The 56426-nt window shown below is 42.6% G+C and carries 58 protein-coding genes, 10 tRNA genes and 2 other annotated features (1 of these 70 running past the window's edge); of the genes, 12 read left to right on the top strand and 56 right to left on the bottom strand.

Annotated features, from left to right (window positions below; translation table 11 throughout):
• From xseA to I2C87_RS07845, 4 genes are all read right to left on the bottom strand, one after another.
• On the bottom strand, positions 1 to 797 hold the 5' portion of the coding sequence (xseA, locus tag I2C87_RS07860) for an exodeoxyribonuclease VII large subunit (protein WP_195324486.1). Its footprint begins 544 nt before the window's first position; only the first 797 of its 1341 coding nucleotides appear in the window; its start codon is at positions 795 to 797; its stop codon lies beyond the left edge, outside the window.
• A 112-nt stretch (positions 798 to 909) separates the two neighbouring features.
• Positions 910 to 1764: an NAD(P)H-hydrate dehydratase gene (locus I2C87_RS07855; RefSeq protein WP_154852230.1), complete on the bottom strand. Its 855-nt coding sequence runs from the start codon at positions 1762 to 1764 to the stop codon at positions 910 to 912.
• Positions 1765 to 1896: 132 nt separating this feature from the next.
• The gene (locus I2C87_RS07850; protein ID WP_185759636.1) at positions 1897 to 2751 is read right to left on the bottom strand and encodes a bifunctional methylenetetrahydrofolate dehydrogenase/methenyltetrahydrofolate cyclohydrolase; all 855 of its coding nucleotides are present in this window, start codon (positions 2749 to 2751) and stop codon (positions 1897 to 1899) included.
• Positions 2752 to 2907: 156 nt separating this feature from the next.
• Positions 2908 to 3138 (bottom strand): DUF1797 family protein, encoded by a 231-nt coding sequence (locus tag I2C87_RS07845; protein ID WP_006596773.1) that lies wholly within the window; start codon positions 3136 to 3138, stop codon positions 2908 to 2910.
• A 229-nt stretch (positions 3139 to 3367) separates the two neighbouring features.
• Between I2C87_RS07845 and I2C87_RS07840 the strand changes: the two genes are divergently transcribed.
• The 3 genes from I2C87_RS07840 (at position 3368) to I2C87_RS07830 (ending at position 6569) form a co-directional block, all read left to right on the top strand.
• On the top strand, positions 3368 to 5635 hold the full coding sequence (locus tag I2C87_RS07840) for an ATP-dependent Clp protease ATP-binding subunit (protein ID WP_195324484.1): 2268 nt from the start codon (positions 3368 to 3370) through the stop codon (positions 5633 to 5635).
• 117 nt (positions 5636 to 5752) lie between these two features.
• The gene (locus I2C87_RS07835; RefSeq protein WP_154852224.1) at positions 5753 to 6202 is read left to right on the top strand and encodes an NUDIX hydrolase; all 450 of its coding nucleotides are present in this window, start codon (positions 5753 to 5755) and stop codon (positions 6200 to 6202) included.
• 67 nt (positions 6203 to 6269) lie between these two features.
• Positions 6270 to 6569: a DUF1827 family protein gene (locus I2C87_RS07830; RefSeq protein ID WP_125329687.1), complete on the top strand. Its 300-nt coding sequence runs from the start codon at positions 6270 to 6272 to the stop codon at positions 6567 to 6569.
• Positions 6570 to 7111: 542 nt separating this feature from the next.
• On the opposite strand, the gene ileS is transcribed toward I2C87_RS07830, so the two are convergent.
• The 13 genes from ileS to typA all read right to left on the bottom strand — a co-directional run bounded on the left by ileS (position 7112) and on the right by typA (position 22116).
• Positions 7112 to 9904 carry an isoleucine--tRNA ligase gene (ileS, locus tag I2C87_RS07825; RefSeq protein ID WP_195324482.1) on the bottom strand — a complete coding sequence of 931 codons (2793 nt, stop codon included), beginning with the start codon at positions 9902 to 9904 and terminating at the stop codon, positions 7112 to 7114.
• Between the two features lie 51 nt (positions 9905 to 9955).
• Positions 9956 to 10172 (bottom strand) — a binding site (T-box leader).
• Positions 10163 to 11008: a DivIVA domain-containing protein gene (locus I2C87_RS07820; RefSeq protein WP_154852217.1), complete on the bottom strand. Its 846-nt coding sequence runs from the start codon at positions 11006 to 11008 to the stop codon at positions 10163 to 10165. (Overlaps the previous feature by 10 nt.)
• Positions 11009 to 11017: 9 nt before the next feature.
• The gene (locus I2C87_RS07815) at positions 11018 to 11806 is read right to left on the bottom strand and encodes an RNA-binding protein (protein ID WP_195324480.1); all 789 of its coding nucleotides are present in this window, start codon (positions 11804 to 11806) and stop codon (positions 11018 to 11020) included.
• Positions 11803 to 12063 (bottom strand): YggT family protein, encoded by a 261-nt coding sequence (locus tag I2C87_RS07810; RefSeq protein ID WP_006596781.1) that lies wholly within the window; start codon positions 12061 to 12063, stop codon positions 11803 to 11805. Before I2C87_RS07810 ends, I2C87_RS07815 begins: the two co-directional genes overlap by 4 nt.
• Before the next feature lies 1 nt (position 12064).
• Positions 12065 to 12694 (bottom strand): cell division protein SepF, encoded by a 630-nt coding sequence (sepF, locus tag I2C87_RS07805; protein ID WP_048715778.1) that lies wholly within the window; start codon positions 12692 to 12694, stop codon positions 12065 to 12067.
• Positions 12695 to 12703: 9 nt separating this feature from the next.
• Positions 12704 to 13372 carry a YggS family pyridoxal phosphate-dependent enzyme gene (locus tag I2C87_RS07800; RefSeq protein ID WP_195324478.1) on the bottom strand — a complete coding sequence of 223 codons (669 nt, stop codon included), beginning with the start codon at positions 13370 to 13372 and terminating at the stop codon, positions 12704 to 12706.
• 2 nt (positions 13373 to 13374) lie between these two features.
• Positions 13375 to 14652, bottom strand: coding sequence for a cell division protein FtsZ (ftsZ, locus tag I2C87_RS07795; RefSeq protein WP_195324476.1), 1278 nt, complete (start codon positions 14650 to 14652; stop codon positions 13375 to 13377).
• A gap of 15 nt (positions 14653 to 14667) precedes the next feature.
• Positions 14668 to 16020 carry a cell division protein FtsA gene (gene ftsA / locus I2C87_RS07790; protein WP_048715783.1) on the bottom strand — a complete coding sequence of 451 codons (1353 nt, stop codon included), beginning with the start codon at positions 16018 to 16020 and terminating at the stop codon, positions 14668 to 14670.
• A gap of 141 nt (positions 16021 to 16161) precedes the next feature.
• Entirely contained in the window at positions 16162 to 17376 is a 1215-nt protein-coding gene (locus I2C87_RS07785; protein WP_195324474.1) for a cell division protein FtsQ/DivIB, read from the bottom strand.
• Positions 17373 to 18443: a UDP-N-acetylglucosamine--N-acetylmuramyl-(pentapeptide) pyrophosphoryl-undecaprenol N-acetylglucosamine transferase gene (locus I2C87_RS07780; RefSeq protein WP_195324472.1), complete on the bottom strand. Its 1071-nt coding sequence runs from the start codon at positions 18441 to 18443 to the stop codon at positions 17373 to 17375. Before I2C87_RS07780 ends, I2C87_RS07785 begins: the two co-directional genes overlap by 4 nt.
• A gap of 1 nt (position 18444) precedes the next feature.
• Positions 18445 to 19797 (bottom strand): UDP-N-acetylmuramoyl-L-alanine--D-glutamate ligase, encoded by a 1353-nt coding sequence (murD, locus tag I2C87_RS07775; RefSeq protein WP_195324471.1) that lies wholly within the window; start codon positions 19795 to 19797, stop codon positions 18445 to 18447.
• A 182-nt stretch (positions 19798 to 19979) separates the two neighbouring features.
• Positions 19980 to 20246 (bottom strand): DUF3165 family protein, encoded by a 267-nt coding sequence (locus I2C87_RS07770; protein WP_023026447.1) that lies wholly within the window; start codon positions 20244 to 20246, stop codon positions 19980 to 19982.
• 22 nt (positions 20247 to 20268) lie between these two features.
• A complete protein-coding gene (gene typA / locus I2C87_RS07765; RefSeq protein ID WP_048715791.1) occupies positions 20269 to 22116 on the bottom strand; it encodes a translational GTPase TypA in 1848 nt (615 codons plus the stop codon).
• 237 nt (positions 22117 to 22353) lie between these two features.
• Between typA and I2C87_RS07760 the strand changes: the two genes are divergently transcribed.
• Positions 22354 to 23079: a 16S rRNA pseudouridine(516) synthase gene (locus I2C87_RS07760; protein WP_195324469.1), complete on the top strand. Its 726-nt coding sequence runs from the start codon at positions 22354 to 22356 to the stop codon at positions 23077 to 23079.
• Between the two features lie 35 nt (positions 23080 to 23114).
• Here I2C87_RS07760 and I2C87_RS07755 read toward each other — a convergent pair whose 3' ends face one another.
• From I2C87_RS07755 to I2C87_RS07740, 4 genes are all read right to left on the bottom strand, one after another.
• On the bottom strand, positions 23115 to 23348 hold the full coding sequence (locus I2C87_RS07755; RefSeq protein WP_195324467.1) for a hypothetical protein: 234 nt from the start codon (positions 23346 to 23348) through the stop codon (positions 23115 to 23117).
• A 75-nt stretch (positions 23349 to 23423) separates the two neighbouring features.
• A complete protein-coding gene (locus tag I2C87_RS07750; protein ID WP_042361384.1) occupies positions 23424 to 23768 on the bottom strand; it encodes a rhodanese-like domain-containing protein in 345 nt (114 codons plus the stop codon).
• 38 nt (positions 23769 to 23806) lie between these two features.
• A complete protein-coding gene (locus I2C87_RS07745) occupies positions 23807 to 24025 on the bottom strand; it encodes a YqgQ family protein (protein WP_006596794.1) in 219 nt (72 codons plus the stop codon).
• Between the two features lie 123 nt (positions 24026 to 24148).
• Positions 24149 to 24676 (bottom strand): Dps family protein, encoded by a 528-nt coding sequence (locus tag I2C87_RS07740; protein WP_006596795.1) that lies wholly within the window; start codon positions 24674 to 24676, stop codon positions 24149 to 24151.
• A 153-nt stretch (positions 24677 to 24829) separates the two neighbouring features.
• On the opposite strand from I2C87_RS07740, the gene I2C87_RS07735 reads away from it, so the two are divergent.
• On the top strand, positions 24830 to 25489 hold the full coding sequence (locus I2C87_RS07735) for a prepilin peptidase (protein ID WP_195324464.1): 660 nt from the start codon (positions 24830 to 24832) through the stop codon (positions 25487 to 25489).
• A gap of 6 nt (positions 25490 to 25495) precedes the next feature.
• Here I2C87_RS07735 and trpB read toward each other — a convergent pair whose 3' ends face one another.
• The 13 genes from trpB to rsmD all read right to left on the bottom strand — a co-directional run bounded on the left by trpB (position 25496) and on the right by rsmD (position 37338).
• Entirely contained in the window at positions 25496 to 26683 is a 1188-nt protein-coding gene (gene trpB, locus I2C87_RS07730) for a tryptophan synthase subunit beta (protein ID WP_195324462.1), read from the bottom strand.
• Positions 26684 to 26803: 120 nt separating this feature from the next.
• Positions 26804 to 27039 (bottom strand) — a binding site (T-box leader).
• Between the two features lie 77 nt (positions 27040 to 27116).
• Entirely contained in the window at positions 27117 to 27650 is a 534-nt protein-coding gene (locus I2C87_RS07725) for a VanZ family protein (RefSeq protein WP_195324460.1), read from the bottom strand.
• The gene (gene rlmN, locus I2C87_RS07720) at positions 27628 to 28716 is read right to left on the bottom strand and encodes a 23S rRNA (adenine(2503)-C(2))-methyltransferase RlmN (protein WP_006596799.1); all 1089 of its coding nucleotides are present in this window, start codon (positions 28714 to 28716) and stop codon (positions 27628 to 27630) included. Before rlmN ends, I2C87_RS07725 begins: the two co-directional genes overlap by 23 nt.
• An 18-nt stretch (positions 28717 to 28734) precedes the next feature.
• Complete coding sequence (locus tag I2C87_RS07715; protein ID WP_125335204.1) at positions 28735 to 29313, bottom strand: YutD family protein; 579 nt, start codon at positions 29311 to 29313, stop codon at positions 28735 to 28737.
• A 426-nt stretch (positions 29314 to 29739) separates the two neighbouring features.
• Positions 29740 to 31452, bottom strand: coding sequence for a cache domain-containing sensor histidine kinase (locus I2C87_RS07710; RefSeq protein ID WP_195324458.1), 1713 nt, complete (start codon positions 31450 to 31452; stop codon positions 29740 to 29742).
• The gene (locus tag I2C87_RS07705; protein WP_195324456.1) at positions 31449 to 32183 is read right to left on the bottom strand and encodes a response regulator transcription factor; all 735 of its coding nucleotides are present in this window, start codon (positions 32181 to 32183) and stop codon (positions 31449 to 31451) included. Before I2C87_RS07705 ends, I2C87_RS07710 begins: the two co-directional genes overlap by 4 nt.
• A 58-nt stretch (positions 32184 to 32241) precedes the next feature.
• Positions 32242 to 33363 (bottom strand): peptide-methionine (R)-S-oxide reductase MsrB, encoded by a 1122-nt coding sequence (gene msrB, locus I2C87_RS07700; RefSeq protein ID WP_195324454.1) that lies wholly within the window; start codon positions 33361 to 33363, stop codon positions 32242 to 32244.
• Between the two features lie 12 nt (positions 33364 to 33375).
• On the bottom strand, positions 33376 to 33936 hold the full coding sequence (locus I2C87_RS07695; protein ID WP_195324444.1) for a redoxin family protein: 561 nt from the start codon (positions 33934 to 33936) through the stop codon (positions 33376 to 33378).
• Positions 33937 to 34004: 68 nt separating this feature from the next.
• Positions 34005 to 34325, bottom strand: a complete 321-nt coding sequence (locus I2C87_RS07690; protein WP_195324442.1) for a hypothetical protein — start codon at positions 34323 to 34325, stop codon at positions 34005 to 34007.
• 26 nt (positions 34326 to 34351) lie between these two features.
• Positions 34352 to 35062 (bottom strand): thiol-disulfide oxidoreductase-associated membrane protein CcdA2, encoded by a 711-nt coding sequence (gene ccdA2, locus I2C87_RS07685; protein ID WP_195324440.1) that lies wholly within the window; start codon positions 35060 to 35062, stop codon positions 34352 to 34354.
• Between the two features lie 161 nt (positions 35063 to 35223).
• Positions 35224 to 36330 (bottom strand): SepM family pheromone-processing serine protease, encoded by a 1107-nt coding sequence (locus tag I2C87_RS07680; protein WP_229046320.1) that lies wholly within the window; start codon positions 36328 to 36330, stop codon positions 35224 to 35226.
• 5 nt (positions 36331 to 36335) lie between these two features.
• Positions 36336 to 36809 carry a pantetheine-phosphate adenylyltransferase gene (coaD, locus tag I2C87_RS07675; RefSeq protein ID WP_195324438.1) on the bottom strand — a complete coding sequence of 158 codons (474 nt, stop codon included), beginning with the start codon at positions 36807 to 36809 and terminating at the stop codon, positions 36336 to 36338.
• A complete protein-coding gene (gene rsmD, locus I2C87_RS07670; RefSeq protein ID WP_195324436.1) occupies positions 36799 to 37338 on the bottom strand; it encodes a 16S rRNA (guanine(966)-N(2))-methyltransferase RsmD in 540 nt (179 codons plus the stop codon). Before rsmD ends, coaD begins: the two co-directional genes overlap by 11 nt.
• Positions 37339 to 37520: 182 nt before the next feature.
• Here rsmD and I2C87_RS07665 point away from each other — a divergent pair, with 182 nt between their 5' ends.
• Genes I2C87_RS07665 through I2C87_RS10075 form a run of 4 tightly spaced genes read left to right on the top strand, consistent with a single transcriptional unit; the run spans position 37521 to position 40267 of the window.
• A complete protein-coding gene (locus I2C87_RS07665) occupies positions 37521 to 38198 on the top strand; it encodes a helix-turn-helix domain-containing protein (RefSeq protein WP_195324432.1) in 678 nt (225 codons plus the stop codon).
• A gap of 2 nt (positions 38199 to 38200) precedes the next feature.
• The gene (locus I2C87_RS07660; RefSeq protein ID WP_195324431.1) at positions 38201 to 39613 is read left to right on the top strand and encodes a Y-family DNA polymerase; all 1413 of its coding nucleotides are present in this window, start codon (positions 38201 to 38203) and stop codon (positions 39611 to 39613) included.
• Positions 39610 to 39981, top strand: a complete 372-nt coding sequence (locus I2C87_RS07655; protein ID WP_195324430.1) for a hypothetical protein — start codon at positions 39610 to 39612, stop codon at positions 39979 to 39981. The genes I2C87_RS07660 and I2C87_RS07655 overlap by 4 nt, the downstream gene beginning before the upstream one ends.
• On the top strand, positions 39896 to 40267 hold the full coding sequence (locus I2C87_RS10075) for a DUF5960 family protein (protein ID WP_324250061.1): 372 nt from the start codon (positions 39896 to 39898) through the stop codon (positions 40265 to 40267). Before I2C87_RS07655 ends, I2C87_RS10075 begins: the two co-directional genes overlap by 86 nt.
• Positions 40268 to 40288: 21 nt before the next feature.
• On the opposite strand, the gene I2C87_RS07650 is transcribed toward I2C87_RS10075, so the two are convergent.
• The 12 genes from I2C87_RS07650 to rlmD all read right to left on the bottom strand — a co-directional run bounded on the left by I2C87_RS07650 (position 40289) and on the right by rlmD (position 53463).
• On the bottom strand, positions 40289 to 41878 hold the full coding sequence (locus I2C87_RS07650) for a hypothetical protein (RefSeq protein WP_195324429.1): 1590 nt from the start codon (positions 41876 to 41878) through the stop codon (positions 40289 to 40291).
• A 77-nt stretch (positions 41879 to 41955) separates the two neighbouring features.
• Positions 41956 to 43176 carry a DNA cytosine methyltransferase gene (locus tag I2C87_RS07645; RefSeq protein ID WP_195324427.1) on the bottom strand — a complete coding sequence of 407 codons (1221 nt, stop codon included), beginning with the start codon at positions 43174 to 43176 and terminating at the stop codon, positions 41956 to 41958.
• A 46-nt stretch (positions 43177 to 43222) separates the two neighbouring features.
• A complete protein-coding gene (locus I2C87_RS07640; protein WP_195324425.1) occupies positions 43223 to 44185 on the bottom strand; it encodes a hypothetical protein in 963 nt (320 codons plus the stop codon).
• Positions 44175 to 45617 (bottom strand): AAA family ATPase, encoded by a 1443-nt coding sequence (locus I2C87_RS07635; RefSeq protein WP_195324423.1) that lies wholly within the window; start codon positions 45615 to 45617, stop codon positions 44175 to 44177. The genes I2C87_RS07640 and I2C87_RS07635 overlap by 11 nt, the downstream gene beginning before the upstream one ends.
• Positions 45618 to 45663: 46 nt before the next feature.
• On the bottom strand, positions 45664 to 48315 hold the full coding sequence (locus I2C87_RS07630; RefSeq protein ID WP_195324421.1) for a valine--tRNA ligase: 2652 nt from the start codon (positions 48313 to 48315) through the stop codon (positions 45664 to 45666).
• 15 nt (positions 48316 to 48330) lie between these two features.
• Entirely contained in the window at positions 48331 to 48759 is a 429-nt protein-coding gene (locus I2C87_RS07625; RefSeq protein ID WP_195324412.1) for a hypothetical protein, read from the bottom strand.
• Positions 48741 to 49331, bottom strand: coding sequence for a GNAT family N-acetyltransferase (locus tag I2C87_RS07620; RefSeq protein ID WP_195324410.1), 591 nt, complete (start codon positions 49329 to 49331; stop codon positions 48741 to 48743). Before I2C87_RS07620 ends, I2C87_RS07625 begins: the two co-directional genes overlap by 19 nt.
• A gap of 279 nt (positions 49332 to 49610) precedes the next feature.
• Complete coding sequence (locus I2C87_RS07615) at positions 49611 to 49958, bottom strand: helix-hairpin-helix domain-containing protein (RefSeq protein WP_195324408.1); 348 nt, start codon at positions 49956 to 49958, stop codon at positions 49611 to 49613.
• 181 nt (positions 49959 to 50139) lie between these two features.
• Complete coding sequence (locus tag I2C87_RS07610) at positions 50140 to 50394, bottom strand: DUF1912 family protein (RefSeq protein WP_154852135.1); 255 nt, start codon at positions 50392 to 50394, stop codon at positions 50140 to 50142.
• Between the two features lie 2 nt (positions 50395 to 50396).
• Positions 50397 to 51743 carry a DUF438 domain-containing protein gene (locus I2C87_RS07605; protein WP_195324406.1) on the bottom strand — a complete coding sequence of 449 codons (1347 nt, stop codon included), beginning with the start codon at positions 51741 to 51743 and terminating at the stop codon, positions 50397 to 50399.
• On the bottom strand, positions 51743 to 51976 hold the full coding sequence (locus I2C87_RS07600; RefSeq protein WP_006596822.1) for a DUF1858 domain-containing protein: 234 nt from the start codon (positions 51974 to 51976) through the stop codon (positions 51743 to 51745). Before I2C87_RS07600 ends, I2C87_RS07605 begins: the two co-directional genes overlap by 1 nt.
• A gap of 131 nt (positions 51977 to 52107) precedes the next feature.
• On the bottom strand, positions 52108 to 53463 hold the full coding sequence (gene rlmD / locus I2C87_RS07595; protein WP_195324404.1) for a 23S rRNA (uracil(1939)-C(5))-methyltransferase RlmD: 1356 nt from the start codon (positions 53461 to 53463) through the stop codon (positions 52108 to 52110).
• A gap of 157 nt (positions 53464 to 53620) precedes the next feature.
• Here rlmD and recX point away from each other — a divergent pair, with 157 nt between their 5' ends.
• The 3 genes from recX (at position 53621) to I2C87_RS07580 (ending at position 55435) form a co-directional block, all read left to right on the top strand.
• Positions 53621 to 54397 carry a recombination regulator RecX gene (recX, locus tag I2C87_RS07590; RefSeq protein ID WP_195324401.1) on the top strand — a complete coding sequence of 259 codons (777 nt, stop codon included), beginning with the start codon at positions 53621 to 53623 and terminating at the stop codon, positions 54395 to 54397.
• Between the two features lie 87 nt (positions 54398 to 54484).
• Complete coding sequence (locus tag I2C87_RS07585; RefSeq protein ID WP_048715843.1) at positions 54485 to 55018, top strand: DUF402 domain-containing protein; 534 nt, start codon at positions 54485 to 54487, stop codon at positions 55016 to 55018.
• A gap of 99 nt (positions 55019 to 55117) precedes the next feature.
• The gene (locus tag I2C87_RS07580) at positions 55118 to 55435 is read left to right on the top strand and encodes a DUF960 domain-containing protein (RefSeq protein WP_048690403.1); all 318 of its coding nucleotides are present in this window, start codon (positions 55118 to 55120) and stop codon (positions 55433 to 55435) included.
• Between the two features lie 73 nt (positions 55436 to 55508).
• On the opposite strand, the gene I2C87_RS07575 is transcribed toward I2C87_RS07580, so the two are convergent.
• From I2C87_RS07575 to I2C87_RS07530, 10 genes are all read right to left on the bottom strand, one after another.
• Positions 55509 to 55582, bottom strand: a tRNA-Pro gene (locus tag I2C87_RS07575).
• Positions 55583 to 55601: 19 nt separating this feature from the next.
• Positions 55602 to 55675: transfer RNA gene (locus I2C87_RS07570), tRNA-Arg, on the bottom strand.
• 36 nt (positions 55676 to 55711) lie between these two features.
• Positions 55712 to 55785 (bottom strand) — tRNA-Arg (locus I2C87_RS07565).
• Positions 55786 to 55806: 21 nt separating this feature from the next.
• Positions 55807 to 55892, bottom strand: a tRNA-Leu gene (locus tag I2C87_RS07560).
• Between the two features lie 7 nt (positions 55893 to 55899).
• A tRNA-Gly gene (locus tag I2C87_RS07555) sits at positions 55900 to 55971 on the bottom strand.
• 23 nt (positions 55972 to 55994) lie between these two features.
• Positions 55995 to 56067: transfer RNA gene (locus I2C87_RS07550), tRNA-Thr, on the bottom strand.
• Positions 56068 to 56084: 17 nt separating this feature from the next.
• A tRNA-Leu gene (locus I2C87_RS07545) sits at positions 56085 to 56166 on the bottom strand.
• A gap of 5 nt (positions 56167 to 56171) precedes the next feature.
• Positions 56172 to 56244 (bottom strand) — tRNA-Lys (locus I2C87_RS07540).
• A 31-nt stretch (positions 56245 to 56275) separates the two neighbouring features.
• Positions 56276 to 56348 (bottom strand) — tRNA-Asp (locus tag I2C87_RS07535).
• A 2-nt stretch (positions 56349 to 56350) separates the two neighbouring features.
• Positions 56351 to 56423: transfer RNA gene (locus tag I2C87_RS07530), tRNA-Val, on the bottom strand.
• Between the last annotated feature and the right edge of the window lie 3 nt (positions 56424 to 56426).

Below are 56426 nucleotides of genomic sequence, written 5' to 3'. Positions count from 1 at the left end.
TCCAACTTGGTCACAGGCGTTGCCAACTCAGCCGCAGCTGTAGGAGTTGCTGCCCGGCGATCTGCGACAAAGTCTGCCAGAGTAGTATCTGTCTCATGCCCCACACTGGAAATAATGGGAATTCTAGACTCAAAAATAGCCCGCACAACTGGCTCTTCATTAAAGGCCCATAGGTCCTCGATGGAGCCACCACCACGACCGATGATCAAGACATCGAGGTCCGTCCGATTATTGGCCTTCTGGATATTGGCGACAATTTCTTGGGCAGCTCCCTCTCCTTGTACCTTGGTTGGAAAAAGGAGAATCTCCACGCCAGGAAAGCGCCGCGAAACAGTAGTAATAATATCGCGAATAACGGCCCCACTCTGACTGGTAATAACCCCAATTTTCTTGGAGAACTGGGGGATAGCCTGTTTGAACTTCTCTTGAAAAAGACCTTCTTCTTGGAGTTTCTTTTTCAACTGCTCAAACTGTATAGCTAAAGCGCCGACGCCATCTGGCTCCGCCTTTTCGATGACAATGGAATAACTGCCACTTGGTTCATAGAGTTGGATCCGACCGATGACATTGATCTTCATGCCTTCTTCTAGCTCAAAGCCGAAACTCTTATAAATCCCTGCCCAGACAGTCGCCTGGATCACAGCTTTTTCATCCTTTAAAGAAAAATACTGGTGATTGGGACGCTTACGGAAATTCGAGACCTGACCCGTCAAATAGACCCGCTCTAGATAGGGGTCTTTATCAAATTTTAACTTGAGGTATTTGGTCAGACTGGATACCGATAAATACTCTGACATAGTTCCCCTTTCACACGGAAAATTCTAGTATAAATTATACCAAAAATAAGCGGAAAAAGCTGATTCTACCTACGGAAAAAGCCCCAGATTTCATCATCTGAGGCTTGATTGTTTATTGGCAGTTGGAAAGGCATATTCCCCTCATCCATTTTGGAATTTCTCGACTAATCGCGGTCGGTAAAACCACATAGGCATTCTTGCTTAAATCGTCTGCAATGGCCGAGTGAAGGTGACTGGCAACTACCACGCGCTCATAGAGACCAACTTGCGGAAATTGACCCGCAAAACCTGCAATCATGCCTGCCAAGGTATCACCCATTCCTCCAGTTGCCTGGTAGGGCCCTCCAACGGTTAGTTGGTAATAATCGGCTTGCCCTTGTTGCCAAATCTTGGTCTGGGGACCCTTTTGGACCAGAATACTTGCTGGAGGAAGTTGGGACAGAGACTGCCTTGTTGCTTCTTCCCCTTGGTCTGCGATTGCTAGACCTGACATGGCCTCCCATTCTTTTTGATGCGGAGTAAAGACCAGTTGAGCTGGAGGAAGAGAAAGTCCTAAGCGAGTATAGAGGCTAATGGCTCCACCATCTAGAATGAGCACTTGATGAGGCTGAACCCTATCAAAAACTAGCTTTACAAGGTGTGCCCCTAGCTCATTAGCATTGAGTCCTGGCCCCAACAAAATAACCCCTGCTTTTGCGATTTGCTCAGCCAACAATTCTTGGTCCGTCACAGCAAATGCCATGGCTTCAGGTAGCTGACTATGGAGGGCAGGGATATTCTCTCGGTCTGTCGCAACCGTGACAAGGCCCGCTCCACTATGAACCGCTGCGAGGGCTGCCATGATAATGGCTCCACCATAGGGATAAGTCCCTCCAATCAAGAGCAGACGCCCATAGTCTCCCTTATAGGAATCTGACTGACGGCTAAGGATAACTTGTTGCAGCAATGTTTGGTCAACTCTTAACATAAGCGTCCCCTCTTTCTCCCTCTATTTTACCACGTTTAGGCTAAAAAAAGGTAGGAAGCGAAGTTCCTACCTTAAAAATCTTTCTAAACATTCTACAGCTACAAACACTGTCCCGAATCCATCCAAGCTGGTTTATTTCTTTAAAGCCCGAACAGCTGCCTCATAGGTCTGAGACATGAGCATGGTAATGGTCATAGGACCAACGCCACCTGGAACCGGAGTGATGTGACTAGCCAGAGGAGCTACTTGTTCATAGTCCACGTCTCCACAGAGCTTCCCATTTTCATCACGGTTCATCCCGACATCGATAACGACCGCTCCCTCTTTGACAAAGTCAGCTGTAACAAATTTGGCACGACCGATCGCCACCACTAAGATATCGGCTTTTCTAGCAATTTTAGCCAAATGATGAGTCCGCGAATGGGTCAAGGTCACCGTTGCATTTTTTGCTAAGAGAAGCTGGGCCATCGGTTTCCCCACGATGTTGGAACGGCCAATGACGACTGCATTTTTCCCTTCGACATCGATATCATATTCCCGGAACATTTCCATAATCCCTGCTGGTGTAGAGGGAACCATGACTGGATTTCCTGCCCAAAGATGTCCCATATTGAGAGGGTGGAAGCCGTCGACATCCTTATTAGGATCAATGGCTAACAAAACTGCCTCATCGTCGATATGGGCTGGTAGAGGCAACTGAACCAAAATTCCATGCCAGAGTGGATCCTGATTGTAGCGGTCAATGAGGGCTAATAAGTCCTCTTGGGAAATGCTTTCTGGTACTCGAACCACTTCACTTCGAAATCCTGCTGCCAAAGCTGACCGTTCTTTATTGCGGACATAGACCTGGCTAGCTGGGTTTTCTCCCACCAAAATCACTACCAAGCCTGGGACCTGACCAGTCTCAGCCTTTAAGCGAGCGGTTTTCTCAGCCAATTCCCCTTGCAATTTTACTGCCAAGGCCTTCCCATCAATTACATGTGTCATCTCAATCTCTTTTCTATTCAATATCTTCTCTATTATATCAGATTTGTGAACCTGCTCCTAACACTTCTTGATTAGACAAGGTTATAAGAAGAAACTATAACTATTTTCTTCCAACAAAAAAGAGACTAGATGCTCTAGACTCTTGATTGATACTTCTTAGTACAACAATTCGTAGATCTCCATTGCGATTAAGTCAATGCTATCGAATGTATAGGTCTCACGCGCTTCTACATCACGAAGAGTAAATACTGATCCATTTTCTTCATCATAGTTGTAAGCTACTTCAGCAACTACAACCCCTTCACGTTCAAAATTACGTTTTAAGTTTCCACCGTCTTTCGTCATCGCTTCCAAACGGCTGATAATTCGTACCAAATGTGATTCCATTTTGATTCTCCTATTTACTTTCTACTCTCCTATTTTATCATAAAAGAAGGAGGAAATTCCAATAAAAATCAACTTTTCCGCTATTTTCCTCTTTATTCCATGCCTAAAACCGGACTTCATACTAAATTCTTGCAAACTTTTAGAATACTGCTATAATGAAACTATAAAAGTTTGACTATTTCTGACCAATAGTTTTTACACTTTTTACCCTAGAGAAAGAGGTAAGAGAATGCTTTGTCAAAACTGTAAAATCAATGATTCAACCATTCATCTTTATACGAACGTGAATGGCCACCAACAACAAGTAGACCTTTGCCAGAACTGCTATCAAATTATGAAAACGGATCCTAACAATAGTCTACTAGCAGGATTAAACCAACAAAATCGCGGAGGACGGGATCCTTTTGAAGATTTCTTCAATCAACTAGGAAACTTCCAGGCTCCGCAAGAACCCCAAACTCCTCCGACCCAATCTGGAGGAGGCTATGGTGGTGGAAACGGCTATGGTTCTAATGGAAACGGTCGTTCTTCAGGACCAAGCAGACCCCAAGCCAAACAACAACCAAAGGGCCTCCTAGAAGAGTTTGGAATTAACGTTACTGAAATTGCTCGCCGTGGGGATATTGATCCGGTCATTGGCCGTGACGATGAAATTCTTCGTGTCATTGAAATCCTCAACCGTCGGACCAAGAACAACCCTGTCCTGATTGGGGAACCCGGTGTCGGAAAAACAGCTGTCGTAGAAGGGCTAGCGCAAAAGATTGTCGATGGGGATGTCCCTCACAAATTACAAGGCAAGGAAGTCATTCGCTTAGACGTTGTCAGCCTGGTTCAAGGAACTGGGATCCGAGGGCAATTTGAAGAGCGCATGCAACAATTGATGGAGGAAATCCGTCGCCGGGAAGATGTGATTTTGTTTATCGATGAGATCCATGAAATTGTCGGTGCCGGATCTGCTGGAGACGGCAATATGGATGCCGGAAATATCCTCAAACCAGCCCTCGCTCGTGGCGAATTGCAATTAGTCGGTGCGACAACCCTCAATGAATACCGAATTATCGAGAAGGATGCTGCCCTTGAACGCCGGATGCAACCCGTTAAGGTCGACGAACCTACAGTGGAAGAAACCATCACCATCCTCAAAGGCATTCAAAAGAAATACGAGGACTACCACCACGTCCACTACACTGATGGTGCAATCGAGGCTGCGGCTCTCCTTTCCAATCGCTATATCCAAGACCGCTTCTTGCCAGACAAGGCCATTGACCTCTTGGACGAAGCCGGCTCTAAGATGAACTTGACCCTCAATTTTGTCGATCCCAAAGTCATTGACCAACGCTTAATTGAAGCCGAAAATCTCAAGGCTCAAGCGACGCGTGATGAAGACTTTGAAAAGGCAGCCTACTTCCGCGACCAAATCGCTAAGTACAAAGAAATGCAAGGGCAACAGGTCACTGACCAAGATACGCCAGTCATTAGCGAAAAGACCATCGAACACATCGTCGAGCAAAAGACTAATATCCCAGTTGGCGATTTGAAAGAAAAAGAACAATCCCAATTGATTAATTTGGCAGCTGATTTGAAAGCTCATGTCATCGGCCAAGATGAGGCTGTTGAAAAAATTGCTAAGGCCATCCGTCGAAACCGGGTAGGGCTTGGAACACCAAACCGTCCAATTGGTAGCTTCCTCTTTGTTGGACCAACTGGTGTCGGGAAGACCGAGTTGTCCAAGCAATTGGCCATCGAACTCTTTGGTTCTGCTGACAGTATGATTCGCTTTGATATGAGTGAGTATATGGAGAAACACGCCGTTGCCAAATTGGTCGGTGCTCCTCCAGGCTACGTCGGCTATGAAGAAGCAGGCCAGCTGACTGAAAAGGTGCGTCGCAACCCTTACTCTCTCATCCTCTTGGATGAGGTCGAAAAGGCCCACCCAGATGTCATGCATATGTTCCTCCAAGTCTTAGACGATGGGCGCTTGACAGATGGACAAGGCCGAACGGTGAGCTTCAAAGATACCATTATCATTATGACTTCCAATGCGGGAACTGGAAAAGCGGAGGCTAATGTCGGCTTTGGGGCGGCTCGTGAAGGTCGTACCAATTCTATCCTAGGTGAACTGGGGAACTTCTTTAGTCCAGAATTCATGAACCGCTTTGACGGCATCATTGAATTCAAAGCCTTGTCTAAGGAAAACCTCCTTCAAATCGTCACTCTCATGTTAGACGATGTCAACCAACGCCTGGCCCACAATGATATCCACCTGGATGTTACCGATAAGGTCAAGGAGAAACTGGTTGATTTGGGCTACGATCCGAAAATGGGGGCACGTCCTCTTCGTCGCACCATTCAAGACTATATTGAAGATGCCATTACAGATTACTACCTAGAAAATCCTAGTGAGAAAGATCTGAAGGCTGTCATGACCAGCAATGGGAAGATTAGCATCAAAGGAAAGAGCAAACCTGTGAACGAAGCAGAAAAAGTAACTGAATAATCGCATTCCACAGAGAGATTCCTAGTAGCTACCAGGAATCTCTCTTATTTTCATCTCCTACTGCTTTTTATGTCCATCTATGTTATAATGATAAAAAAATAAGAAGCGAGTATCATTATGACTGTTGCAACTTTTGGAACAAAAGAAGAAAATGTTGACTATGTCAATCGTTATGGAGTCTATGCGGTGATTCCAAATCCAGCAAAGGACAAAATCATCCTAGTCCAAGCTCCAAATGGGGCTTGGTTCCTACCAGGTGGTGAAATCGAGGCAGGAGAAGATCATTTATTGGCACTCGAGCGCGAACTGATCGAAGAGCTGGGCTTCACTGCGACCATCGGCGAGTATTATGGACAAGCAGATGAGTACTTCTACTCCAGTCACCGCGACACTCACTACTACAATCCTGCTTATATCTATGAAGTAACTGACTTTGTAGAAGCTCAAAAGCCGCTAGAGGACTTCAATAACCTGGCCTGGTTCCCCATTGACGAAGCCATTGAAAAGTTAAAAAGAGGAAGCCATAAATGGGGAATCAAAATGTGGAAATCTGCCCAAAAATTGTAAGCGACTTCTTTCACAAAATAAAAAAAAGTGCTATAATAAATGGAGAAAGAGCTTAGGAGGATCTCACATGAAGCTTATGAATACAACAAATAGTCATGCTAATTTGGTCAAAAGTCAATTAGAAAGTACCGATGCTACCCTTGTTGAGGTCTATTCAGCTGGTAACACCGATGTTATCTTTACCAAAGCTCCTACTCATTACGAATTGCTGATTAGTAACAAACACCGTGCCATTCGTGAAACAGAAGTTGAAAAAATTCGTGAGTTCTTTTTAAAACGCAAGATTGATCTCAAAATCATCGACCAATCCACTATTAAAACGCTCTACTCCGATAAACTGATTGAAATTTCTTTCCCAATTATTTAGTAAGGCCATTCCGCCTTACTTTTTTATTGCCCTGACGATGGACACGATACATCATTCTAGCCACCAAAAAAGAAGTTCCAAATCGGAGCTTCTTTCAGATTGAAGATAAAGTAATTTTAGAAACTTTCCTTAGGTGAGTACGGACGTCAGCGAACTTCTACGAATTTCCATGACTAATTAAGATACGAAGGGCGTTTGTGGATAAAGTCAAAATAGGAAGTTTGACGCAGAATCTTTAGATTCTAGGAGAACTTATCTTTTTGACACAATCCGCAGCCCGTGTTCAATTAGTTTTGAACCCCCTCGCTCTTTAATTTCCGGGCTCAGGCTAAAACAGTTTCCCAAACTGTTTTACTCTCAAAACTCCCGAATGCCTGAAACACAGTTGTTTCAGGCACTTTTCTCACGGCGGAAAGTTTTTTATCTTCTTAAATGACTAAAATATGAAAGTCATTTTTTGAAAATCATCCAGCTGTTTTATAAAAAAATGGTTTGTCTGCATTCAAAAAGAAGTTCCATTATGGAACTTCTTTTGATATCTATTATTTTGCTTCAAAACCTTCTGCAACTGCGTCTGCAAAGTTCTCTTCAACGATGCTTGCACAGTGATCACAGATGGTTGCATGGTAGTGGCGTTCTGCAGTTGTTGGGTCGATACGACGGCAACGGTCACAAACTTCACCAGCAGCCCGTTCAACTGTGAAAGCTACATCTTCAAAGGCCACTGCAGCTTCTGGAGCTGGTCCTTCTGCGATAGTTAATTCAGAGACAATCAAGAGTTGTGCTACATTGCTATCAACAGCTCCAAGAAGAGTTTTCACAACTTCGTTTGGATAAACGGTCAAGTGAGCTTCAAGTGATTTACCGATGACTTTTTCGTTACGCGCTTCTTCCAAGGCTTTTTGAGCTTGTCCACGGAAGTCCATGAAGGCTGACCAGGTGTCCAAGATTTCTTCTTGGTTGGCAAATGTTTGAGCTTCTGGCAATTCTGACAATTGAACAAAATCTTCGGCTTCAAACTCAAGATATGACCAGATTTCTTCCGCAGTGTGAGGAAGGATTGGAGTCAAGAGTTTGGTGATTTTCACAAGGATATCATAGAAGACTGTTTGCATTTGACGGCGTTCAAGTGACTTAGCTCCTTCGATGTAAACAACATCTTTGGCAAAGTCAAGGTAGAAGGCAGACAAATCAACGTTGATAAAGTTCACTAGGGCTTTATAGATTGTCAAGAATTCGAAGTCTGCATAAGCATCACGAATGGTCTTAACAAGTTGGTTAAAGCGGATAGTCATGTACTTATCAACGGAACGTAGTTCTTCGTAAGCCACGGCATCCTCAGCTGGGTTAAAGTCAGATGTGTTAGCAATCAAGAAACGAAGAGTGTTACGGATCTTGCGGTAAGTTTCAGAAACTTGGCTCAAGATATCCATAGAGATACGCACGTCGTTGCTTGAGTCAACACTGGTTACCCAGAGACGCAAGATTTCCGCACCAAATTGTTTTTCAACATCGCTTGGAGCAATGGTGTTCCCAAGAGATTTAGACATCTTCTCACCTTTACCATCCAAAGCAAAACCTTGTGACAAGATTTGTTTGTATGGTGCGACACCATGGTTGGCTACAGATGTGATGAGTGATGAGTTGAACCAACCACGGTATTGGTCTGAACCTTCTAGATAAAGGTCAGCTGGGTATTTGAGTTCTGGACGGTTGACCACAACTCCATTCCAAGACGAACCTGAGTCGAACCATACATCCATGATGTCTGTTTCTTTCTTGAACTCACCATTTGGTGAACCTGGATGGGTAAATCCTTCTGGCAAGAGGTCCTTGGCATCCCGTTCCCACCAGATGATGGAACCATGTTCTTCAAAGAGTTGAGCCACATGCTCGATGGTTTTAGCTGTCATGATTGGTGTGCCATCTTCAGCGTAGAAGATTGGGAGTGGGACACCCCAAGCACGTTGACGAGAGATAACCCAGTCACCACGGTCACGAATCATATTGTACAAACGGACTTTACCCCACTCTGAGTGGAACTTGACTTTTTCAATTTCATCCAAGATTTCTTGACGGAATTTAGATACTGAGGCAAACCATTGTGGCACGGCACGCCAGATGATTGGTTTTTTCGTACGCCAGTCAAATGGGTAAGAGTGAGAGATTTCTTCTTGAGCTAGAAGGAGGTTACCTAGTTTTTCAATAACAGTCAGAACAACCTTGTCGTAGAATTGACCTTCGAATTCCTCACCCGCGTTGGCCATCATGATACCGCGTTCGTTGACAGTTACAGCAACTTCGAGACCATTGGCAATACCAACATTGTAGTCATCCTCACCAAAACCAGGGGCTGTATGGACGATACCAGTACCGGAGTCTGTTGTAACGTGATCACCAAGGATAACGAGTTCATCTACTGCTGTATCCCATGGGTGTTCTGTCACGATATGGTTCAATTCTGAACCACGGTAAGTTGCCAAAACTTGAACATCCGCCCAGGCAAATTTCTCAGACAAACTGTTTAACAATTCTGAAGCGACCACAAATTTACGAGATTCACCAGCTGGTTGCACCAAGACATAATCAATATCAGCACCAACTGTCAACCCGCGAGAAGCTGTGATGGTAAATGGAGTTGTTGTCCAAACAACAATGTAAGTATCTGTGTCTAGGACTCCTTTCCCATCTTTGACCTTGTTGGCATAGTAAAGAGATGTTGAAACCAAGTCGTGGTATTCGATTTCCGCTTCAGCAAGAGCTGACTCTGATGACCATGACCAGTAAACTGGCTTAGCTCCTCGGTAGATGTAGCCTTTGTTAGCCATCTCACCGAAGACACGGATTTGCGCCGCTTCATAGTCAGGCGTCAAGGTCACATAAGGATTTTCCCAGTCACCTGAAACACCCAAACGTTTGAAGTCTTCGCGTTGTTTATCTACTTGAGAAAGGGCGTAGTCGCGGCAAAGTTTCAAGTACTCAACCAAGTCCATTTCTTTGCGTTTGACACCTTGTTTAGCCAAGACTTGCTCGATTGGCAGACCGTGTGTATCCCAACCTGGGATGTAAGGTGCATAAAAACCTGACATAGACTTAGAACGAACAATGATATCTTTTGAGATCTTGTTCATAGCATGTCCTACGTGGATATTTCCGTTGGCATAGGGAGGGCCATCATGAAGTGTAAAATGTGGTTTTCCTTGGTTCAATTCTTGACGACGTTGGTAAAGCTTTGCTTCTTCCCATTCTTTTTGCCAAACTGGCTCTTTTGTAGGCAGGCCAGCCCGCATAGGGAACTCTGTCTTCCCTAAATTCAGTGTTTCTTTGAGTTTCATGGTGTCTCCTCTAAAAAATAATCATACAAAATAAAAGACCACGACCTCGCCAAAAAGGACGACAAGTCGTGGTACCACCTTCATTCAAGAAAGAGAATCCTCTCTTTCTCCTCTTTTGTCGCTAACGCTGACCAGCGTTAGTGGTTACTCATTTCACCACTAAGATTTGTAAAAGGATCAATCCTATCAAAGGAAGTACAGGTCTTCCACCATCACCTGCTCGCTAAAACTATTTGATAAAATCACTGTTTTTACAGATTATAAAATTGAAACAGATTCCCGTTGTTCTTCCACTTCTGGTGCATCAATATCAGCAACTAGAGGAGTTTCTACAACAATTTCATCAATAGAATCTTGATCTACCTGATTTTTTTCTGCTTCTTCCAAAGCTTCTTGAACTTTTTCATTCAATCCTTCAAAAGCTTGAGTCGCAGACAATTCACGGTTTACAGCTTCAATATGTTTTTGCAATTCTTCAATTTCTGCGCGTGAGAATTGACGAGTTAAATCAATTGCTTCATCATCGTAGTTATGATGAACTGTTTCTTCCAAAGCTTTTTCGACTACTTCACGGAAAGCTTCATCACTTGTTTGAATATACATAGCAGTTGGGCGAAGAATTTCATCCCATTCTGGTGTATCAATGATGCTCAATTGGCTTTCGATAGTTGATTTCAAACGCTGGTGGAAGACACGCGTCTTATTCTTCAATTCTTCCGTTTCTACGGCAACTTTCTTGGCATTGTCTGTAGCATGACGAAGAATTTCATTTGCTTTTGCTTTTGCTTCTTCAACTAAATGGTGTGCATCTTGCTCCGCTTGACGAACGATTGTTTCTGAGCGTTCATTTGCCGCATGTTTCACACGTTCTGCTGTATCTTGAGCAATCAATACTGATTGACTCAAAGAGTCTTTCATTTCGTCAAAGTAGTTCAAGCGCTCTTCCAACGCACTAATTTTTGTTTCCAATTCATGATTTTCACGAACTAATTTTTCATAGTCTCGGTAGACCATGTCTTGAAACTCTTCAACTTCTTTAGCATCGTAGCCTCTAAATTTTACATAAAAGCGTTTATCTTTGATTTCTAAAGCTGTAAGTGCCATAGTTCCTCCTTATTTTCTACTGGAAAATACTTCAACCGTTAATTTGTATTTTCCACTTTTTGATAGGCCATTTTCTGATAGTATTTTAAATCGGCCATACTTTCGAACACTAATTAAATCTGCTACTTGGATCATCCGACTAGGATTATCAATAGTGGCATAGTTTACCTTTACCTGTCCCGACTGAACCAATTGAACAGCTAAAGACCGAGCAAGTTTAAAGGTAGAAGCTACTAGTTTATCAAGTCGAACACTAGTAACCAATAGATCTTTGAGTTTGGATGGTTCATCTACGGTGATAGGTTCTCGACAGTCAATCTCACGAATCTTCACAGATGCCTTTGCGATCTTCTTAAGATTCTCTTTGAAATAGGAGGAGAAACGTTCATCCACATAGATATGAATCTTCCCTTGTCCAACTATAATATCACCAAAAGACTTTCTTTCTATGCCTAATTGATGGAGAAGCGAACCCAAAACTTGAGAGTGACTTAACCGATAAAACTTATCCGGATAAAGAACTTCTAACAGGCTAATTTCAAAATCAGATGCCTCTAACTGATAGTAGCTAGGAGCCAGAATCACTCGTGCATATTCTGTAGGATAGATTTCTGCACTTGAAAACACCTGCAAACCGTGGTGGGCACCGATTTGTCGTAAAATATCAACCTGATGTGGATTTAAAAAGGAAGTCAGTTCAAAACTATACTGTTGCTCCACCCGAGCTACTAATTCTAGAACTCGATCGATAAAGACGTGGTCTTCTGGACTATAGTGTTGATAAAACCCCTTGGTCATATAAATTGCACCAAAAATTGAAGGACAAACCGTTCCACTACGGATAGAGCAAGTAAGGCAAACATGACTGTAAAGTCTAACCCACCAAATTGCAAAGGAATCTTTCTAAATAGGCTCAAAAATGGTTCGACGATCCGTTGAACCATTTTAGCTAAAGCCGATTCTGATGCATTTGGAAACCAACTAAGCAAAGCATAGATGATTAGTACTAGCTCAAAAACCTGAAAGAAATTTCTAACTAATTGTAGGACAAACATATTAACGATTTCGTTTCATATCAAAGTCGTACTCAGCAACTTCGACATCATTTGGAAGGCGAATATCTTCAATATTCACAACGACATTGATTGGTGTTAATAAGTACATAGTACTCGCAACACGACGTAGATTCCCGGCTAATACATAGCGAGCACCATCCAAATAATCCAAACATCTTCTTGCTTGAACTTCAGTCATATATTGGAAGTCAATAAGAATACTTTCGTTTGCCAACAACAAGTCAACAATTTCAGTTGCTTCTTCGTATTTACGAGGATAGCGAACATCAATTGTAATCTTTTCATCTGCAGCAGAACGATTTCTTGCCAACTCTTGTTGACGTTGATGAAGTCGAGTAATATTTTCAGAAGATGATTTTTGAGATGAAGCTGATTCAACCACTGCTGTAGAAGCTACTTGTGGACGACTAGCTGCAACAGGAGTAGGTTTCTGCTCCTTGGCAGCTACCACAGCTTTTTGACGTGGTTTTGATGATGGTTGTACTGGTTTAGGGGATGCTACAGGTTGGCTAGCTCCGACTGCTTGAGCAGGCGCTTCTTGCACATCGTACTCATCTCCATCTTCAGTAAAATAATCAATCAATCGATCAAATCTATCTTTAAATGACATAATTCTTTCCTATTTGAAAAATGAGGTCCCAATTCGCACAAAAGTCGCACCGTTAGCAATCGCCACATCATAATCACGACTCATTCCCATGCTTAACTCTGTAAAGGGCATATTTTTCAACTGTTTCTTTTGTAATTCTTTTTGAAGTTGGTGAGTTGCTGCAAATATGGCTTGCAACTCGTCCTGACTTGCCTCAAAAGGAGCCATCGTCATTAATCCAACAATTTGTAGGTTATCCAAGCCTTCTAGTTTAGGAAGAATCGCATCGAGCTCTTCAGGAGCAAATCCATGCTTGCTTTCCTCTCCAGAAATATTGACTTGTATAAAACATTTAATTGGGTGACTCGCCCTTTTTTGAATTTCTTGGGCAAGCTTCATAGAATCTAAAGCATGGAAGTAATCTACATAATTGATAACTTCTTTTACTTTACGACGTTGGAGACTACCGATCAAATGCCAGGTCAGTCCCTCAACTTTTAGAGCTTGGTATTTTTCTAGAAATTTATCAACACGGTTTTCACCGATATGACAGACTCCTGTATCAACCAAAGCCTTAGCTTGGTCGATACCAACATACTTAGTAACAGCAATCACATTGACCTGATCCGTGCGGTTTGCTGTTTCCATTGCTTGTGCAACCTGCGAGAATATTCGCTCTTTATTTTCAATCAGATTCATTCTTAACGATTACGGAAAAATGGTGGTGTTTCCAACTCATCATCTTCTGAAGAAGAATCCACATAGCGTTCAACTTGACGACCAGCGCTAGTATCAGACTGACGTACAATGTTTTCACGACGAATGTCCCAATCTCCAAACGCAGATCCACGAGGTGTTTCTTGTTTAGCACGTGATTGAGGAGAAGGCATTTCGATTTCTTCCTTCAAATCGAATTCGCGATCGAATTGTGGAGTTTGTGGACGTTGTTCACGTGGTCCAGTTTGGTAATAACGTGCTGAACTTGGTGCATGAGATGCAATTCCACTAACTCTTTCAACTTTATCCTGACGAACACCAGTTGCAACAACCGTTACGCGGATTTCATCTTTCATTGATTCATCAATAGATGTACCGAGCCAAATGTTTACGCCATGACCAGCTGCTTGGTTAACAATTTCAGAAGCTTCTTCTGCTTCAATCAAGGTCATATCCAAACCACCAGTCACGTTGACGATCACATCTTCAGCACCGTCAATGGTTGTTTCAAGGAGTGGTGAGTAGATAGCTTTACGAGCTGCTTCAATGACACGCTCTTCACCATTACCTACACCAATACCCATCAAGGCATTTCCTTTATTTTCCATAACAGTCTTCACGTCAGCGAAGTCAAGGTTGATCAATCCTGGGCTTGTGATCAAGTCAGTAATCCCTTGAACCCCTTGGCGAAGGACATTATCGGCTTCGCTCAATGCTTCAAGAAGTGGTGTTTTCTTATCTACGATTTCTAACAAGTTGTTGTTGGAAATGATCAACAAGGTATCCACATGTTCGCGAAGTTCATTGATCCCTTCGATTGCAAAGTTTCCGCGTTTTGTTCCTTCAAATCCGAAAGGACGAGTTACAACGGCTACTGTCAAGGCACCAACAGCTTTGGCAATACGAGCGATGACTGGTGCAGCACCTGTACCAGATCCTCCACCCATCCCTGCAGTGATGAAGACCATGTCTGCACCTTGCAAAGCTTCTGTCAATACTTCTTCACTTTCTTCTGCGGCTTTACGACCAACCTCAGGTTGACCTCCAGCACCCAATCCACGAGTCAACTTAGGACCCAATTGGATAACTGTTTCTGCTTTTGCACTTGAAAGTGCTTGTACGTCTGTGTTTGCTGCGATGAATTCTACACCAGCAACTCCTTCGTCAATCATGCGGTTGATGGCATTACCGCCACCGCCACCGACACCGATTACTTTAATAACTGCACCTTGTGCCGCTGCTGTGTCAAATGAAAATGTCATAAATACTTACACTCCTTAATCAAACATATTACCGATTAAATTCTTCATTCGGTCTGTAAAGGTAGTTTTTTCTTCTTGTTTTTGTTCTTCAACTGGATGTTGTTGCTCGACGTTAACTACAGGCTCAATTTCTTCCGGTACATATGTTGGAACAACCGGTTGCTGTACTGGTCGTTCAAACTGAACTGGTTGCTGACGAAGACGTTGATCTCCATGTACAGCAGCCTGAGCAAGAATATCTACATCTGTGAGATTTCCAGCATATTCAGACAAGCTAATCACGTGGGCAAAAGCTGGATTGCGGATTCCAATTTGATTTGGAACGTACAATTTCACATTTACACCAAAGACTTCTTGCGCCAATTCTTCAATACCAGGGAGAATAGCGCCACCACCAATGATGACAATTCCTCCAGGCAAATCAAGCAAATGTCTTCTTTCAAGATCTTGTTTGATTTGGTCAAAGATGTGTTTGATCCGAGCTGAAATAATCTCTGCCAAATATTTTTCAGATACTTGGACAGGTTCTACTTCACCAATCACCTCAACATGGAAGACTTCGTCACCAACTGATGGAACATAAGCTTCTCCATAGTTGAACTTCAAGCCTTCTGCTAATTTTTGAGAAGTCTTCAATACTTTAGAAATATCTTTGGTAACGTAATCGCCACCCTCTTGATAGATATTTGTAAATTGAAGTTCTTGATTTCGAACAGAAGCTACTGTCGTTTGTCCTCCACCTAAATCAATGACGGTCGCACCAAACTCACGTTCTCCTTCGTTCAATACAGACTTAATCATTGCAAGTGGTGAAATAATGATGTTCTCAACTTGCAAACCAGCACGTTCAACTGTTTTCCGTAAATTATGGAGGACAGTTCTAGGACCAGTATACAAGAGACCACGCATTTCCAAACGGATTCCCATCATTCCACGTGGATCGCGGATTCCTTGGAAACCATCAACTGTGAACTCTTCTGGAATAAAGGTAATGACTTCACGGTCTGGAGTCATACTCTTTGTCAAAGCAGATCTGACAACATTTTCAACGTCTGCATCCGTAATTTCTTTTGAATCACTGGTTACAGGAATCATTCCTTGAGTTGCTTCAATTTGAAGAAGGTTCGCTGGCAACCCAACGTTAACAAGATTGATTGAAATTCCTGCTTTTTCTTCTGCTTGGCTTACTGCACTTTTAATCGCATTAGAAGCAGCCTCAATATCAACAATAATTCCATCTTTGACGCCAGCACTTTTTGCATTGCTGACTCCAATTACATTCATTTCTCCATTGACATGTTCTGCCACCAATACTTTTATTGAACTAGTACCGATATCTAAACCTGTAAAAAAGCCGTTTCTAGCCATTACACCAGTCCTCTCTCTTTTGTTTTCCTATACGTCAATTAATAGCTCCATTTTAGTTAGAACTATCCAAATTTCATTATAACACAAAAATGCCCATAGTGGGCATATTTTCTCTATTTATTTCAGATAATTTATGAGGGTTTACTCAGCGGGAACTTCTTCGTGTTGCTCGGTTACGACTGCACTCTCATCAGAATCTGTCGAGTTAGCATCAGCTTCTTCTGTTTTGTTCCCTTCCCCTTCTTCTTTTTCTTTCTTTTCCTGAGCTAAAGTGGCCATTGTTTCTGCATTGTAACTATATATACCGGCTTCCATATCAATGACACTGTCATCTTCAATTAGCTTGCGAATTTGATGGTAATATGGCAATTTACGCTTGATTTGAGATACCGGTACTAGGACCTTAGTGCCATCCTTCATGGTCAGTGTCACCAAATCCTTAGTCACCTTGCTCGGTGTCAAGTCCACTGACTCAATTTTATCGCGCACAGAAGATGGTATTTTCCCCAATTGTTTGACGAATTGTCGGACCAATTCTCGATCAGAAAAACGAACGGCTAGGTAAGTCTTAGGAAGCTGATCCGCAGCAACTGGTGTCTCTACCACTTCCCCATTCTCTAATATAGGATAGTGATCTTCCTCCGTCACATAGTAACCAAAGACCTGGTATTCCTCAACCTGAACCTTAAACGTCGTAGGGAAGGCATAAGTCATCGAAATATCTTTGACCCATGGACTTGCCGCCTTCATATTGGCAAGATAACGGTCCCGATTTAAAAAGGTTGTCAAGGTATAATCCCGATCTTGGATGCGGCTTTTTTCAAACAACAAGGTCTGATCCGCATTTTTATTCCCTGAGAATTCGATGATTTTTTGCTTAGCTAAGGGTGTTAAAAGGTAGGCAGAAAAGACTGCAATCAAGGTACTGATCACCAAAACAGGAATAGCTCGATAGATGTGACGTCTCGCAATCTGACCTTCCTTTTTGGCCTTCTTCGCTAGTTCCTCTTCTTCGAACATTTCTTCTGAAGGCTCTGTTAGGTAGATGATTTTTTCTTCTTCATCCTCTTCGTCTATTTCGTCAGGAAGAGTTTCTTGCACTTCCTCCTCAGCCAGATTAGCCTCCTTCTCTTTTTCTTCTTCTGCAGTCTCGGTATCTTGCTCTTCTGCATTTAATTCTTCAGAGGGAGTTTTTTGATTCAGAAGTTCCTGTCTTTCCTTCTCTTCTTGTGCCTTCTTTTCTTTTTCTTCTTGCTCTTCTAATTGTTTCTTTTTTTGATACTCCTGGTTTCGTCTCTGCCATTCAGAGAGCTTAGTGACTTCCTTAGGAGTTTTTTGGTTCTTCTTATCCGTCATTTTTTCCTTTTATTAATTTCTTGATGGACTAGACTGTAAAATTCATCCAAGGAAAGCAATTCATTCGAAGCCTTCATCGCTTGATGATAGCTTTCTGCCCCTTGGAACATTTTATCCATCGTTTCTTGCAACCGATCCATGCTCAATTCTGGCTCGGTGATGGTTTCTGCATAGCCTTTTTCCACAAAATATTGAGCATTTTCAATCTGATCTCCCCGACTAGCTTCTTTCCCTAGGGGAACGATGATATGGAGCTTATCCATGGCCAAGAGTTCAAAAATCGTATTGGCACCTCCACGAGTCACCACTAAATCTGCCTGGTGAAGCAAAGGAAGATAGTGATCCGTCACGTAATCCACGCGATAAAGATGAGGTGCTTGTTCATTCAAGGAAGAGTCCCCTGTCAAATTAATGACATTGTAGCTTGCCAACAAGGCTTCTCGATTTTTTGTGACAAACTCATTGAACACTCGCGCGCCAGCAGAGCCACCCACAAAGAGGAGGGTTGGCAACTGTGGATCAAATTGAGCAAATACTGCTTCCAATTCTACTGGGGTTGGAAGGGCTTCCTGATGAACCTTGGTCACAGCTCCCACATGTTGGGCTTTCACTAGGCTTTTCGGCTGCTCAAAGGTTGTGAACATTTTTGTCGCAAACTTATAAGCAATTTTATTGGCCAAGCCCATGGAACGGTCGGATTCATGGACCAATACAGGAACAAAACAGAGTCGCGCAGCCACTACCGGAGGAACTGAAACGAATCCTCCTTTAGAAAACAAAACCTGCGGCCGTACACGAAGCATAATCCAAATCGATTGGAGAATTCCCCAGAAGACCTTGAAGATATCCAACATATTTTGCCAAGAGAAATAACGGCGCAACTTGCCCGTCGCAATCGAATGGAAATGGATGTCCAAGCCAGACTTCAAAATCTCTTGGTGCTCAATCCCTTTCTTGTCCCCAATATAATGAACTTCCCAACCATCCTCGATGAAGCGAGGGATGAGGAGAAGGTTCAAGGTCACATGCCCAACTGTACCTCCCCCTGTAAATACTATTTTTTTCATATTATTTTTTCAACTCTTCTACTGTTTTAAGGAACTCATCGCCTCGCACTTCGAAATTCGCGTACATATCCCAGCTGGCATTGGCTGGACTAAGCAAGACGATATCACCTGGCTCAGCTATTTCAAAGGCTTTGCGCGTTGCATCTGCCACATCCGCCGCATCTAGATAGGCAACACCCGCTTGATCCGCTGCTCGTTTCACCCGTTCAGCAGACTCTCCAAGGATGACCATCTTTTTAAGACCAGTAATATCTGGCACCAATTCGTCAAACTCATTGCCTCGGTCCAAGCCACCAGCGATCAAGATGACATGAGCATTATCAAATCCAGACAAGGCTTTTTGGGTTGCTAAGACGTTGGTAGACTTGCTATCATTGTAGAATTTCACCCCTTCAATCTCAGCTACATACTGCAAGCGGTGCTTCACCCCGCCAAAGGCTGATAAGGTTTCTTGGATAGTTTGATTGTCAACGCCACGAAGTTTGGCCACTGCAATAGTAGCTAAAGCATTTTCTACATTGTGGCTACCTGGTACTCCAATTTGATCTGCTCGCATAACGGCTTCACCTCGGAAGTAAAGGACACCGTCCTCTAAATAAGCTCCGTCTACCTTTTCTTGGGTTGAAAATGGCACCACAGTAGCCTCTGTTTGCTGAGCCAAGTCTTTGGCTAGATCTTGGTTAAAGTTTAGTACTACAAAATCCTTGGCAGTCATATTCTTTTGAATCGCCCATTTTGCAGCTACATAGCCTTCGAAAGATCCATGGTAATCCAAGTGGGTCGGCATCAAATTGGTAATGACTGCGATTTCTGGGTGAAAGGCTTCAATCCCCATCAATTGGAAGGAAGATAATTCCATTACCAATGTGTCTTTCGCTGTCGCTGTTTGAGCGACTTGACTAGCTGGAAAACCAATATTTCCAGACAAGAGACCGTTTTGTCCAGCAGCCGTTAATACTTCTCCAATCATGGTAGTGGTGGTTGTTTTTCCGTTTGAACCAGTGATTCCGATGATGGGCGCTTCTGAAATGAGGTAGGCCAATTCAACTTCGGTCAAAACAGGAATGCCTTTTTCAAGGGCCCGTTCAACCATAGGATTCGTGTAAGGAATTCCAGGGTTCTTCACCATCACCGCAAAGTCTTCATCCAAGAGTTCCAGAGGATGTCCTCCTGTCACAACTTTGATCCCTTCTTCCAGCAAGCTTTGGGCTGCAGGATTTTCTTCAAAGGCTTTGCCATCATTCACCGTTACGATAGCTCCTAGGCGATCGAGTAGTCGTGCTGCAGATTCTCCAGACTTAGCCAATCCTAAAACAAGGACTTTTTTATTTTTAAATGTTTCAATGACGTTCATAGCATTTTTCTCTCCAATTTGTTCACCTTCTATTTTACCCTTTTTTAGACAAATTAAAAAGTCTAAAGACAGCAAAAGAAGCAACACGTATAAAAATGACCGCTTCACCATCTGTCATAAAAAAAGAGTCGCCATGATTTTATATCACAACAACTCTATTTTATGGAGACAAGCTCTCCAGTTTATTCTGATTTATCCAGGCGTTTAGAAGACTTGGTCGGCAATCGCGAAATATCAACGAGGGCCAGGTAGCCTACAAAAGCAAGGAAGGCGCCCACAAAAAATTCTGAAGGCAATTGGAAAATTTGGAAAATCGCTAAGCAAAGGAGGATGACCAAAGAGACCAATAATACGACTAGGGTAACTACATTCAGAGTTCCTCTGATGCTCTTTGGAGCTGCAAAAAGGTAAAAAAGGAGGATCAAAATACCTATAATTAAATAAACCATTTTGTCACTCCTTTCTTATTCCTTATTCAGCTGCAGCTGATTTTTTCTTTTTGTTTGCTTTTTCGCGCTCTGCCTTATTCAAGATTTGTTTACGTAGACGGATTGATTCAGGTGTTACTTCCATGTACTCATCGTCGTTCAAGAACTCGAGTGATTCTTCAAGCGTCAAGATACGAGGAGTCTTGATAACCGCTGTTTGGTCCTTAGTAGCGGAACGAACGTTAGTCATTTGTTTAGCTTTCGTGATATTAACAGTCAAGTCGTTCTCACGAGAGTTTTCACCGATGATCATGCCTTCGTAAACCTCAGTACCTGGGTTAACAAAGATGGTTCCACGTTCTTCGATAGACATGATAGAGTAGGTTGTTGCCTTACCAGTATCGATAGAAACAAGGGCACCACGGTGACGACCACCGATTTCCCCTGGAATCAATGGCAAGTATTGGTCAAAGGTATGGTTCATGATCCCGTAACCACGAGTCATTGACAAGAATTCAGTTGAGTATCCAATCAAACCACGCGCAGGAACAAGGAAGACCAAACGAGTTTGACCGTTACCTGTTGCAACCATATCCAACATTTCACCCTTACGTTCAGAAAGGCTTTGGATGACAGACCCTTGGTATTCTTCTGGTGTGTCGATTTGCACACGTTCAAACGGCTCACATTTCACACCATCGATTTCTTTAATGATAACCTCTGGACGAGATACTTGAAGCTCGTATCCTTCACGACGCATGGTTTCGATCAAGATAGACAAGTGCAATTCCCCACGTCCTGAAACGGTCCATTTATCTGGTGAGTCTGTTGGTTCTACACGAAGAGAAACGTCTGTTTGCAATTCTGCTTGAAGGCGCTCTTCGACCTTACGAGAAGTCACCCATTTCCCTTCACGACCAGCAAAAGGTGAGTTGTTGACCAAGAAGGTCATTTGAAGGGTTGGCTCATCGATATGAAGAACTGGAAGAGCTTCAATAGCATCTGTTGGAGTAATGGTTTCACCAACGAAGATATCTTCCATACCTGATACGGCAATCAAGTCACCTGCTTTAGCTTCTTGGATTTCACGACGTTCCAAACCAAAGAAACCAAAGAGTTTCGTAACACGGAAGTTCTTCGTTGTGCCGTCTAGTTTAGAAAGGGTTACTTGGTCCCCAACTTTTACGGTACCACGGAAGATACGTCCGATACCGATACGTCCTACGAAGTCATTGTAGTCAAGAAGAGACACTTGGAATTGAAGTGGCTCATCTGAGTTATCAACTGGAGCTGGGATGTGATCGATAATGGTGTCAAAGATTGGCGCCATGGTCTTTTCTTGATCTGCTGGATCATCTGACAAGGAAGATGTTCCGTTGATCGCTGATGCATAAACAACTGGGAAGTCAAGTTGGTCATCATCCGCACCAAGCTCGATGAAGAGTTCCAAGACTTCGTCTACTACTTCTGCTGGACGAGCAGATGGCTTATCGATTTTGTTAACTACAACGATTGGCACAAGGTCTTGTTCCAAGGCTTTTTTCAATACGAAACGAGTCTGCGGCATGGTTCCTTCGTAGGCATCTACGACCAAAACAACACCGTCAACCATTTTCATGATCCGCTCAACTTCTCCACCGAAGTCCGCGTGTCCTGGTGTGTCCATGATGTTGATACGAGTCCCGTTGTAAGCAACGGCTGTATTTTTCGCAAGGATGGTGATTCCACGCTCTTTTTCGATATCGTTTGAGTCCATTGCACGCTCTGCCAACTCTGTACGCGCGTCAAGAGTTTCAGATTGTTTCAACAATTCGTCAACGAGGGTTGTTTTACCGTGGTCGACGTGGGCGATAATCGCGATATTACGGATATCTTCTCTTAATTTTGTCATGATTTCCTCTATTGTATTCAAAAATTTATTTTCTAACTGAACGATTATACCACAATTTTAAGCAAATGACTTAACTCAAGTAAGTGTAAATGTTTTCATGCTTTCTTTCGAAAACCTTCTTTCTCATTCCCACTCCTAACCACTCTATTCATGAAAATCTTTCACCTCTTTATCCCATTTCTTCATCCTTTTTCCGAATACTTGTGCTTCTCTCCATTTCATGCTATCCTGTCTTTTATGAGATTAGATCAATTACTGGCCCACTACCAAATTCCCCGCAAGGAAATCAAACAAAGCCTAGCCAAAAGGCAGATTTTGGTTGACGGACTTGCTGCAACAAAATTATCCCAAAATGTGGATACAGGTCTCCAAGAAGTTCGCTGGAAGGATCGGATCCTTACCGACTGTTCCCATCACTATTTTCTTCTTCATAAACCTCAAGGACTAGTGACGGCTACCAAGGATGCCCAACATCCTACAGTGTTGGATCTCCTCCGAGCAGAAGACCGGACCCCCAAGACCTATCCTATCGGTCGACTGGATCGGGATACGACCGGACTCCTCCTACTCACAGACAATGGACCTCTAGGTTTCCAACTCCTTCATCCCCAATACCATATTGAAAAAGAATACGCGGTAACAGTCAACGGTCCTCTTGAACCCGCTCATATAGAGGAATTTCAAGAAGGAATCACCTTCTTAGACGGGACCAGGTGTAAGCCGGCCAAACTAAAAATCCTTAACTCCAGCCTTACCGAAAGCCAGGCCCTGATCACCCTGTCTGAAGGGAAATTTCATCAGGTGAAAAAGATGTTTCTCTCTGTCGGTGTCAAGGTAACTAGCCTCAAGCGAATCAAATTTGGAGATTTTTCATTAGACCCCGACCTAACAACAGGTGATTACCGCCCCTTGAACCAAGAGGAATTGAAAATCATTAAAAACTACTTAGAGAAAAGTGGATAAAACAAAAAAAGCTTTAGTTTTAAAGCTTTTTTGTTTTAGTTAATCCCCGAAAGTTGTGAGATGACTATAAGACAGTTAACTACAGAAAGCACAATTCCTAAAATAGAGAGAATTTTTTCTGTGGTATAGTCTAGTCCAGATTCTCTTTGATTTGAACTTGCCAAGACCAATCCTAGGATACCCAAAATCGGACTTACTAATGGAAATACAAAAGCAAGGATGATAGATAGGATCCCCATAACAAGTGAGGCGTTATTCTTTTCTTGCAATTTCTAGAAACTCCTTAAAATTAATATCATTTTATGATGGCGCATCAAGCGTCTTTAGCAAAATGTTCCTTGATTTTAACTAGTCTTGACTTTCCCATCCCATGAATCCAAACCATAGGACAAGATATAGATATCTTTATAGCCCTGTTTTTTCAAGAAGAGAGCCGCATTGGTCACACGGGACCCACGACTGTTCTCATAGAGCAAGACTGGTTTATCTTTGCGAAGAGCAGACAGACTCACTTTTAACTGGTTGGAAGGAATATTCCGAGCTCCCAAAATATGCTTAGCGTGGAACTCATTTGGATCACGCAAGTCCACTAATTGGCCTTTGCGGATCAATTCTTCAAACTCTGCATTGTCGACAATTTTTGCTGCACGACGGATACGGAAGTAATTGTAGCCCATCCAGCCAAACATCCCTAAAACAATCAACCATACTAAAATATTTGTTAAACTCACTTTTCTTTTTCCTCTTCTAAATAGCGTAATTCCTGTGCGTGTTCTCTACGTAAGACGGCTTCTGCTTCTAGATAATCCAATTTTTCCATCAGCCCAGCGTCATAGATCCTTTTCAATTCAATCTTCATCAATTCGATGTCGTAAAGTCGTTTTCCGACATAAATAATGATTCCAAATTTTTTCAGAAATTGTTGAACGTCGTACAGGGTTTTCATGTGCTTATTCTATCAAATCTTTCAAGTATTTTCAAGATGGCCCCTGTTTTATTTACAGGAAAGATCACTTCCAAACAAAAATGAGCCTCCCAAGCAAGGAAGGCTCATTTGTTTATTTTCAGATTACAAACCTGGTGCTTGGCCCAATTCAGCGGCAATCATCCAGATATGTTTTTCCAATTCAGCTTTTGCACCAACAAAGATATCGTTGGTCACGTCATCTCCTTCAGCATCTGTGATATCCAAAGCTTTTTGATAAAGACTTACCAAGTAGCGGAAGATAGAAAGGACACGTCCCAAATTTTCTTCCATAGAGCGTTCGAATGAACCTTTTTCTTCTTGGATGTTGCTGTGTTCCAAGAACTCAACCATGCTAGCGTATGGGGCACCACCCAAGGTAATCAAGCGTTCACTCACTTCATCAAGAGTCGCATCTAAGCTTTCCATGTACTCATCCATTTTTGGATGCCATACGAGGAAACCACGGCCACGCATATACCAGTGCACTTGGTGCAAGGCAATATGAGCGACATAAAGGTCTGCCACCACTTGATTCAAAACCGCTTTTGTATCGGTTAAACTCTTGCTTACTTCGCTGATTGTTGCAAATGTTGCTACATCTTTTGCTGCTTCTTTTTTAATTGTTGTCATAACTAAATTCTCCTTTTTTAGAATTATTCTAATTTAGTTATATTATAATCCTTCTAATTAAGAAATGCAAGAGAAAATGCTTAAATAAGAAAAGTTAGAAAATTGTTTCAGTTCTAATCGTTATTCGTCATCTTTTTTACGAATTATATAAGTATGATTAACTTTTATTTTTTTACAGTCGGTGCCTGCATCGCCTCCTTTTTAGGGCTCGTCATTGACCGCTTTCCAGAAAGCTCCATCATCTGTCCGAGAAGCCACTGCGATCGTTGCCAACAGACCTTAAGACCTCTGGACCTGATTCCCATTCTCTCACAAGTACTTTTTCGATTCCGTTGTCGCTACTGCCAGAGTCCTCTTCCTTATTGGTATGCCCTTTTTGAAGGCTGGAGTGGCCTCCTTTTTTTGCTATGCTATCAGGGCTTTCTTCCCATTCCTCATCTCCTGCTTCTGCTTGGCAGTTGTGTTTTGGCTATCTATGATTTGCGCTCCATGGAGTACCCTCTCCTTCTCTGGCTAATACTCCACACTCTTTGCCTACTTTGCACCGGTCCTACCCTCTTAATGGGAGTCTTTCTCTTCTTAGGAATTCTATCTTGTCTTTACTCCATTGGCATTGGAGCAGGGGACTTTCTCTTACTGGCTACTTTTTCTTTGACCCTCTCAGCTACCCAAGTCCTCCTAGTCATGCAAGGGGCTTCCCTCATTGGTCTCCTGGTCTTTCTCTTTAAAAAAGAAAAAGACCGGATTCCTTTCGTTCCCTGTCTTTTTCTGAGTTATCATGCTTTACTCTTTTTTACAATTTTTAGCAGATAAGATTGTTTAGTTTGTAGCTTTCGCTTCTAGATAATCTGCAATAGCAGCTACATCCTTATCCCCACGTCCTGAAATATTGATGATGATAATCTTGTCTTTGTCCAATTGTGGAGCACGTTTGACAGCTTCTGCAATCGCGTGGGAACTTTCAATAGCTGGGAGGATCCCTTCTGTCTTACTGAGAAGAAGAAGAGCTTGAACTGCTTCATCATCTGTCGCAGCTACATATTCGACACGACCAGAGTCTTTAAAGAAAGCATGCTCTGGACCAACCCCTGGGTAGTCCAAACCAGCAGAGATTGAGTACACTGGCGCTACTTTTCCATCTTCTCCAAAGACAGCATAGGTCTTCATGCCATCGACAACTCCAATAGTCCCCTTGCTCATGGTCGCTGCGTGCTGATCAGTATCCAAACCATGGCCTGCCGCTTCAACTCCGACCAATTTGACTTCTTCATCACCTACATATTGGGAGAAGGCACCAATGGCATTGGATCCCCCACCAACACAGGCAATGACATAATCCGGCAAACGCCCTTCTTTTTCCAAGATTTGGCGTTTAGATTCTTCACTGATCACCTTTTGGAATTCATGCACAATGGTTGGGTAGGGGTGAGGTCCAACGGCAGAACCCAAGACATAAAAAGCATCCAGATCCGCCATCCATGCTCCAAAAGCAGCATCAACAGCGTCTTTCAAGGTCTTTGTACCTGTTTCAACCGCATGGACGGTTGCCCCCATCATTTCCATGCGGAAGACATTGAGACGTTGGCGTTCCACGTCTTCTGCCCCCATGTAGACATCACAGGCCATGCCAAACTTAGCTGCCGCAGCTGCTGTAGCTACACCGTGTTGACCAGCTCCTGTTTCAGCAATCACGCGCGTTTTGCCCATGCGTTTGGCCAAGAGGATTTGCCCCAAGACGTTATTTAACTTGTGCGAACCTAGGTGATTCAGATCTTCGCGCTTCAAATAAATTTTTGCCCCACCTAAATGTTCTGTCAAACTTTCCGCAAAGTAGAGCGGAGTTTCCCGTCCAGAATAATCTTTCAAATAATGTTTGTATTCTGCGATAAATTCTGGGTCATTTTTGTATTGTTCAAAAGTTGCCTCTAATTGATCCAGCAAGTTTTGAATGGGTTCTGGTACGAAAGATCCACCAAATTGTCCGAAATATCCTTTAGTTTCTGTCATGATTGTGTCCTCTTTTCTATATTTTCAATTCTGTTTATGATTTTTTCTCTCGATGGTCCTTTGAGCTGCAGTCTCACTGGATCCCTTTGAGATACAAAAAACCTCACACAGAAAAATCTGTGTGAGGACGATTCGATACCGCGGTGCCACCTCCATTGTAGGAAAATAGTCTTTCTCCTACATCTCTGACCTGTCTAACAACAGGGTGCACGATAAGGTGTGCTCACCGAATTTTTATTGTTTCAAATTCATCATCATAAACGCATCAGCCCATTTCAAGATTCACCACTGCTTGTTCGCAATCACCACAAGCTCCCTGGAAGTGAGAAAAACCTCTACTTTTCTGATGTCTTGAAGCTATTATAGCTCCCGCTTCTGACTTTGTCAACCCAAAATTTGAAATCGTATTCAATCGTTCGGATTTTAGTCCAAACTAAAATAGATTATCCTTACCCATAGAAGCTTGCACCCATTTAAAACACAGATAGGCTAGGTAGCCTCCCAGAGTATTGGTCCACAAATCATCTATCTCAAACACCCGATTGAAATCAAACAAGAGGTCTAGCACAATCTGACTAAGCTCAATCCACACACTCATCCCTAGACTAAAGCAAAGGACGCGTTTCCTAGTACCTAGCCAAGGCCAGAGCCACAATAGTTGAAAAACCAAAGGGAACAAGAGAAAGATATTGGCTATATTCTGTACAAGCACCTTGATCAGCTGGAGCAGACTAGTCACTTGACCTAGGTTGATGAGAGAATTAAAGGGAATCAGTAATACGACTACACGACCAAAATGCTGAATCCCAGGTGTTTCCATCCCTGGTTCAGGCCGCTGGGGAAGAAAACACATGAGGCAGAGCAGGACAAAATAGAAGAAACTGCCACCTAGTAGCAGTTGTCTTCCTTTTTTTGTTAATTGCCCTTGTTCTATCAGCCTGTTGTTACGGTTGAGCTTCTTCAACAATGGCTTTCTCCCGGTCTCTCTTCATCGTATTAGAACGCAATTGTCCACAAGCGGCATCGATATCCGTACCATGCTCTTGACGAACCACGCAGTTGACTCCGTTTTTCTTCAAGGTGTCATAGAAGGCCATCACGCGCTCTCTTGGACTCCGGCTATATTGGTCATGCTCACTAACTGGGTTGTAAGGGATCAAGTTGACATAAGATAGCTTCTTGATCTTTTTGAGGAGTTCTGCCAATTCCAAGGCTTGCTCAACACCATCATTGACTTCGTTGAGCATGATGTACTCGAAGGTCACCCGACGGTTGGTCGTTTCGATATAGTACTCAATGGCCGCAAATAATTTCTCAATCGGGAAGGCCCGGTTGATTTTCATGATGCTAGAACGCAAGTCATTGTTTGGAGCATGCAGGGATACTGCCAAATTGACCTGAACCCCTTCATTGGCAAAATCACGAATCTTATGAGCCAAGCCAGACGTTGAAACGGTAATGTGGCGGGCACCGATAGCCAACCCCTTGTCATCATTGACCGTACGGACAAAGCTCAAGACATTCTTGTAGTTGTCAAACGGCTCACCAATTCCCATCACAACGATGTGGCTGACGCGTTCATCTTGTCCACGTTCGTCAAAGTATTTTTGAACCAACATGATTTGGGCAACGATTTCCCCACTGTTCAAATCGCGTTGTTTCTTGATCAAACCAGATGCACAGAAGGTACAGCCGATGTTGCACCCTACCTGAGTGGTGACACAGACTGACAAGCCGTAGTGTTGACGCATCAATACTGTCTCGATCAACATGCCATCTGGCAATTCAAAGAGGTATTTGACAGTCCCATCTGCCGACTCTTGCACGATTCGTTGTTTCAAAGGATTAATCACGAACTGGTCGTTCAAGGTTTCAATCAAGTCCTTCGATAGGTTGGTCATTTCTTCAAATGACTGGACGCGTTTGCGATAGAGCCATTCCCAGATTTGGGTCGCTCGGAATTTCTTTTCACCATTTTCTTCTGCCCACTCGATCAGTTCTTGTCGAGTCAAGCCATAAATTGAAGGTTTCATCTTATCTCTTTTCTCTCTTTACTTTTGACGGATGACAAAGTGGCGTTCTTGCTCACCCTGTGCATCTTTTTTTCTAGACCGCTGACGGTTCTTTTTCTTTGGTTGAGAAGTCTTTTGTTTTTGCTCTTGTTCACGTTCCCGTGACTGATTTTTAGAACGATTCCGGCGATTTTGACGACCGCCACGCTTAGCAGAACGGTTCCCTTCTTCCTGTTGTTTAGGAGAAGATTTCTTGTCAAAGGATGCTCGACGGGGTTCTGCATTTTCTAGGACAAAATAAGCACAGCCATAGCTACAGTATTCTAATAAATAATCTTCCAGACGGCTGATTTTCTCTGCATCTGTGACAGGGCGATCATCTTTATAGAAGCCACGTAGACGCAACTGTTCATTGCTCCAATCACCGACAATGTAATCAAATTTGGTCAAAACCTCTGAAAAACGCTGGCCAAAGACCGTCGCATCAAAGGCATCATTTTGATTCTCAACCAGCTCAAATGTCAATTGTTCTGCTAGCACTTGACTGCCAACCAGACGAAATTCCGGTCCGGGATATTTATTGTAATTAAATAATTCAGGGGATATTTCTTTGCGCATAGCCTTCCTTTATTCATACCTTTAGTTGTAACACTTTATTTTATCATAAATCCCTATCTTTAGATAGAATTTCAACGGAAAAGAGAAAATCTGTAAAAAGTCTGACGATTTAATTTACCTTTTCTTGCTGTCACATTATAAAAAGCAGGCTTTTTCAAAGCCTGCTCAGATGGAAAATAAAGTCTTCTGAAAAACTTTCCTTAGGTGAGTACGGACGTCAGCGAACTTCGTAGAAGTTCCATGACTAATTATTGAGCCTCTTCGCTCTTTAATTTCTGGGCTTAGGCTAAAACAGTTCCCCAAACTGTTTTACTCTCAATAATTCCGTGTGCCTGAAACAATTGCGTTTCAGGCACTTTTCTCACGGCGGAAAGTTTTTTAGATGACTTCGTCTTCAATCTAAAACAAAGAAGGCAATCTTTGTCTCTATACATGTTCATCAGATGATGAAAGGGGCAAATAAAGAGTGATTTTTGTATAGCTATTGGCCTTAGAATCAATCTCCATATGATAGGCTTCGCCAAATTGAAGATGCAATCGTTGGTCCACATTTTTCAAGCCAACACCTCCTAAACGAAGAAGGGTTTGGTCTGTTGACTCTGATCGGTCAAATCCTCGTCCATTGTCAAAAATCGATACGCAGGCAGAGTCTCCACTGACTTCAGTCGTCACTCGAATGAGACCTGGCCGATCGATCTCTTTAATGCCATGGTAAATCGCATTTTCCACTAAGGGTTGAAGCACTAATTTGGGGAGCTGATAGTCGCTTAACCGTTCATCTTCTAGAATTTCATAGTTGAGCTTTTCACCATAACGTTGCTTTTGAATGAAAAGATACTGGCGGACATGGTCAATTTCATCTCTCAGTAGGATTTGTTCCTGGCCTTGGTTGAGAGCCAGTCGAAAATATTGAGCCAGAGACTTGGTGATGTCGACCACGCGCCGACTATCATTAAACTCCGCCATCCAGACAATCGTATCCAAGGTATTATAGAGGAAATGCGGATTAATCTGAGCCGAAAGTGCCCGCAACTCGTAACGCCGTGCGTTCTGCTCCTCTTCCTTGACCTGTTGCATGAGGTTATCGATTTGGTCCAACATGGCATTAAAAGCTTGAGCAAGGTCCACCAATTCTGGAGATCCTTTGGCTGCAGCTCTCACGTGAGCATCTCCTGCTCCAATCCTCAAAATGATAGTCTGAAGGTCTCGTAAGGGTTTGATCCACAAACGCAGAACAAAGCCAATCCCTATTAAACACATAATCAAAGCTAGCAATCCTAGGCCAATGAAAGAGTACAGGAGCTGCGACTGAAGCATCTGAAGCCCTTCAAGCGAAGCCACTCCAATCAAGGTCCAATCACTATTTGGAATCGGAACCTGATAGATAAAATTCTGCCCTCCTTTTGCATAGCCATCCTTCACAGCAATATAGGGCTGCATGGCCTGCATTTCTTGGCTAGAGGAATAGACCGCCTTTTTAGGATGGTAGACAAACTCATGCTTTTGATTAATGATAAAACTAAAGCCTTGCTTCCCTAGTTGAAGGTGATCCAAGTAAGCCTGAAGGCTATCGTAGCCAATATCCAAGCGTACTACTCCGAGATTTTGACCAGTCTGATCGACCACTTCTTGGGTAATAGAAACCACCCATTTTTCTTTTTCCGAGGTCAAGGATTCCTTTCGAGCTGGCGTCAAGACCGGCATGGCTCTTTCCTTAATCGCCTCTTGATACCAACTTTCATTCATCATATCTGAAGAAGTCTGCATGCTGATTTTGGTATCTGTCGCTACCAGACGTCCGTCCTTAGTCACCAGGACTGCTGAGACCAGGTCCGGATCCGTTTCAATCATCGTTCGCATCAAGTGCTGAACCGTTTCTTGATCTGCACTCCTATCTTGGGCAAATTGGCGAACAGCCTGTTCCTTGCTAAGCACCGTTGTGGTCTGCTTTAATTTTTTTAGATAGGACGTAATAAACTGACTACTTTGATCGATACTATTTCTTGTTGTCCGCTCTGTTTGCTGGCGGATCGTCCCTGAACTCGTTTGATAGTAAAGGCTACCAATAAGACCAAAAAGGAGGAGAATGAAGAGAAAAAAGTAGAGGACCAGCTGAATCAGCAAGGGATATCGTTTCATTCATGCTCTCCTTTTTTGTACTGCCTTGGCGTCACCCCAACAACCTGCTTAAAGCGTTGAGAAAAATAGTTCATATCTTCAAAACCAACCTGATCGGCGATCTCATAAATCTTTAAATCTGTCGTGAGAAGTAAGAGGCGAGCCTTCTTCATGCGCTCTTGGATGAGGTATTCTTGAAAGGGAAGTCCCAATTTTTTCTTGATCAATACACTTAGATAAGAGGGACTGAAACCAAGTTGATAGGCCAAATCCTTCAGGGTTAGCTGGGAATCTGCTAAACGAGTATGAATAGCTTCTTCTAAGTCTGTCGAATAACCATGACTGACCAAATCTTCGACTTGCGCCTTTTTTCGCTCTTGATCGAGTTTTCCTTTCACCTTGGCTAACATCTCTTCGATATCATCTTTTGAAAAAGGCTTCAGCAAATAATCATCTGCACCTAACTTGATGGCTTTCCTCGCAAACTCAAAGTCATCATAACCTGTCAAAAAAATGATATGACAAGACGGAGACTGCTCTTTGACGAGATGGGCCAGATCCAAGCCATTCATTTGTGGCATATTGATATCGGTTAGAAGGATATCAGCTGGTTGATCTTGAAACTTCTCCCAGGCCTCACGGCCATTTTCTGCCTGGTTGATGACGGTCATTCCAAACTGTTCATAATCCACTAAGGAAGTCAGTCCCTGCCGGATAAGCTCTTCATCTTCCACAATCATGATCGCATACATGTCTTTCACCTACTTGTTTTTGCTAGGCTTATTATAGCAAATTGTAGTTCCAAATGTCTCAGACATAGTCTAATAAATAACCGTAGCCCTTTTCCACCATCTCTGCTTTAGGGATGAATTTGATTGACAAGCTATTGATGCAATAGCGAAGGCCGCCTTTTTCCTTGGGACCGTCGGTAAAAACATGGCCCAGATGAGAATTTCCCACACGGCTCCGAACTTCTGTCCGAGTCATATTGAAACTCTTATCCTCCTTATAGATTGCCACATCAGGACTAATAGGACGACTGAAACTTGGCCAACCACAACCAGAATCAAATTTATCCTTAGAGGAAAAGAGCGGCTCACCGGTCACGACATCTACATAAATACCGGCATCAAACTGATCCCAGTAACGATTGGAGAAGGCCCGTTCGGTATCATTTTTTTGTGTCACCGCATACTCTTCAGGAGATAACTTCTTTTTGATTTCCTCATCGCTTGGCTTAGAGTAGCGACTAGCATCAATAACAGGATAAGAAGCCTGATTGACATCGATATGGCAGTACCCATTCGGATGTTTCTTTAGATAATCCTGGTGGTAGTCCTCAGCCTTGATGAAATTAGTCAGTGGCTCTTTTTCCACCGCTAACGGTTTGTCGTATTTTTTTGCTACCTCTTCAAAGACTTGGTTAATAGTTGGAAGGTCTTCTTGAGAGACATAATAGACACCTGTTCGGTATTGAGTTCCTTGATCATTTCCTTGACGATTCTTCGACGTTGGGTCGATAATCCGGAAATAATGCAGGAGCAATTCTTTCAGAGATACCTGCTTGACATTGTAAGTGATATGAACTGTTTCAGCATGGCCTGTTTGAGGGACTAATTCATACTTGGTGGTATCCCCTTTTCCATTGGCATAACCTGATTCGGCATCAATGACACCCGGAACACGGGAAAAATACTCTTCCACGCCCCAGAAGCAACCACCAGCTAGATAGATTTCTCGTTGGTCTTCTGGATTGACTTTTTCTTCCTTCTTTTTGTTTGCTACTGGTGTCTGACTCATGGACGCTTTTTTAATCTGCTCAGTCGTCGCATCTGATGTATCCAAGGCCATGGATCCTTTGATAAGGAAAAAGAGTCCAAAACAAAGCAGGCCCACTAAAAGAACGGAAATGAGTTTCCATTTTGTTTCCATTTTATGTCCTCCTTACTTCATTTCCTTTAGAGTCTGGACAATATCTTCCTTGCTCATATAACCGATATGGGTCTTAGCGAGAGTTCCATCGCTCGCAATAAAGAGAGCAGATGGATAAGATCGAATCCCATACTCTTTGAGCAAGTCGCCCTTACTGTCCATCAAGACTGGGAAATCCTTGTAATCCAAAGACTGGTACCAGTTTTTGAAATCTGCTTCCGATTTTTCACCATTAAAGGTTGGAGCTACAACGGATAAGACCACATAATCCTTACCCTCCTCTGCCTTTGCTAAATCATTTGTGTCGCCTAATGTTGAAAGACAGATTGAGCACCAGGAAGCCCAAAATTTTAGGTAAACTTTCTTTCCCTTGTAATCGGATAAGCGGTAGGTCTTACCGTCTACTCCTTGCAGGTTAAACTCTTGAACCTTCTTTCCAGCTTGCTCTGAAGGTCCCATTGTGGATGTCTGCTTAGTCTCACTTTTGTTGGATGATTCCATTCCTTGGTTAGAGCAAGCCCCCAAAAGTCCAGTACACAAGAATCCTGCAGCTACTAAAGCTAATTTTTTCATGTCTTCCTCCTCTTTAATAAATAGAGAGAAAGTCGCCCAAGCAGACAACCTCCTCTCCCTACTGTCCTTTATTGGTCTGATTTCATGTCAGATGATCCACTCTTTTCATCTTTCATTTCTGAATCGCTGGATTTCATCTCATCTTTTTTCATATCGTCCTTCATTTCAGAACTGCTGTCAGACATCATAGATGAATCTTTCATGTCTTCTTTTTTCATTTTATCATCGGACATGGATGAATCCTTCATGTCATCCTTCTTTATATCGTCCTTCTTCATCATACTACTATCGTCCGTTTTTTTCATATCTGAATCTGATTTCTGTCCAGAACAAGCTGCTAAAGTGACGATGCTAAGTGTAGCAATAGAAAGTGCAAGAATTTTTTTCATGATTTTTCTCCTTTAATCATTCAAGATTAGTGAAACAGGGATGCGAGGCTATTAAGATTTCCTAGCATCAGCAAGATGCCCATCAAGATGATGAGGGCACCACCAATTTTTTTCAAGGTTCCCATATGGGGCTTGAGTTTAGCAAAATGTTGTAAAACCCAGCTAGAAGCTAGAGCCAAGACTAAGAAGGGTAGCGCCAAGCCTAATGTATAGAGCAACATAAGGAGAGCGCCTTGTAAAGCCCCATCTCCTCCAGAAGCGGCAATGGCTAAAACAGAGCTCAAAACTGGTCCGACACAAGGGGTCCACCCAAAACTAAAGGTTACCCCTATCAGAAAAGCATTGAAGAATTCATTGCGTTTTTCGTCCTTCTTCAGTTGGATACTCTTTTGTTTTTGGAGTTGTCTCAGATTGATGAGGCCCATCTGATGGATTCCCAATAAGATGACAATCCCTCCTAATAGGTAACGGAACCAGGGAGCATAGAGTACCTGACCAAGGGCCCCTGCACCATAACCTAGGATGAGAAATACGGTTGATAGACCAGCAATAAAACAGAGGGTCTTGACCAAACCATACCAAGAAATATCTCTTCCAAAAATACGCACCGTTTTTTCATGCTCAGAATCTAATAAGATCCCTACATAGACTGGCATCAGTGGCAAAATACACGGGGAGAAAAAGGATAGAACTCCCGCTAAGAATACTGAAATGGAAAACAAACTGGTTTGAATCATTTCACTACCTCCCTTTCTTTCTGACACTAGTATAAAGAAAAAATCTCTCTAAAAATAGAGAGATTGATATGCAAAAACTTGAATTTGATTGGAAGATGAATATTCCGATCTACCAACATCAGCTCATACTTTCAAGTACAAACTATGTCGAGCAAGCTACTTTAATTCTTTTTCAAATAGTCGATGGCATCCTGCAAGGTTTTGACAGGAACAATTTTCATCTTGGTCTTAATTTTCTTAGCTGTTTCTACCGCTTCGTCGTAGTTGCTCTTAGCATTCGGATTGTTCTTTTTAACTTCCTCTGTCACCGGATTATCAGGGGCAAAGAAGATTTCAGCACCAGCGCGATCTGCTGCTACGACTTTTTTATCCACTCCACCGATATCTCCGACAGTCCCATCATGGTTAATGGTCCCTGTCCCTGCGATATGGCGTCCCTGACGAAGGTCTGGATCCGCTACTTGGGTATAGATGGACAAACTAAACATCATCCCGGCACTTGGACCACCGATGCCAGCTGTCGCAAACTCAATCGGCACGTCACTCTTCACTTCTGTCCGGTCAATCAAGCTAATCCCAATCCCATTCTTGCCATTGACCAACTTAATAATCTTTCCTTCAGCTGTCTTGGTCTGACCATCTTCTGTGTAGGTCACTGAGACCTTGTCCCCAATTTTTTGGGAACCAACATACTCGATGAGCTCTTTTGAGCTCTTGAAGGTTTTGTCATTCACGGCCGTAACCGTGTCCGCAATATTTAGAACGCCTTTGAAGGTAGAGTCTTCTGCTACTTGCATGACATAAACACCTAAGAATTCCATCTCTGTCTCTTTTCCAGCCGTTTTCAATCCTTGGTATTTGGCAGTATTTTGAGAGGTCTCCATATAAAATTGATTGATCCGGAAAAATTCCTCACTGGAACTGCCACCAGTCATTTCTTGTTCAGAGTGGATATCTGTAAAAGGAGTCATCCAGGCATAGACTATATCCGAGAAGGTCGCTTGCTTGACGGCAACAGTGACAAAATCATACGAACCGGATGCTTCATCATTTTTCTGGTTGACGCGCATCACTTGGCGAATATCTTCTGAACTCCCAGGCATTTCCAGATAGTAGGGTAGGGGAACAAAGAAAGCTAGCAAGGCCAAAATCAGAAGCAAGGTCCCAATAAGGGGCCAACGATAGGTTCGCCACACACTATCTTTTTTTCGTACAGGTTCAAATGGGCTTTCTGGTAGCTGAGCCCTTTGTTTCTCAAATTCATTCATTCGTTTTATTTCATCTCCTTTATAACACTCTCTGGGACATAGGCACTGACATCCTGCTGGAAGGTTAGCAACTCGCGGATTCTCGTCGAGCTCAAGGCCTGGTACTGGGGCTGGGCACAGAGATAGATGGTCTCAAGCTCTGGAGCCAGCTGGTGATTGAAGTAGTCCATATTGCTTTCATAGAGGAAGTCCTGGCTATTGCGCAACCCTCGGACCAAACTCGTCACGCCATACCGTCTAGCAACCTCTACTGCCAACTCTGCCTCTGCGGTGATGACTCTTACATTGGGCAAATGAGCCACTGCTTCTGTCACCATGGTTTCCCTTTGCTCAATGGTAAAATAGCCCATCTTCTCATGATTAAAGAAGATGCCGACATACAAGTGATCAAACAAGCGACTAGCTCGCTCTATCAAATCCAAGTGTCCCAAGGTCATTGGGTCAAATGAACCTGTAAATAACCCGATTTTATCTGACATAAACCGTTACCTTACTAATTCCGTAGATTTTTTCTTTCCAGATTCCTAGACAAGCAATCTCCTCAGGCAAGTCCACTGCCTTGTCTGTCTCACAGACGACCATGACCTCTTCTCCCAGCAAGTCTCGTTCAGCCAGAGCCTCAATATCGGCTACGATCTGCTCCTTGGCATAGGGAGGATCTAAGAAGACAAGGTCAAAGGCCCCCTGCAATTGGCCGAGAGCTTGGTGAGCCTCCATCTTCAGCAATTGAAACTTGTGGCTTTCCTTGGTCATTTGGATATTGCTGGCAATAATTGCTTGGGCTCTGCGGTCTTTCTCAACCAAGACAGCCTGCTCCATCCCCCGAGACACCGCCTCGATAGACAGACCGCCTGACCCAGCATATAAATCCAAGACCCGCCCCCCATCAAAATAAGGACCAATCATATTAAACATGGCCCCTCTCACCTTATCTGAAGTAGGCCTCGTTGTCTTTCCTTCGAGCGTCTTAAGAGGACGCCCTCCATAGGTACCTGATACAATCTTCATAGAGATTATTATATCAAAATTTGGATAAAAGATACAAAAACACCTACCTCTCCCATCTGAGATCCGCTTAAGTTAAATCCCTTTCGCTGCTAAAGAAAAATCCTCTCACTTTTCTCTTGAAGTCCGAATTTATTTTTGTTATACTATATGTAACTTTTAAAACGTTACATAGGAGAATGCAGATGTTTGATGCAAAAAAATTAAAAGACCGGCGACTTGAGCTGGGCCTGACCCAAGCTCAGGTCTACGAATCCTTAGAGATTAGTCGCAAGACCTACTCTAGTTGGGAGAATGGCTTAGCAGAGCCACACGATAAAAATCTCAGGAGGTTGGCCAAGCGCCTCTCCGTTAAAGAGGACTACTTTGTCGACAAGAGCTCAGCGCTTTTCACCTACCCTTTACTAACTCCGCCCCATCAGAAGAAGGTCGATCTCTTGGCTAGCCAACTCTTAGCAGAGCAAGAAAAGGTGGTGTCTTTGATCCCTTACCGCGTCCTCTCTATCGACTTGGCAGCTGGACATGGTCATACCTTTTATGACAATGAGACTGACTACGAGACCGTCTATTTCGACCAAGAAATCCAACACGACTTTGCCTCTTGGGTGTCTGGAGATTCTATGGAACCAAGCTATCCAAACGGTTCCGTCGCCTTGATGAAACAGACCGGATTTGACTATGATGGAGCAGTCTACGCCCTCATGTGGAATGGGAAGACCTATATCAAAAAAGTCTATCGAGAAGACGATGGCCTCCGCCTAGAGTCCATCAACCCAGCCTATGATGACCTCTTTGCTCCTTATGAAGATGAACCCAAAATCGTCGGTATCGTGGTCGGCCACTTCCTCCCTCTGGAGGTCTAGACATGCTCTTTGATTATTCACGTGAGCCTAGGTCTGATATTGCTTTTGTGGATATGAAAAGTTTCTATGCCAGTTGTGAATGCGTCCGCCTCGGCCTCAATCCCTTGACTACTTCTCTTTGTGTCATGAGTCGGAGCGACAATTCTGCTGGCCTCATCTTAGCCAGTTCCCCCGTTTTCAAGCAGGTCTTTGGGAAGAAAAATGTCGGACGAAGCTATGATCTGCCCTTTGATCTCAAGACGAGGAAATTCAATTACTACCTGGCCCGTAAGCAAGGCCTGCCGACGGATCCACCCTTTGTCCACTATATCGAAAGTTGGGCCAAGCGCACCTTTATCGTTCCCCCTCGCATGAATGCCTATATCCAGGTCAACATGGAGATCCAACAAGTCTTTCAAGAATTTGCTGCTCCAGATGACATCTACCCCTATTCCATCGACGAGGGTTTTATCGATTTGACCAGCTCTCTCAACTACTTTATCCCTGATCCTCAGCTAGACCGACGCTCCAAGCTGGATCTTCTTTCTGCTCGGATCCAAAAGCGTATTTGGCAGCAAACTGGGATCTACGCTACTGTCGGGATGAGCAATGCCAATCCCCTACTGGCCAAACTGGCCCTGGACAACGAAGCCAAGCACCAGAAAACCATGCGGGCCAACTGGTCTTACGAAGACGTCCCCAGTCGAGTCTGGCAGATAAAAAAACTGACCGATTTCTGGGGAATTGGCCATCGAACAGAAAAGCACCTGAACAAACTAGGCATTCACTCCATCTATGAACTGGCCCAGGCCAATCCAGACCAGCTCAAAAAAGAATTTGGAGTCATGGGCGTCCAGCTCTGGTTTCATGCCCATGGGATCGATGAAAGCAATGTCCATCGCCCCTATCGTCCAAAGTCTCACGGTCTAGGAAATTCGCAAATCCTTCCTTGTGACTACCACCGCCAAAGCGATATTGAATTGGTCTTTCGGGAGATGGCTGAGCAGGTCGCTATCCGCTTGCGTCGGGAAAAGAAAAAGACCCAGTTGGTCTCCATCCACGCCAGCTACTCCAAACAGGAACAGCTCCCCTCCATCCACTGCCAGCGAAAGATTGAACCGACCAACTCTACCGCTCAATTAGCCAAGGAAGTCATCCAGCTCTTCCGTTCCCACTACCAGGGAGGAGCCATCCGGCAGATCGGAGTCTTTTATGGAAAGCTCGTAGAGGAGAGTTTCCAGCTGATTTCCCTATTTGATGACCCTGGACAAACCCAAAGAGAAGAAGCCCTCCAAGAGACCATTGACAACATCCGTGACCGATTTGGATTTGCTTCTCTACAAAAGGGATCTGCCCTATTAGAAAATTCGCGCGCTCTGGCTCGAAGCAAACTGACCGGAGGCCACTCTGCAGGAGGTTTAGATGGCTTAGCATGATTGATCGTTCTTATCTCCCCTATCAGTCGGCACGCGACTTCCAAGACCGGGGCATGGCCAAGTGGGCTGGCTTCTTCCTATCTGAGCATTCGACGGCCTTACAAACAAACCACCTCTCTCTCGAAGAGCTTCGCCTCCTCTCAAACCAAGAAATCCGTCGTCTCCTCGAGCAGGCTTATCAACAAAAGACTCCCCTCTCCCTGTCTACCCTCCAGGATAATCAAATCGCCGTCTACTATGGCAAGGTCTATACCTTAAGCTCCTCTGAAGTCCTCATTAAAAATGGCCAGCACTATCACTCTCTCCTTATTTCGACTATTTTTTCTATTGAACCAGGAGATTCTAGCTATGAAACCCGCTCTGAATAAACACGAACTCCAATTTGATTATTTTTCAGATAATTACCAGCAGTTCGAGCATGATTTTTACCGCCTGGCAACGACTGCGACCCCCTTGGTCTTTTTAGAAGATGACCTGCTCCGATCCATGTCCACAGGCCAGCGCAACTATTTCAGACTCCACCACACCCAGAGTCGCGACCATCGTGACCACTACTTTCACTTTCGCGTCTCCACCCATCCCCAATCCCCACTAACACGGATTTATACCTACCTAGGGCACAGTCCCACCACAAAATACAAAGCAACCTCCTAGATAAACTAGGAGGTTCTTTTATCATGTAGATGAAGAAGCTTTCGCAACCCAACCAATCGCGCCTGCAGGAGGATTGTCCACATCGATCCAGATGAAGTCAATACCAATTTCGCCGTTTTTGAATTTAGAAAGACGGATACCATTGATTTCTAGCTGAGATAATTTCTTACCCGTCAAGATCTCTCTGTCTTTTAACTGAAAGACACCACGAAGAATCCAATTCCCAAGGATTTCTTGCTTATCAGTTGATTGAATGGCCTTCCCAGCTTCTTGGTTGATATAGGCAGTAATCACATCACCTGATGATAAAAATCGTAGCTTAAATGTCCGTTCCTCTTTTGGGAGCGCAAGTTTACTAGTACCTGGCTCAAACCTACCGATCCCTTCACCAAAAAAGTCTGGACGCTCCTCATGAAAATGTTTGGAGTCTGGAAGAGGGATATACACTTCACTGACCGGACGATACACCAGTTGCTCAATTTCTTTAATGAGTTTTTCGTTCCCTGTCTGGTGTACAAAGCGAATCAAGTCCTCACGAATGGACTTCATCTGAGCTTTTTCTTCCTTGGTAGACCATTTTTTCAAGAGGATTTCTTCCAAAGAGAAGGTCACAAAAGCTAGTTCTTCTGGAGCCAGACTATCTTTAAATTTATCCTGAATCTTTAAAATCCGTGGCAAGCGATCCTTTTTGGCCAACTTTGATCCACCATTAAAGGCATTAAAGCCCGAATTTTCTTCTACATTTCCATGTTTGTCTGTAATCATCCACGACACCGTCTCAAGAATCTCCGAATCACTTTTTTCCGAAGTCAACAAATGAAGGTGTTCAAAAAGATAAAAGGGATCTTCGACATAATTTACATCCCAGGTGTCAACTACAATCTCCTTATTCCTAAAGGTCATATGGAGCTGACTATCTGCAGCCGTGTATTTGTAATCATGCTGGCCATCTGTAAAACGGAAATTTGTCGGATTGTTCTTGGTTGTCGAGCCTAGAATTTTGAGATTATCTAGATCAACAGGCAGATAAGTTGTCTCTCCCACATGGATCTGAGGCTTATGCCCTTTCGAGGTCGGCATCAAAACATGATAGACGGCTTCTACGTGACTAGAATCAGAATGAAATCCCTTAATGAGAGCTTTTGAGGATTCAATCCGTTGATTTCGTAAAGACGCAATCTCCCTAGCCAGTTTTTCATAGCGAGCACGATTTTCTTTATCAGCTGTTTCCTTGTCCGGTGAAATATCAGCCTGAAATCGAATTTCACTCAACAGCTCATTCCAAGACTGTGAATCTTTCTTGAACTGAGCAATTTTTTGATCCCCTGAGTCCAAACCAAAGGATTTAATCCCAACCAAATACTTATGTTGTTCATCAACGACAACTGAAGCATCATAAGAGGTGTTGGCAATATCCTCCCCAACTGCATGAAAAGCCTTCTGAAAAACAGTCTCTTGGAATTTTGAATTGACAATCGGAGCAACATAGCTTTCTCGATCATCAGAATCATCGCCTTCTGCTTTTTGAGAGAAAGCCTCACTCAGACTAGCAAAATTGGTAATGAGAGTCTTGTATTTTTCCTTTTGTTCTTGTTTTAGGTGTTCCCACATCATTCAATCCTCACTTCTTATTTAAGTATATCAAAAGAAGACTAGATTTTCACTAGTCCCCTTACTTATATAATTCGTTAAATAATGCTGTAAAATTCAAAATTTCCACGTTTTTTTACCAATCTGAAATAATCTTCATCTGATAAAATGGCAAGACCATCCTCATAGGAGGCAATCTTCTTCTCTGCCTCCTCATAAGTGGAGACAAAATCTTTCACATAAGACTGGCCTTCAAACTGACCATTCATCTTGGTATAGATAATCGCAAATTTTCCTGAACGATCCAGTTGAGACGGCCCATTGCTCTCATTAAGGGCAAAAGCAATCCGCTCTGCAATGCGTTTAATCACAGGAACAACCACACTGTTTCCAGCTTGTTTGTAGAGTTGACCATTGGAAACACCCTCAGGCAACTTAAAGGTCTTTGGATAACCTTGTACATTGAAGGTTTCCTTTGGTGTTAACTTACGAATCTCCCCACTATCTGTCAGGATCAGAGGGACATTGTGCCCGCCTGTTCCCATATTAGCTGTTAAAGTAGGAACAACGCCATTTTTGTTTTCACGGACATACTGACGACGCCATTGGTAAACTGTATCTTGACTGGTCACTTCAAATTTCAACTGGTCGTAGAAATTTTGCTTGCCTTCTCGATAATAGTAGGCCTCATCAGGCTTGGCACCAAAATCAATAACATCACTCAAAGTCGTTGTCAGCTTGATTTCCTCTGGGAATTCAAACAAGTCATAGGCTTCTTTTGTATCAAAACCAACGATGTAGATCCGCTCACGGTTTTGTGGGATATTTCCATAGTCTTTCCCATTGAGTACCTTCCACTTGATGAAGTAGTTGTTCTCAGTCAAAGCCTCACGAATAACCTTGAAGGTATTGCCATGGTCATGACCGACCATGTTTTTGACGTTTTCGATGAAGATGGCACGAGGTTTACGCCCTTCAATCATACGAAGCAACTCAAAGAAAAGATCGCCACGATCATCATCAAAGCCCTTGCGGTAACCCGCAATACTAAAGGCTTGGCAAGGGAATCCTCCCATAATTACATCCACGCGCTCAGCTGGAATGTCTTCCGGCTGTACCGCATGAATATCACGACTATCCAAATGCGTATTTGGATAATTTAAACGATAAGTCTGACGCGCATACTTATCAAATTCATTGGCATACACCACTCTGAACTCGTTGGTTTGTTCAAATCCCAACTCAATTCCCCCAACACCTGAGAAGAAAGCTGCAATATTGTACTTCTCAGATTGGTTCGAACTTACAGAATTTGTCATGTAGTAACCTGCTTTCTAAAAATTATCTTAAGTATGATATTAAAAACTACGTGGAAAACATTCTTATCACTTCTTTAATTTTACTTTTATATAAATCTGATTGAAAAATATATATTCTCAACACATTCTTAGATGATACATTATTTAAATTAGATTGAATTAGATTTTCATTTAACAGAAAGTCTGAAATAAATTTTATTGAATCTTTTCCTTTAAAGAAATATCTAAAATACTCAATCAAAGTTTTTGGGTATGAAATATCAGTAGCATTAGAATTAAAGAAATCTTGTATTTGATTATATAAAGTAGAATTAATGGAGTTTAGATTATTATTTAAATAACAATCTAAACGGTCTGTAAAGTTCTCACCGATTAAATTGGGATCTCTTCCTGGAAAACAAGATCTTATATCAATATTTTTAATAAAATCTGCAAACTGTTTTATTTCACTATCATTTAGTTGAAAAGTTGTAGCTTTATCTTTATGTAATTTTCTAAAAATACGTAGCTTCGAACACTCTAGCAGAGAATGTAAAGAGATTGTGTCTTTATCATTAAGGAAAGACATTATTTTTTCAATCTCATCTATGGAGATACCATTAGATATCAATATAGATTTCAAAATTTTATCTTCAAAAAAATAATTTTCTAGCTCATAATAATCATAATAAAATATTCCTTCATCTTCTCTCTGTGAAGAGCAAATATAATCGTAATCTCTGTCTAAAAGAACTTTAATTTCTTGGTTACTTTTATTCCTGTCATAATATTGCAGTGCCCAATCTTTTCCTGAATAACTATTACCCTCTATCATGTTTGCTGAACGTATAGAAAAATCTACTTTTATACGTTTTAAATACAAATAATTATCAAGAACCTCTTTATCTGTAATCCCCTCAACAATCAATACCTTCTCTGGCTTTGGGAAATCAAAAAAGTCTTCTGCAATATCATCAATTTCTATAATTTCAGGGATAGCACTACCGATTTTGATTGTATCAACACTCATTTGCTTCCTGCTTTCTAACAATCAAAGAATCTACTTCTAGTTTATTAAGTATGTACGGAGAGTGAGTCGCTGATAAAATTTTAATGTTACTTTTCTTTAAAAGATTTTTTAAGAGTTTATTTTGCCATTTAACATGAAGTGACAATTCAGGTTCATCAATTATAATCAAAGAAGGGGTATTCTTTGGAAGTTCAATCGCTGAATATACTAAAAAAGTTATTAATTGTTTTTCACCAGTAGAAAAATCATTAAACTTATCGATGCCTGCTCCTTCTTTAAAAAAATAAAATTCATTTAATTCTGTTTTATTCAACTTTAATTTATTCCCGGAAAAATCCAATAGATTCTCTTGAATATATTTATAATTTTCTAACTCTGAAGCCATTGTTTCATTAAATGATAGGTAAGATTCTTGTAATTTTTGAAACACTTGCATCATTGGTAATGACATAAAAAGATCTAAAACCTTGTCCATTTCTTCATGGTCTTTAGGTTTATTTTTTTTAATCTTATTAAAGAATTTCAATTTTTCTTCAAATTGTTCTGATATTTCTACTAGTTGTTTATTAGAAATTTCTAAATTTAAACTATCATTAATACTTGTTAACTGTTCCAAAATTTTTGTTTGCATCAAGAGTTCAGGTGATTTGAATTTAAGAGCATCCTCTTTCATACCTAGTATGCTATTTTTAGCGAAATCTCTTAAAAGAATATCAAGATTATTTGATGAAATTTCATTTAATGTCCTTGAATATTCTCTAAGTATATCTTCAATATCTGTATTTGAGATACCAATTACCCTTCTATCTATGTCTCCAAATGATGTGAACTTACGAAGTCCATCCCTCTTGAAATATTTCATCATTGAAGTATCATATAAATTTGAGAAATATGACTCAATATCCAAATCTATACGTCTATATGTTGGGAAGTATAGTAAAGATTTATTGATTTCTGTAATATTAGGCTTAAATTCATTTTCATTAATCGCTGCCAATAACTCTATTATAGTACTTTTATCTTCTAAAAAATAAAATAAATTATCATTTCTATCTTCTTGGTATAATATTTTATTGCTACGTTTAATACTGTTTACAATAATGTTATTGTATAAATTTGAAGAAATTTCAATTTTTAAATTTTTATTTTTAATCTTATATCTGATGATTAATTGTTTTAAGATATCGTTTTTTTTGAGTTCAATATTAATTTCATTCATAAATTCAAATTCAGATTGAAATTTAATATTAATCTTATCAAACTTCATTTTGATTAGTGTAGGATAATTACCGACTAATACATTATAGATTATATTTAAAATCGTAGTTTTACCATTACCATTGTCTCCGGTAATTATTACTGATCTCTTAGAAAAATCAATATTAATATCTTCTTTATCAAATAGATTTTTTATAGTAACTTTTTTTAACATTGTATCTCCATTTATCAAAACACGGCATTCCGCCGTGTTTCTATGTTTATTTCACGAGTTTCTTCATCTCATCAATACGCGCTATTGTCGCGTCGTATTTAGCTTGGTAGTCGGCTTGTTTGTCGCGTTCTTTTTGGACGACTTCTGGTTTGGCATTGGCTACGAAGCGTTCGTTAGAGAGCTTCTTACCGACCATATCCAGTTCTTTTTGCCATTTAGCTAGTTCCTTGTCGAGACGAGCCAGTTCTTCTTCGACATTGAGGAGGTCTGCCAGTGGCAGGTAGATTTCTGCTCCTGTGATGACGCTTGACATTGCGAGTTCAGGTGCAGGGATGTTTGATGCGATTTCCAAGTGTTCTGGATTTGTGAAGCGTTTGATGTAGTTGACATTGCTGTTAAAGAAGGCTTCCAAGTCGCTATCGCTAGTCTTAACAAGAATCGTGATTGGCTTGCTTGGTGCTACGTTTACTTCCGCACGCGCATTCCGAACGGCACGGATCAAGTCTTTGAGGCTTTCCACACCAGTGTGAGCTGCAAGGTCTTCAAAGGCTGGGTTGACAGTTGGGTATGTTGCTGTAACGATAGAACCTTCTGAGATTTGTCCAAAGATTTCCTCTGTCACGAATGGCATGATTGGGTGAAGGAGACGAAGGATCTTGTCCAAAGTGTAAAGGAGAACAGAACGTGTGATAACTTTCTCTTCTTCGTTGTCGCTATAAAGAACTTCCTTGGTCAACTCAACATACCAGTCCGCAAACTCATCCCAGATGAAGTTGTAGAGGATGTGGCCAGCTACACCAAACTCAAACTTATCAAAGTTCTCAGTGACTTTGCCGATAGTTTCATTGAGGTTGTGGAGAATCCAGCGGTCTGTGACATTTCCAGCTTCCTTGTTAACCACTTTTTCCACATTAGCCGTTGCTTGCTCAAGGGTCAAGCCTTCATTGTTCATGAGGATGTAGCGAGAGATGTTCCAGATCTTGTTAATAAAGTTCCATGAAGCATCCATTTTCTCGTAAGAGAAGCGCACGTCTTGCCCTGGTGCAGAACCGTTTGAAAGGAACCAACGAAGGGCATCGGCACCGTATTTCTCGATAACATCCATTGGGTCAATCCCGTTACCGAGTGATTTAGACATCTTGCGTCCTTGCTCGTCACGAATGAGACCGTGGATAAGCACGTTTTGGAATGGCTGACGGCCCGTGAATTCCAAGGATTGGAAGATCATACGAGACACCCAGAAGAAGATGATGTCGTAACCTGTTACCAAGGTTGAAGTTGGGAAGTAACGTTTGAAGTCTGCTGAGTCGACATCAGGCCAGCCCATAGTTGAGAATGGCCAAAGGGCAGAACTGAACCAAGTATCCAAGACGTCTTCGTCCTGAGTCCATCCGTCGCCTTCTGGAGCTTCTTCACCGACGTACATTTCACCCTCAGCATTGTACCAAGCAGGGATTTGGTGACCCCACCAGAGCTGACGAGAAATAACCCAATCGTGGACATTTTCCATCCATTGAAGGAAGGTATCGTTGAAACGAGGTGGGTAGAATTCTACCTTATCGTCTGTATCTTGGTTGGCAATAGCATTCTTAGCCAATTGGTCCATCTTGACGAACCATTGCGTAGACAAACGTGGCTCAACCACGACACCTGTACGCTCTGAGTGACCAACACTGTGGACACGTTTTTCGATTTTAACGAGGGCACCGATTTCTTCCAACTTAGCAACGACTGCCTTACGAGCTTCAAAACGGTCCATGCCTGCAAATTCGAAGGCCAAGTCGTTCATAGTTCCGTCGTCGTTCATGACGTTGACTTGTGGCAAGTTGTGACGTTGACCAACCAAGAAGTCGTTTGGATCGTGGGCAGGTGTGATTTTCACGACACCAGTACCAAACTCAGGATCTGCGTGCTCATCACCAACGATCGGGATCAGTTTGTTAGCAATAGGAAGGACTACGTTTTGACCAATCAAGTCCTTGTAGCGTGGGTCTTCTGGATTGACTGCAACCGCAACGTCCCCAAACATGGTCTCAGGACGAGTTGTCGCAACTTCAAGGGCGCGTGAGCCGTCTTCCAGCATGTAGTTCATGTGGTAGAAGGCACCTTCGACGTCCTTGTGGATCACCTCAATATCAGAAAGGGCTGTGCGAGCTGCTGGGTCCCAGTTGATGATAAACTCACCACGGTAGATCCAGCCTTTCTTGTAAAGGTCCACAAAGACCTTGCGAACCGCTTTCGACAAACCTTCATCAAGAGTGAAACGCTCACGAGAGTAGTCCACAGAGAGACCCATCTTGCCCCATTGTTCCTTGATGGTAGTGGCATATTCGTCTTTCCATTCCCAGACCTTGTCAAGGAATTTTTCACGACCGAGGTCATAACGCGTAATGCCCTCACCACGCAAGCGCTCCTCAACCTTAGCCTGAGTCGCAATCCCCGCGTGGTCCATCCCTGGAAGCCAAAGCGTATCAAAACCTTGCATGCGTTTTTGACGGATGATGATATCTTGCAAAGTCGTATCCCAAGCGTGACCGAGGTGGAGTTTCCCAGTTACGTTTGGTGGTGGAATGACGATTGAATAAGGCTTAGCTTTTTGATCGCCTGAAGGCTTAAAAACATCTTCGTCCAGCCATTTTTGGTAACGACCAGCCTCAACCTCGGCTGGATTGTATTTAGGTGAAAGTTCTTTAGACATGTGTGTGTCCTTTCTCTATTTTTTTAAATCTTCTAATAAAACTTTATTAACTAACTCTTGAGCAGAAAGTTTATCTTTTTTATCATCTCCGATAGGTTTTAAATTCCTATTTGTACTTATGTAGATAATAGTGCCGTTGATATTTAAAGGTAAAACTTCAGTTTTTTTCCAGCTTACATTTCCCTTTATACTCAACCAAGGATAGCCTTTTAATTTATTTAAACTATATCTGTCATCTTTTTCCAACTGTTTAAAAATACGAGTAAAATAATCGTTTACATCTTCATTCTCATTAGCAAGATAATCAAAAATATCCTCATCTTTTTTTACAATTTCTTTTAAATTTTTCTCTTCAGGATTCTTTTTTGATACAGTCCATGTAACCCAAACTCCAATGGCAGCAATTAAAACTCCTGCTAAACTAATTAAATCACTTGTTGACATATATTCTCCTTATTTATATATCCCCACTCACTCTTCAGCAAGCCATATCTCAAATCATCACAGCGGTTGCCTTGAGCATCTTTGCGGTCTCTTATGCGAGCTTCGAGGGTAAAACCAAGTTTCTCAGCGACTCGTTGACTTTGGATATTGTAACCAAAGCAAGACAATTCTACCTTGTGAAGCCCCAGTTCTTTAAAAGCCAGGTCAATCAAGGTACGTGCCGCTTCGGGTACATAGCCTCGCCCCCAATAGTCTGGGTGCAAGGTATAGCCAATCTCCAGCACATCGTCTTCGTGGCGATGATTGAAGTCGACAGAACCAATGACTTTATCCGTCTCTTTGACAACAATTCCATAGCCAGCCGGGATATTTTCCTTTTCATTGCGCTCAGGAAGGATATGCTCTAGGTAATAAATCTCATCTTCCAAGGTCTTGACGGGTGGAAAACCTGCTGGGTAGGAGACTTCTGGAAGACTAGCGTAAGCATATATGTCCTCTGCATCAGCCACTGTTCGGACTCGTAAGACTAGACGCTCCGTTTCGATTCGTTCTGGCAACTCTGCTCTTGTCATTTTCCTCCCTCGCTTTCTACAAAAAATCGCCCCTGTCATCAATCTGACAGGGACGAATGTGTTTATCCGCGGTACCACCCAATTTCGGGCAACGCCCGCAACTCTCGTCTTTAAAACAAAAAGACATTATTATTTCATTTTCATCCATTAGCAACCAGTTTTGACACATTTGTGGACTTCTCAGCACCGCCACTTTCTGTAAAATGTGGGACTCAAAACACCTCTAACAGCTTCATTTTATCAAGTTTTCCTGGAAATAGCAAGAAATCACAAAAGCGATTATTTAAACTTGACACCAAGTTCTTGCAATTTTTTGATGGTTGCTGGGCCGATTCCTTTAAGGGCCAACAACTCTTTCTCCGTCCAGTTTGCGAAGTCCGCAACAGAGCGAATACCTTCATCATAGAATGTTTGCGTACGATCTAGTGCTACACCTTCCAAGCTTGCAGCGAATTCTTCTACTGAAGAAGCTGCTTGTTTCACTTCTTTCGCTACTGCTTTTGCTGCTTTCTCAACCTTCTTAGGTGCTTCTTTAACAGCTGCTCCTACAGTTGCGACAGCTTTTTTCAAAAGATGTCTATTTTGATGTTTGTATTGTTTCGCACGGTTAACGTTCTTCTTTGCCATTTTTCCTCCTACGTATCCAGTAATCAATCCCTAAGGCAACAAGGTTTCATCACCAATATTACTTTCGATAATTCGTTGATGTCTGTTCAACTTTTTTATTGTAACACAATCCCTCGAAAAATCAAGTCATTGCACTATTCTCAGCCAAATCCAGCCAGTAAAAGGTCTTCACAAAGAGCTTTTAATAGGTTCTCTCTCCAAACAAGCCATCTGGAAGATCGTGGAATCCTTTCCCCTCGTGGTAGTTAGTAAACTTCCCTTGAAGGAATTGATAGGCATCCAAGCGACTCTCGTAGCGGATCATAGCTTCCTTGGCCCGCTCGTCCTGATCCTCTTCATAAACCTTCTTGCTTTCTGTCAGGGCCATCTCATTGATCATGACCTGGGTCTTGATCCAGGCCTCAAATTCTTTCATAAATTCTTTTTCGTAGCTCATTCTTACTCCAATCCTCTATAAAATCCACTATCGATTTCCCGATAGGGTTGGATATCCTGGACATATTCCAAGACACCTTGAAAATCTCCTGCTTCATCACGCACTGCCGCATAGGTGACATGGACAAATTTCCCACGTGATTCGGATTTGAACCACATTTCGTACTTGTCTTTTTTCCCTTCTCGAAGCCCTTGCATGATGGCTTTGACCTTCTCCAAATATTTTGGCGGGTGACACAGCTCAACATTGCGTCCTACCTGCGACGGCGTCCGTTTGAAGATCATCTCCTCAAAAGGCGCTACATCATTGTAATACTGGAAGATATCATCTTTATTAACAAAGGTGATCTCCATCGGTAGATGGTTCAAGATCAAATTCGCCTGCTCCACCGATAAAAATCCATGGCCAAAAGCTTGTGGTTGCTGGCGGTCGAAGCTCTCTTCTTTTTTCTTAGGCTTGAAGGTAATGGTCAATTGTCCCTCAGGAGTCTCAATGACCTGACGGTGCTCATCTCCATCTGAAGAAGGAATGGCCTCACCTGAACCTTCTGACTCTCTTGCTCCTTCTTCCTTGAAGTCCACGCGTTTTGGCACCCATTTCTCACTCGGAATGATAATAGCATAACCATAGGCATCACTTTCTTCCGAGATGGAGAGCCAATCATCCTGAGTAAAAGCCTCCAGTAAAATCATCAAGAGGATCGATTCTTCCTTGAAGATCATAGCCTCAAACTCTTGTGCAAAGGCTTCAAAGCTCTCTTTGACTTCAGAAATACCAGAATCCGGCAGTTTCTTGGCCGCGTCCATCGCTTTCGCAAAGAGTTCTCGAATCTGGTCATCCACTCCCCACATGACTTTAGGGGGGGAATCATGCCCATAGCGTTCCATAATGGGGAACATCAATTCTTCTTTGCGACGGTAATGCCGATCAAATTGACCCACCAGGCCTAGCTGACGCAAGAGGCCCTTGTGAATCTCCTGGATCATCTCAGGATCCTCCGTCGTCTCATAATTATCCAGCAAGCGACGGACCCGCATCATAGCGGCCCGAAGGGCTAGATTCTCCTGTTTAAAAATCTGAACTGGGTGACCTGGATGGTCTGTATCTGCCACTTCGACCCCTTGTACAGCGTTCTTAAAGAGATTGGCGTGGACATCGCATAGCTCCATGACATCCTCAAAGGTGATACCTGTATCGGAATTCATCAGTTCATGCTCCATGAGGGAAATCTCAATCGCAGACACCCCGCTAAAGGTCGCATCAAACCGTTCCTGAACCGACTCAGGAGAAGCCCCATGATGAAGGTCTAATAAGATGTCTCTTAAGACATGAATTCGTTCATCACTCATTAATCTAGCCCCACTACTTCATAGCCATTAGCCTCTAGTGTTCGTACAATCTTCTCCATAGGAGTGCCTTCTAATTTTGATCCTTGTTTTAAGGAAACCTTACGCCCAACTGTATTTCGCATGATCGGATTGGCTAAGGGTTTAAAGCCCAACTCCACCAACAAGTCCAATACTTCCGGATGTTGATCAATGACTTGAGCAACGGGAATCGATACATCAATTTTATTATCCATCTTTCACTCTCACATTCTTCTCTCATCTAAGCTCCTAGGAATCTAACGCTCCTCCTGGGAAAGCTCATCGGCCCTCTGATTGGCCTTTTCATACATGATTTGCCAAATATCCACTGTTGATTCCTATTTGATTAAGCTTTCTTGACCAATTTCACCACAGCCTCTGTCCGTGCTGTATGGGGAAACATATCCACTGACTGGATGTAGATGACATCATATACCTTGGTCAAGTCCACGAGGTCCCGCGCCAGGGTGGAAACATTACAAGAAACGTAGACCATCTTTTGAGGGGCATAGCGCAACAAGGTGTCAATCAATTGAACCCCCAGTCCTGTCCGTGGTGGATCCACAATGACTGCATCTGCCCGATAGCCTTCCTTGTACCAACGAGGAATAATTTCCTCAGCCGTCCCAGCTTCATAGTGGGTGTTATCAAATCCCATCTGCTTAGCATTGTACTTGGCATCCTCAATCGCTTCAGGGATAATGTCCATCCCCCGGACACTCTTGACCTTGTCTGCAAAGGCAAAACCAATGGTCCCAACCCCACAGTAGGCATCAATCAAATGATCCTCTGGGGATACATCTAAGGCTTTAACAGCTTCACTATAGAGGACTTCTGTCTGCTCAGGATTTAACTGGTAAAAGGCCCGAGGAGACAAGGAAAATTCATAATCCAAGACCCCTTCTCGAATGGTCTCCTGTCCCCAAATAATCTGTGTCTTCTCTCCATAAATCTCGCTAGATTTGGAGGTATTCAGATTGACTGCCACCGTCACAATTTCAGGGTGTTTTTCTACCAAATCCGCGACCAAGTCTATTAAATTAATCTGCCGACTCGTCACCACGATCATTTGGACCTGTCCAGTCTTACGAGCTCGGCGCACCATGATTGTTCGAACACCCAATTGCTTCCGATCATCTGAAATGGGAATCTGGTAGTAGGTCAATAACTCCGCTACATGGTTAGCGATTTCCTGAATGACCGGATCCTGGACCAGACAGTCCCTTAATTCCACCAAATAATGGGAATTTTGGGCGTACAAACCAGCCTTGACCTGCCCCTTAAATTTACGCGTCTGAAATTGAAGTTTGGCCCGATAATACTGTGGTTTTTCCATCCCAAGCGTCGGATGGATCAGATAATTTTCATACCCCTTAGGTGCATATTTTTTTAAGGCCTGCTGTAACAAGTCCGTTTTGAACTCCAACTGCTTGCTGTACTTCAGATGCATAATCTGGCAGCCCCCACAGGTCTCATAGATATCACAGGTTGGCGTTACCCGATACTTGGAAGCCTTGTTGACAGACAAGAGCTTGGCTTCTGCAAAGTTCTTTCGAATCGCAGTAATTTGGCAAAAGACATCTTCGCCCTTTAAAGCCCCAGGCACAAAGACCAAGGTTTTCTTGTAAAAGCCAATCCCTTCTCCATTAATTCCCATTCGCTTGATTTTCAAAGGAATTCTTTGTTTAACTTTTAGATTCATATGTCTATTATACCATGTAGTTTCTCATTCGTTTAGAATATGATAGAATTGAAAAGAAAAACAAGGAATTACAGACATTTCTCAATTAGAATACGAATTATATAGAGAGAAAGATTGATCATAACCCCCAAAAAAATCGAAACGAAACAGGAAACCTATGAAAATCACCAAATTAGAAAAGAAAAAACGTCTCTACCTTCTAGAGCTGGATCAAGCCGAATCCCTCTACATTACAGAAGACACCATCGTCCGCTTCATGCTCTCACGAGACAAGGAAATTAGCCAGAAAGAACTCAAGGAAATCCAAACCTTTGCCCAGCTTTCCCATGCTAAGAATTTAGCCCTTTACCACCTTTCTTTTAAAGCCCGTACAGGCCGCGAAGTTCGCGACTACTTAGCCAAGCATGAAATCGACGAATCAACTATTGATACCGTCATAAACACCTTAAAAGAAGACAAATGGATCGACGACTTGGCCTATACTCGGGCTATCTTTCAATCCAATCACCTCTCAGGTGACAAGGGACCCTATCTCCTCAAGCAAAAGCTCATTCAAAAAGGAGTCTCTTCCCACTATATAGATCAGATCACCTCAGAATTTGATTTTTCCGAGGTAGCTCAACGAACTGCCAAAAAATTAGCCAAACAATACGCTAAAAAACTTCCACCAAGAGCCTTAAAAGATAAAATCACACAAAATCTTATCAATAAAGGCTTTAGTTATGGATTAGCCAAGCAAGCCTATCACCAGTTGGATATTGAGCCAGATGAAGAACAAACACTCGATCTGATTATGAAGGAACTGGAAAAGCAACATCAAAAATATTCTCGAAAATATGAGGGCTACGAGCTCAAACAACGCCTCACTCAAGCACTAGCGCGCAAAGGCTACGACTACTCTGACATTTCTACAGCACTTCGAGAATTCCTTTAAATAAAAATTCACATGAAAATCCCTTATTTTCATGAAAATATGATACAATATAGAGGATGTACTTAGATTGTAGAAAGTTGGTAAGTTATGAAACTACCTAAAGAAGGCGACTTTATTACAATTCAAAGTTATAAACATGATGGAAGTCTCCACCGAACTTGGCGGGACACCATGGTACTAAAAACTACGGAAAACGCACTGATAGGCGTCAATGATCATACTCTCGTTACAGAAAGCGATGGTAGAAGATGGATTACAAGAGAGCCAGCAATCGTCTACTTTCATAAGAAGTACTGGTTCAATATCATCGCTATGATCCGCGATAATGAAGTGTCCTACTATTGTAATCTAGCCAGTCCATTTTATATGGATCAAGAGGCACTAAAGTATATTGATTATGATCTTGATGTCAAAGTGTTTCCTGGTGGTGATAAGAAACTGCTGGATGTAGAAGAATACGAACAGCACAAACGCAAAATGAACTATTCAGATGACATTGACTTTATCCTAAAAGAAAATGTCAAAATCCTTGTAGATTGGATCAACAATCAATTAGGTCCTTTCTCTGAGGAATACATCAAAATTTGGTACAACCGTTATGTTGAACTGCGAAATAAATAAAGTTGAAAAGAGCGAAAGCTCTTTTTTTCGAACTTAACACTTGCAATATCCACCTAAAACAAGTACTATGTACTTAATAAAAAGAGGAAGGGAGATACTATGGCGTTTACGAATACTCGAGGTCGCTATGCAAGTTTTGGAGTCATGACTAGCTTACCAGATGATATTATTGACAGTTTTTGGTATGTCATTGATAACTATCTCAAACATGTTTATCCCTTAAATTCTGTTTTAAAATTTGAACTCATTAATCGCAAAGGAAAAACAACCTTGCGCTTCAGTCAAAAAGACTTCCCCTTAGAAATTGCAGTTGATTTCCTAATTCCCTTCGACCCCTATTATCCAAGACAAGTCAGAATTGTCGATAATAAAGGACGAGAAACCATCATGCTGATTGACGAGTATCAATTGTTATAAAAGAAAAAGGCCACACGGCCTTTTTTTCGTTACAAACAAAATAAAAAAGGTCAAATGACCTCTTTCACATTTATCGGGAAGACAGGATTCGAACCTGCGACACCTTGGTCCCAAACCAAGTACTCTACCAAGCTGAGCTACTTCCCGAACTAAAGCTTACGCTTTATGCACCCTAGAGGAGTCGAACCTCTAACCGCCTGATTCGTAGTCAGGTACTCTATCCAGTTGAGCTAAGGGTGCTCGTTTCTATTCTATTGCTACATAGTCTTGCGACCATGCACCCTAGAGGAGTCGAACCTCTAACCGCCTGATTCGTAGTCAGGTACTCTATCCAGTTGAGCTAAGGGTGCTTCTTCTCCAACCTAAGTCTATGCCGAGGACCGGAATCGAACCGGTACGATCGTTACCAATCGCAGGATTTTAAGTCCTGTGCGTCTGCCAGTTCCGCCACCCCGGCCTCCTCAAGCGAACGACGGGATTCGAACCCGCGACCCCCACCTTGGCAAGGTGGTGTTCTACCACTGAACTACGTTCGCATCTGTTTCTTTATATAAAAAAATGCCGGCTACATGACTTGAACACGCGACCCTCTGATTACAAATCAGATGCTCTACCAACTGAGCTAAGCCGGCTCATTATTATTCTTTTATGCGGGTTAAGGGACTTGAACCCCCACGCCGTAAAGCGCCAGATCCTAAATCTGGTGCGTCTGCCAATTCCGCCAAACCCGCTATAATGACCCGTACTGGGCTCGAACCAGTGACCCATTGATTAAAAGTCAATTGCTCTACCAACTGAGCTAACGAGTCGTATCATTATCTGCTAGAAACTTCGTTTCTACGGTCCCGACGGGAATCGAACCCGCGATCTTCGCCGTGACAGGGCGACGTGATAACCGCTACACTACGGGACCTATGGGAGTTAACGGGATCGAACCGCTGACCCTCTGCTTGTAAGGCAGATGCTCTCCCAGCTGAGCTAAACTCCCAAA

It is taken from the genome of Streptococcus sp. 1001283B150225_161107_H12, from assembly GCF_015552665.1.
Lineage (GTDB): Bacteria > Bacillota > Bacilli > Lactobacillales > Streptococcaceae > Streptococcus.
This window is presented reverse-complemented; position numbering and strand designations above follow the sequence as displayed.

Bases quoted from the DNA above. Each gene is read 5' to 3' on its own strand.
- I2C87_RS07845 (WP_006596773.1), bottom strand. From the start codon at position 3,138: ATGGAATCACATTTGGTACGAATTATCAGCCGTTTGGAAGCGATGACG.
- I2C87_RS07630 (WP_195324421.1), bottom strand. From the start codon at position 48,315: ATGTCTAAAGAACTTTCACCTAAATACAATCCAGCCGAGGTTGAGGCT.
- I2C87_RS07785 (WP_195324474.1), bottom strand. From the start codon at position 17,376: ATGACGGATAAGAAGAACCAAAAAACTCCTAAGGAAGTCACTAAGCTC.
- I2C87_RS07640 (WP_195324425.1), bottom strand. From the start codon at position 44,185: ATGAGTGTTGATACAATCAAAATCGGTAGTGCTATCCCTGAAATTATA.
- murD (WP_195324471.1), bottom strand. From the start codon at position 19,797: ATGAACGTCATTGAAACATTTAAAAATAAAAAAGTCCTTGTTTTAGGA.
- ileS (WP_195324482.1), bottom strand. From the start codon at position 9,904: ATGAAACTCAAAGAAACACTGAATTTAGGGAAGACAGAGTTCCCTATG.
- I2C87_RS07820 (WP_154852217.1), bottom strand. From the start codon at position 11,008: ATGGCACTTACAGCTTTAGAAATCAAAGATAAACGCTTTTATGTAAAA.
- msrB (WP_195324454.1), bottom strand. From the start codon at position 33,363: ATGGAAACAAAATGGAAACTCATTTCCGTTCTTTTAGTGGGCCTGCTT.
- I2C87_RS07705 (WP_195324456.1), bottom strand. From the start codon at position 32,183: ATGTATGCGATCATGATTGTGGAAGATGAAGAGCTTATCCGGCAGGGA.
- rsmD (WP_195324436.1), bottom strand. From the start codon at position 37,338: ATGAAGATTGTATCAGGTACCTATGGAGGGCGTCCTCTTAAGACGCTC.
- I2C87_RS07605 (WP_195324406.1), bottom strand. From the start codon at position 51,743: ATGAGTGATGAACGAATTCATGTCTTAAGAGACATCTTATTAGACCTT.
- I2C87_RS07815 (WP_195324480.1), bottom strand. From the start codon at position 11,806: ATGACCAAGGGGTTTTATCAACACTATAGTCCAGAAGACCACGTCTTT.
- I2C87_RS07800 (WP_195324478.1), bottom strand. From the start codon at position 13,372: ATGAATCTGATTGAAAATAAAGAGCGAATATTCTCGCAGGTTGCACAA.
- coaD (WP_195324438.1), bottom strand. From the start codon at position 36,809: ATGTCAGATAAAATCGGGTTATTTACAGGTTCATTTGACCCAATGACC.
- I2C87_RS07750 (WP_042361384.1), bottom strand. From the start codon at position 23,768: ATGTTTGGCTGGATGGGCTACAATTACTTCCGTATCCGTCGTGCAGCA.
- I2C87_RS07695 (WP_195324444.1), bottom strand. From the start codon at position 33,936: ATGAAAAAATTAGCTTTAGTAGCTGCAGGATTCTTGTGTACTGGACTT.
- ftsA (WP_048715783.1), bottom strand. From the start codon at position 16,020: ATGGCTAGAAACGGCTTTTTTACAGGTTTAGATATCGGTACTAGTTCA.
- I2C87_RS07835 (WP_154852224.1), top strand. From the start codon at position 5,753: ATGACTGTTGCAACTTTTGGAACAAAAGAAGAAAATGTTGACTATGTC.
- rlmD (WP_195324404.1), bottom strand. From the start codon at position 53,463: ATGAATCTAAAAGTTAAACAAAGAATTCCTTTGAAAATCAAGCGAATG.
- trpB (WP_195324462.1), bottom strand. From the start codon at position 26,683: ATGACAGAAACTAAAGGATATTTCGGACAATTTGGTGGATCTTTCGTA.
- I2C87_RS07655 (WP_195324430.1), top strand. From the start codon at position 39,610: ATGATTGATCGTTCTTATCTCCCCTATCAGTCGGCACGCGACTTCCAA.
- I2C87_RS07625 (WP_195324412.1), bottom strand. From the start codon at position 48,759: ATGTCAACAAGTGATTTAATTAGTTTAGCAGGAGTTTTAATTGCTGCC.
- I2C87_RS07740 (WP_006596795.1), bottom strand. From the start codon at position 24,676: ATGACAACAATTAAAAAAGAAGCAGCAAAAGATGTAGCAACATTTGCA.
- I2C87_RS07610 (WP_154852135.1), bottom strand. From the start codon at position 50,394: ATGAGCTACGAAAAAGAATTTATGAAAGAATTTGAGGCCTGGATCAAG.
- recX (WP_195324401.1), top strand. From the start codon at position 53,621: ATGAAAATCACCAAATTAGAAAAGAAAAAACGTCTCTACCTTCTAGAG.
- I2C87_RS07620 (WP_195324410.1), bottom strand. From the start codon at position 49,331: ATGACAAGAGCAGAGTTGCCAGAACGAATCGAAACGGAGCGTCTAGTC.
- I2C87_RS07660 (WP_195324431.1), top strand. From the start codon at position 38,201: ATGCTCTTTGATTATTCACGTGAGCCTAGGTCTGATATTGCTTTTGTG.
- I2C87_RS07830 (WP_125329687.1), top strand. From the start codon at position 6,270: ATGAAGCTTATGAATACAACAAATAGTCATGCTAATTTGGTCAAAAGT.
- I2C87_RS07650 (WP_195324429.1), bottom strand. From the start codon at position 41,878: ATGTGGGAACACCTAAAACAAGAACAAAAGGAAAAATACAAGACTCTC.
- I2C87_RS07770 (WP_023026447.1), bottom strand. From the start codon at position 20,246: ATGGTTTATTTAATTATAGGTATTTTGATCCTCCTTTTTTACCTTTTT.
- I2C87_RS07710 (WP_195324458.1), bottom strand. From the start codon at position 31,452: ATGAAACGATATCCCTTGCTGATTCAGCTGGTCCTCTACTTTTTTCTC.
- I2C87_RS07645 (WP_195324427.1), bottom strand. From the start codon at position 43,176: ATGACAAATTCTGTAAGTTCGAACCAATCTGAGAAGTACAATATTGCA.
- I2C87_RS07665 (WP_195324432.1), top strand. From the start codon at position 37,521: ATGTTTGATGCAAAAAAATTAAAAGACCGGCGACTTGAGCTGGGCCTG.
- ccdA2 (WP_195324440.1), bottom strand. From the start codon at position 35,062: ATGATTCAAACCAGTTTGTTTTCCATTTCAGTATTCTTAGCGGGAGTT.
- I2C87_RS07580 (WP_048690403.1), top strand. From the start codon at position 55,118: ATGGCGTTTACGAATACTCGAGGTCGCTATGCAAGTTTTGGAGTCATG.
- I2C87_RS07715 (WP_125335204.1), bottom strand. From the start codon at position 29,313: ATGCGCAAAGAAATATCCCCTGAATTATTTAATTACAATAAATATCCC.
- I2C87_RS07690 (WP_195324442.1), bottom strand. From the start codon at position 34,325: ATGAAAAAAATTCTTGCACTTTCTATTGCTACACTTAGCATCGTCACT.
- ftsZ (WP_195324476.1), bottom strand. From the start codon at position 14,652: ATGACATTTTCATTTGACACAGCAGCGGCACAAGGTGCAGTTATTAAA.
- rlmN (WP_006596799.1), bottom strand. From the start codon at position 28,716: ATGAAACCTTCAATTTATGGCTTGACTCGACAAGAACTGATCGAGTGG.
- I2C87_RS07735 (WP_195324464.1), top strand. From the start codon at position 24,830: ATGATTAACTTTTATTTTTTTACAGTCGGTGCCTGCATCGCCTCCTTT.
- I2C87_RS07840 (WP_195324484.1), top strand. From the start codon at position 3,368: ATGCTTTGTCAAAACTGTAAAATCAATGATTCAACCATTCATCTTTAT.
- sepF (WP_048715778.1), bottom strand. From the start codon at position 12,694: ATGTCATTTAAAGATAGATTTGATCGATTGATTGATTATTTTACTGAA.
- I2C87_RS07850 (WP_185759636.1), bottom strand. From the start codon at position 2,751: ATGACACATGTAATTGATGGGAAGGCCTTGGCAGTAAAATTGCAAGGG.
- I2C87_RS07810 (WP_006596781.1), bottom strand. From the start codon at position 12,063: ATGTTTGTCCTACAATTAGTTAGAAATTTCTTTCAGGTTTTTGAGCTA.
- I2C87_RS07745 (WP_006596794.1), bottom strand. From the start codon at position 24,025: ATGAAAACCCTGTACGACGTTCAACAATTTCTGAAAAAATTTGGAATC.
- I2C87_RS07680 (WP_229046320.1), bottom strand. From the start codon at position 36,330: ATGAATGAATTTGAGAAACAAAGGGCTCAGCTACCAGAAAGCCCATTT.
- I2C87_RS07615 (WP_195324408.1), bottom strand. From the start codon at position 49,958: ATGGCAAAGAAGAACGTTAACCGTGCGAAACAATACAAACATCAAAAT.
- typA (WP_048715791.1), bottom strand. From the start codon at position 22,116: ATGACAAAATTAAGAGAAGATATCCGTAATATCGCGATTATCGCCCAC.
- I2C87_RS07855 (WP_154852230.1), bottom strand. From the start codon at position 1,764: ATGTTAAGAGTTGACCAAACATTGCTGCAACAAGTTATCCTTAGCCGT.
- I2C87_RS07600 (WP_006596822.1), bottom strand. From the start codon at position 51,976: ATGGATAATAAAATTGATGTATCGATTCCCGTTGCTCAAGTCATTGAT.
- I2C87_RS07585 (WP_048715843.1), top strand. From the start codon at position 54,485: ATGAAACTACCTAAAGAAGGCGACTTTATTACAATTCAAAGTTATAAA.
- I2C87_RS07635 (WP_195324423.1), bottom strand. From the start codon at position 45,617: ATGTTAAAAAAAGTTACTATAAAAAATCTATTTGATAAAGAAGATATT.
- I2C87_RS07780 (WP_195324472.1), bottom strand. From the start codon at position 18,443: ATGAAAAAAATAGTATTTACAGGGGGAGGTACAGTTGGGCATGTGACC.
- I2C87_RS07760 (WP_195324469.1), top strand. From the start codon at position 22,354: ATGAGATTAGATCAATTACTGGCCCACTACCAAATTCCCCGCAAGGAA.
- I2C87_RS10075 (WP_324250061.1), top strand. From the start codon at position 39,896: ATGGCCAGCACTATCACTCTCTCCTTATTTCGACTATTTTTTCTATTG.